Here is a 55,994-nt window from a genome sequence, read left to right on the forward strand (position 1 = left end):
TGAGCAGCCGCAGGCCCCGGCTGCCGGTCGCGACATGGACGCCGCGCTCCAGGCAGGCGCGCAGCAGGCCACCCACGAGGGCCCGGCCCAGGCCCTCGATCCGCGCCTCCTCGCGCTCGGCGAGCACCTCGGGGGTCAGGAACCCGGTGCCGCCGCCCAGGGGGGACTCGGCGATCAGCATCCGGCGCACGTCGCCGGCGATGCGGTCGACCCACTCCTCCATGCCCACGAAGGAGAAGAAGTCCGGCTCGATCGACCGGCCCCCGCCGGGCATGCCGCCCGGGTGCTCGGGGTGGTAGTCGGGATAGCCCTCGACCAATCGCAGCCGGAGCTCGGTGTTCGCCTCGAGGAAGTCGACGAACTGCGGCCCGCCATCGACCAGCGCCTCGGCGAGCTCGGGGAGGATCAGCCCGTTCGACAGGCTGGCCAGGTACTCCAGGCCCCGCTCGCGGGAGTCCTCGACACCGGCCGCGCGCGCCGGCTGGTTGTTGGGGAACCAGATGGTCCCGCCGGAGAGGGCGGTCGTCCCCCCGAGCAGCTCGGCCTTCTCGTACAGGGCGACGGTGCCGCCCTCCACCGCCGCGGCGAGCGCCGCGGTCAGCCCCGCCGCTCCTGATCCGAGGACCACCACGTCGTAGGTCTGTCGCATCGCACGCCTCACCACTCTGGGGATTCGCGACGTCGAGAGAGTGCCGTCGGGCCCGTCATCGGGCTCGCTCCGCCATCCCGGCATCGTTCACATGTTGCACAGCACTGTTCGTAGATAGCTACAGGGAGACTAGGCAGGGGCTCCGCCGCCCGCAAGGGGCCCGGGGGTGCCGCGGTCCCGGCCGGCTTCCGTGCCCCGATCCGACCACCGGCCGGATCGGGGCACGGAGCTCAGTCGTCGTCCTCGCCGGCCAGGCTCAGGGCCCCGGTCGGGCACGCCGAGATCGCGTCCCGGACCTCTTCCTCCGTGCCGCCGTCCGGGTCGAGGACGAACGCGATCGTCGACTCGTCCTGGGCAAAGGTCTTCGGCGCGTAGATGGTGCACTGACCCGACCCCATGCACAGGTCGCGGTTCACGCGGATGTCGAGGGCCACGGTGCCATTCCTCGCTGACGTCGTCACTGGGTGAACTGGAGGTGCAGGTTCATCAGGCCACGGAACATGTACGTCGGCATGTACTGGTAGCGACGGGCGCCGGCCGGGCCGTGGTGGGACTCCGAGACGGCGATGTCCGTCGTCCGGTCGAACAGCCGCTCGATCGAGATCCGTACCTCCGAGCGGGCCAGCGGCGCCCCCGGGCAGGTGTGCACGCCGTGCCCGAACGCCACGTGCCGGCGGACGTTGGGACGGTCGGGGCGGAACTCCATCGGGTCCTCGAACTGGCGAGGATCGCGGTTGGCCGCCCCGTGCAGCAGCAGGATCCGCATGCCGGCCTTGAGCTCCACGCCACCGAGGGTCGTCGTCTTGCGGACCAGGCGGAAGGCGCCCTTGATCGGCCCCTCGGTGCGGAGCACCTCCTCGAGGAACCGGGGGATCAGCGCCCGGTCGGCACGCAGTGCCTTCTGCAGCTCCGGGTCGTCGCCGATGATCTGGAGGGCCGTGCCCAGCAGGCGGACGGTCGTCTCCTGGCCGGCGGCGAAGAGGTTGGACGCGATGCGCGCGACCTCCAGCGGCTCCGGCAGGGTGCCGTCGGGGAAGGTCGCGGTGGCCATGCCGGTCAGCACGTCCTCGCGCGGCTCCCGGCGGCGCTCCTCGATCCGCTCGACGAAGTAGTCGTAGAGGGGGGCGAGCGAGTGGTGGGCCGACCGCTCGTGCAGGTCACCGTCGCCCAGCGAGTTCTGCCCCATCCCGGCCAGCTCCAGCAGGTGGGCGTGGTCGGACTCGGGGACCCCGAGCAGGTCGGCGATGATCAGCAGCGTGTACGGCTGGGCGTAGTCGTCGATGTACTCGCACCCGCCCCGGGGGAGGATCACGTCGAGCTGGCGGTCGGTCTGCCGCCAGATGAACTCCTCGTTCTGCTGCAACCGCTTCGGGGTGATGAGCCCCATCAGCAGCGCCCGGTGCGCCGTGTGCTTGGGCGGGTCGAACGTGACGAGCTGGTCCCCCTGCGGCCAGGAGTCGCGGTACCGCTCCACGAGCGCGGTGATGTCGTCGCCGGCGACCTCGACGTCGGCCGGGAACGGCGAGGAGGGCCCCATGACGAGGTTGGCCGAGGAGAAGGTGTCCGTGTCCCGCCAGACGGTGAGCGCCTCCTCGAACCCCGTGACGATGGCGCAGCCGTGCCGCTGGTCGACGAACACCGGCGCCTGGCGGACCAGGATGTCGTAGTAGGGGTACGGGTCGAGCGCCGTGGCCTTGTCGGTGAAGTGGTCGATCGAGCTCACGTCGGTCATGCGTCGGCTCCAGTCAGGCAGTTCCGGGTCTGTGGGGTGGGAAGGACGGTCGGAGCGGTCCCCGGTGCTCCGGCGCGGGTCATGGGATGCGCTCGGCCGGGAAGCCCTCGGCCCCGGCGTCGAGCTCGACGTCGAAGTTCTCGAGGGCCATTCCCAGCGCGTCGTAGGCGGCGACGGTGAAGACGATGTCCATCATCTGCCGCCGGTCGAAGTGCTCGCACAGGGCCGCCCAGACGTCGTCGCCGATGCGGCGGTTCTCGCACAGCTGGTCGACGGCGCGGAGGACGAGGGCGTCGACGCTGCCCCAGAGCGGCGCGTCGGGGCCGACGTCCAGGGCGGCGATCTCGTCGTCGCTCATCCCCGCCGTCCGTGCCATGCGCACGTGCTGGGCCCACTCGTACTCGCTACGGCGCAGCCACGCCGTCCGGACGGTGATCATCTCGCGGACGCGATCGGTCAGTGTCGACCGGAAGAGGTGGTTGTTGAACACGAACCAGCTCTTCATCAGCGCCGGGTGATGGCTGAGCACGCCGATGAGGTTGGACGTCCCGGCTCCCCGCCGGGCCGGCGTCGACTCCCGCGGCGGCGCGGAGTCCGGCGGAGCCGGCTCGGCGGGCGCGCCGTTCTCCGCCGGCGGCCGCGGCTTGCGCGGCGGCCGCAGGACCGACAGGGCGTCGAGCACGTCGGCGTCCCACTCCTCCGCCGGGAGCGGGGGGATACGGCCGTCGCTCACGCGCCCCTCCCTCTGCCCCGGCGGTCGCCCGCCGGGCCTGATGCGCTCGTCCGAGCTGCCACGACCTCGCCCCACATCTACGTCGATGTGCGCCCCCGGACAGCGGGGCTGTCGACGGGGCGGCTTTTCAGTACCGACCGGTTGGTCCAAAACAATCTCGCAGACGGGCCGGGCACCGTCAAGGCGCCGCCCGCCCGCCCCCGCCGACGCGCCGGTGCCGCCATCCACCCGCCCCCGGGGCGGTGGCGGACCGGGCCCGGCCACGGCCCCCGGACATGGCGAACCGCCCCGGACCGGGAGGACTCCCTCGGTCCGGGGCGGTTCTCCCCCGCCGTGGCGGGGATGCGGTCGGATCAGACCGGCTGCGGCTCCGGGGCCAGCTTCTTGCTCGTGTCGAGGCCGACGACGGCGGCGAGGGTGCCGCCGAGGATGGCGGCGCGGTCCTCGTCGGGCACGCCCTCGAAGTTCTCCTCGATGGCCGCGGCGCTCTCGCGGAAGGTCCCCTCGGCATGCGGGTAGTCGTTACCCCACATGATCGTCGACAGCCCGGTGATGTGGCGGGCCTTCACCGCCGTCGGGTCGTCGGCGAACTGCACGTGGATCTGGCGCTGCACGTACTCGCTGGGCTTGAGCGGCAGCGGCCACTTGGTGTTGATGTTGAACAGGCGACCCATCGTGGGCTGGTCGGTCGGCGGGCGGGAGTCGTCCCAGAAGCCGAGCCACCAGTTCTCGTCCTGGCCGGTGCCCTTGCGCCAGGCCCGGTCCATGAAGCCCATGTAGGAGACCAGCCAGCCGGCGCTGAACTCGACCAGGTTGAAGTGCAGGTTCGGGAAGCGCTCGCACGCGCCGCTGCTGATCAGGGCGGCGATGATGTTCTGCGGGCTGGCCGCGCCGGTGTTGCCACCGCCCCGCGTGCGCTGGGTCGCCATCTGGTCGGTCAGCTGACCCTTGCCCATGTTGACGGCCATCATCAGACCCTTGACGGTGCTCGCGGTCTGGGACTGCCCCTCGTCCACCTTCACGCCGCCGGTGGCGACGTGGAAGAAGACGGGCAGTCCGTGCGCCTGGGCCGCCGCCCAGACCGGGTCGTACTCGCGCGACCAGTAGGGCATGGGCGGAACCTCGGGCAGCAGGACGGCCCGGAAGCCCAGCCGCGCCGCACGCTCGATCTCGGCGACCGCATCGGGGATGTGCGTGAGCGGGATGGCCGCCGTCGGGACCATGCGGTTGCTGTAGGGCAGGTAGCGCTCGGCGACCCAGTCGTTGTAGACGCGGGCGTGCGCCATCGACAGCTCGTGGTCGTCGGTGAACAGCACGAACAGCGAGAGGTTGGGGAACATCACCGCCGCGTCGACGCCGTCGATGTCCATGTCGCGCAGGATGTGCTCGGGCTCGCCGTCGGGCGTGGGGCCGCCCTTCTGGCGGTACTTGGAGATCGTCCAGCCGTCGAAGCCAATGGTGTGCAGCTTCTTGAACTCGGTGTGACCGCCGGGGACGATCGGCTCGTCGAGGGTGAACTCCTCCTCCCACAGCGCGCGCTCGCGCAGGTGGACGGGCAGCCGGGTCTTGAACAGGTCGGCGGGCTCGATGATGTGCGCGTCCCCCGACACGACGAATTCCTTGAAAGCCACGGAGTTCCCTCTCGCTATTTGCACACCTCTGGGCGACATCTGCATGGCCAAGGTAATGCAGGTCACCGGGCCCGGCAAGGGTCGAAAGGCAGCACGCCAGGGCGACGCGGGGTGCACTCCCGGCCGCCGGCGGCTCCAGCCCGTCCGGACTCTTTCACCGTGCGCTCTGGATTTCCAGAACGATGTTCTGGCATGCTCCCCGAATCCGGAGACCTGGAACACACCGGCGGACCGCTTCCCCGTCGTCGGCCTGCCGACGGCGTGCGCCCTCCGCTCCCCCGCGGCCGTTCCCGGTCGTCGTCCGGACACCCACCGCCGTACCCCAGAGCGTGAGGAGCTCCCCCGTGAAGGTCAGCGTCGACTCGAACGTCTGCCAGGGACACACGCTGTGCGCGATGACCGCGCCCGACCTCTTCGTCCTGAGCGACGAGGACGGTCACGCGTCCGCTGTCGGCGGGGACGTCCCGCCGAACCGTGAGGCGGCCGCCCGCGAGGCGGCACGGACCTGCCCCGAGCAGGCCGTCGTCCTGTCCTGAGCGCCCGACGACCGACAGAGTTGGAGACAGCCATGAGCATCGACCAGGTCAACCCCGCCCCCGCAGGGGACGACGCGCGCCGGCAGCCGCGGATCGACGTCGACCGGCACAGCACGGTGTGGCGCACGGAGTTCCGCACGCTGTCCGACGATCTCCCGGCGAACGCCCCCATCGCCTGGAACGAGACCTACGGCGGCTACTGGATGGTCACGGGGAACAAGGAGGTCTTCGACATCGTCCGCCGCGCGGACGTCCTCTCCAACGACAACGACATCCACTTCGAGCGCAACGGCTACGACGGCATCCAGATCCCTCCGCCCCCGCGGGAGCAGCGGGTCGTCCGCGGCGGGATCCTCGAGATGGACCCGCCGGAGCAGCGGTACTACCGCAACGTCATGAACCCCTACCTGTCCCCCGCGGCGGTGGCACGGTGGCAGCCCGTCATGGACGAGCTCGTGCGGGCCTGCCTGGACGATCACATCGAGTCGGGCCGGATCGACTTCGTCGACGACCTGGCGAACATCGTGCCCGCGGTGCTGACCATGGCGATGCTGGGCCTGCCGCTCGAGGACTGGGTCGTCTACTGCGAGCCGTCGCACGCGACCGTCTACACCCATCCGGACTCGCCGGAGATCGTCCGGGTCCGCGAGCTGCAGAACCAGATGGGCATGCGGGCGATGCAGAGCATCGCCCAGCTGCGGACCGACCCCCGGCCGGGCCTCATCGACGGGCTCATCAAGGCCGACATCAGCGGTCACAGCCCCGACGACATGGAGGTGCTGTCCCAGGTCACGCTCCTCATCGGCGGCGGGTTCGACACCACGACGGCGCTGACGGCGCACGCCCTGGAGTGGCTGTCGGAGAACCCCGACCAGCGGGAGCGGCTGGTCCGGGAGTGGGAGGAGCTCCGCGACAGTGCCACCGAGGAGTTCCTCCGCTACTACACCCCCGCCCCCGGCGACGGCCGGACGTTCTCCGCGGACGTCGAGATCGACGGCAAGCAGTTCAAGGAGGGCGAGCGGCTCTGGGTCGGCTGGGCGACGTCCAACCGCGATCCGGGCCTCTTCGAGGACCCGCACGAGATCAAGCTCGACCGCAAGGGCAACCGGCACTCGAGCTTCGGCCTGGGCATCCACCGGTGCATCGGCTCCAACGTCGCCCGCGCGACGTTCAAGACGATGCTCAAGGGCGCCCTCGACCGGATGCCGGACTTCGTCTGCGACCCGGCCGGCGCGGTGCACTACGACACCACCGGCACGATCAACGGGATGAAGCACCTGCCGGCCACCTTCACCCCGGGCAAGCGCCTCGGCCCCGGTGTGACGGAGACCGTGGCCGGCCTCCAGCGGATCGTCGACGAGCAGCGGCTGGCCGAGCCGGTCACCGCCCGCAAGCAGGCCCGCCTCACCGACTGATCACCCTCCGGGCGCCGGTGCCCGGCCCGCGGACCGCTTCCGTGGGCCGGGCACCGGCGCAGCCCACGATCAGGAGCAGCGCGTCGGACGACGTCGGTCGAGCCGCCCGGCCGCTAGGACGTCGGTGGGGCGATCCGCACCGTGAGGCGGTCGAACACCTCGGCCAGCGCAGCCGCGAAGGGCCGCGCGGGGTCGGGCCGCCACTGCACGTGCGCGGTGCCGGAGACCGACAGCGCGATGTCCAGCAGGAGCGCAGCCTCCGGCTCGGCGCCCGGCGCGGCCCGGTCGCGGACGAACTCCCGCAGGTCCACGTAGAACGGGTGCGTGTGACCGGCCGAGTGGGCGTGCAGCTCCGGTGACCGCTCGTAGAGCAGCCGGACCGCGAGCGCCTGGTCCGCGGAGAGCGCGGCGAAGTCGACCAGGATCGCGACGAGGGAGTCCCACAGCTCCTCGTCCGCCGGCCGGTCGAACAGCCTCGACCAGGCCTCCCGGTCCCCCGGCGCGGGGTCCTGGATCACGGCCGGCTTGCTCGCGAAGTAGTTGAAGAACGTCGCGCGGGAGACGCCCGCCGCGGCGGCGATGTCCTCGACGCTCACCGCGTCGAAGCCGCGCTCGGCGATCAGCCGGTACGCCGCCTCGCGGATGGCCAGCCAGGTCTCCCGGCGCATCCGCTCGCGGACGGGGACGACCGGCTCAGGCGCGCTCACCGGGCCATCATCCAGTCGGCGGACCGACCGGCACGCCACGGCCCCGGGGAACGGCACCAGCCGACGCCGGTGGGGCAGGCGCGGTGCGCGCCTGCCCCACCGCATCAGACGAGGCCGAGGTCCTTGCGTGCCTGCTCCCTGCGGTGCGGCAGGAACTCGCTCGGCCACACCGGGTCGCCCGCGGTGTAGTCCCGCAGCAGCAGCTTCGAGAGGACGACCTGGTGCACCTCGGTCGGGCCGTCGGTCAGGGCCTGGATCTCCCCGCCGTGCAGGATGCTCATCAGGGGCAGCTCGTTGCTGATGCCGAGAGCCCCGTGCATGTGCACCGCGCGGCGTGCGATGTCGTGGATGACCGAGCCGACCAGGATCTGGATCGCCGAGACGTCCTTGCGGACCTGCCGCCAGTCGTGGCACTGGTCGTACTGCCACGCCGTGTAGAGGACGTACAGCCGGAACTGGGCCAGCTGGGCGTAGGAGTTGGCCAGGTCCATCTGCACGGCCTGCTTGTCGGCGAGCAGCTGCCCCTTGGTGCGCCGGGAGAGGGCGCGCTCGGCCATCATGTCGATGGCCTTCTGGCAGTCCCCGATCGCGCGCATGGCCGCGTGCAGCCGGCCGCCGCCGAGCCGGGTCTGCGAGACGGCGAACGCCTCCCCCGGGGCGCCGAGGATCGAGTCCGCCGGCACGCGGGCCCCGCGGAACTCGATCAGCGCGTGCGCGCCGTCGTCCGGGGTCTCCCCCCAGAGGCCGGTCTGACGCACGAACGTCATCCCGGGCGTGCCCTTCGGCACGATGAACATCGACATGCGGCTGGTCAGCGGGGCGTCGGGGTCGGTGACCGCCATGACGATGAGGAACTCCGCCCATCGCGCGTGCGAGGCCCAGTACTTGTCGCCGGTGATCACCCACTCGTCGCCGTCCCGGACGGCCCGGGTGGTGAACTGCGACGGGTCGGCACCGCCAGCGGGTTCGGTCATGGCGAAGCACGACACGATGTCACCGCCCAGGAGCGGCTCGAGGTACTCCGCCTTCTGGTCCTCCGTGCCGTACGCCGCGAGGATCTCGGCGTTGCCGGTGTCCGGGGCCATGGTCCCGAAGATCGAGGCTCCCCAGCGGCTCTGGCCGATGACCTCGTGCAGCAGGGCCAGCTTCAGCTGCCCGTACCCCTGCCCCCCGAGGTCGGGTCCGAGCTGCGTCGCCCACAGGCCGTGGTCGCGCACCTCCTGCTTGAGCGGACCGACGATCGCGCGGACCTCGTCGGCGTACGGCCGCTTGAACTGGTCCGAGGGCCAGACGTAGTCCAGCGGCTTGACCTTCGTCCGGACGAACTCCCGGGCCCAGTCGAGCTTCTCCTGGTACTCCGGGTCGGTGCTGAAGTCCCACGCCATCGGGGTTCCTCTTCTCCTCGGGTCGCCGGGTCGCGCGCGCAGCGGCGCCACCGGGCAGGTCGGGGACGGTCGGGCGCCCCCACCGCAGCCTGACAGAACCTCGTTCTGAAACGCAAGAACACCAGCCGGACGACGAGCCGTTCGACGCGAGGTTCCCGGGCGACCCTTGCCAGAACCCGGTTCCGGGGCCTAAGAACGACGCACTGACAGAGACGTAGACCACATGGCGTCAGCGCTCAGAGCAAGGAGTGACCCGCGCCGCGCCGCGGCCGCGGGAGCACCGAGGGGTGGGGCATGACGCGCGGTAGACCAGAGCTGCTCGAGGCCGGCGACGAGACGATCGACGACGCGGTACGCCATGCGGACCCGATGGTGCTCCGCGGGCTGCTGTACCAGCTCACGGGGGACGAGGAACTCGTCGACGTCCCGCTGGCGATGACGGTGGTCGGCGGGTGCCGGGAGATGTACCGCATCGCCGAGCGGTCCGACGTCGAGCGGATCCGGGCGAAGGCGGCCGCGTTCCTCCGGGAGTACCGGGACTCCGGCGCCGGCGACCTGCCCATCGGCCCCCGGGAGCGGCTGCACCGGAGCCTGAGCCTCACGGCCGGCGTCGAGGTGGACCCGCGCGAGCTGGAGCTGTGGGTGGAGGAGCTGGCGCTCGACCCGCTGGCCCGTGGCCTGCGCTGGCCGGAGGGGACCCCGCCCGAGGGGACGGCGGACTTCTCGGTGCTCGTCATCGGGGCCGGCATGGGCGGTCTGAACGCGGCGGCACTGCTGAAGCAGGCCGGCATCGCCTTCACGGTGCTGGAGAAGAACTCCGCGGTCGGCGGCACCTGGTACGAGAACCGCTACCCGGGAGCGCGGGTGGACTCCCCCAGCCGGGTCTACACGCACGTCTACGGCGTCGACTTCCCGCACCCGTACCCCTACTGCCCGCAGGAGGTGAACGAGGGGTACTTCAACTGGGTCGCCGACACCTTCGACCTGCGCGACGCCATCCGGCTGCACACCGAGGTGACGTCCATCGTGTGGGACGACGCCGAGCAGGTCTGGGAGGTCACGGCGGAGGATCTGGACGGCACCCGCACCTGGCGCGCGAACGCCGTCATCAGCGCGGTCGGCTTCCTGTCCCGGCCGAACATCCCGAAGCTCCCGGGGATCGAGCAGTTCCGGGGCAGGTGGTGCCACACCGCCCGGTGGCCGGCCGACCTGGACCTCACCGGCGCGCGGGTCGCCGTGATCGGCACCGGGTGCACCGGCTACCAGCTGATCCCCGAGATCGTGGCCGACGCCGAGCACGTGTACGTGTTCCAGCGGTCGCCGAACTGGATCTACCACGCGCCCGGTTACCTCGATCCGTATCCGGACCAGGTCACCTGGCTGGACCGCAACCTCCCCTACCTGACCAACTTCTCCCGCTTCTCGGTCTCCTACATGCAGCGCCCGCAGAACACGCTGACCGCGCTGCTCGTCGATCCGGACTTCGCCGACGAGCACGCGGTGAGCGCGGTCAACAAGGCGATCCGGGACGAGCGGATGGCGTTCCTGCGGAAGAAGCTGGGGTCCCGCCCCGACCTGCTGGAGGCGATGACGCCGACGGCGCCGCCGATGTCGGCCCGCCCGGTCCTGGTCGACCAGGACCACAGCATCCTCGACATGCTCCTGCGCGACGACGTCACGCTCGAGACCCGGGGCGTCCGGCGGGTCACCGAGGACGCCGTCGAGCTGCCCGACGGGACCCGTCACGAGGTCGACGTCATCGTGCTGGCGACGGGCTTCCGGGCCAACGACTTCCTGTGGCCGATGGAGGTCCGCGGCCGGGGCGGCCGGCGGATCGAGGAACTCTGGGCGAAGGACGGCGCCCGCGCCTACCTCGGCTCGATGCTCCCGGGCTTCCCGAACTTCTTCATGGTCTACGGACCCAACACGAACACCCTGTCGGGCATGCAGGTCGTCGACATGGAGGAGCTCACGACCCGGTTCGCGCTGGAGAGCATCGCCGGACTGCTCGAGCAGCGGCGGCGGTCCGTCGAGGTCACCGAGGACGCGTACTGGCGCTTCAACGGGGTCCTGGACGCCGCCGAGCAGTTCATGACCTACATGGACCCGCGGCAGTCCAACTACTACCAGAACGACTTCGGCCGGTCGGCGGCCAACAATCCGCTCGACACGAGGCTGCTCTGGAACTGGCTGCGCGATCCCGCGGGCCGCCGGACGGCGGACGCGCCGCTGGAGATCGACGAGACCCTCCTCGACCAGTACGACGCCGTGCACCCGCGCTTCGGCGCCGACCTGGTCGTCGAGTGACCGCGCCGGAGGTGCCCGTCGCCGCGGTCCGGGCGGTCCCGCCCTACGACACCGAGCTGATCCAGGTCCACGCGCCGTACGCGCGCGACCGGGTGACCCTCGCGCCCGAGATGATCCCGGTGGTCCGCCCGGTGATCGCGTCCACGGCCGCGCACGCGCTCGCCGGGCGCCCGATCATCGCGACCGACCACACGGTCCCCGGCCTCCCGGGCGCACCGGACGTGACGGTCACCGTCCTCGAGCGCCCCGACCGCCGGCGGGGCGGGCCGGCGGTCCTCTACCTGCACGGCGGCGGGCTGGTCATCGGCGACCGCTTCTTCGGCCTGGGCCCGGTGCTGGGCTGGGTGGAGGACCTGGACGCCGTCCTGGTGACCGTCGAGTACCGGCTGGCCCCGGAGCACCCCTACCCCGCCGCGCTCGACGACTGCGCCGCCGCGCTGTCCTGGCTGGCCGCCGAGGCCGCCCCCCTCGGCGTCGACCCCGGCCGGCTGGTCCTGGCGGGCGCGAGCGCGGGCGGCGGCCTGGCGGCGGGCCTGGCCCTGCGGGTCCGGGACTCCGGCGGCCCGGCGCTCGCCGCGCAGGTGCTGATCTACCCGATGCTCGACGACCGCAACGACACGGTGTCCAGCCGCCAGTTCGACGGCTTCGGCCGGTGGGACCGCGGCAGCAACGACACCGGCTGGGACGCCTACCTGGGCGACCGCCGAGGAACCGACGCCGTCGAGGCGTACGCGGCCCCCGGGCGGGCGCCGGACCTCTCGGGACTCCCCCCGACCTACATCGACGTCGGCAGCGCCGAGGTGTTCCGCGACGAGGACGTCGCCTACGCCTCGCAGCTGTGGGCGGACGGCGGCGAGTGCGAGCTGCACGTGTGGCCGGGGGGCTTCCACGCCTTCGACATGGAGGCCCCGACCGCCCGGCTGTCGGCGGCGATGGTCGAGACCCGGACGGCGTGGCTGCGGCGCACGCTGCTCCGCTGAGGACGGGAGACACGATGGACCGGCTGAGCAACAGGGTCGCCCTGGTCACGGGAGCGGCCAACGGGATCGGCGAGGCCACGGCGTACCGGCTGGCCGCGGAGGGCGCCGCCGTCGTGGTGACCGACATCGACGACGAGCGGGGACGGGCCGTGGTGGCGGCGCTCGCCGCGAACGGCGCGCGGGCCGCCTACCTGCACCACGACGTGGCCTCGGAGACGGACTGGCAGCACGCGGTCGAGGCCACCGTCGAACGATTCGGCGCCCTCGACGTGCTGGTCAACAACGCCGGGGTGCACGGCGAGCGCGAGTCCATCGAGGACGTGACCCTCGCCGCGTGGGAGCGGAGCATCGCCATCCTGCAGACCGGGGTGTTCCTCGGCATGCGGTGCGCTACGCCCGCGCTCCGCGCCTCCCCGCACGCCTCGGTGGTCAACATCAGCTCGATCTTCGGCGCCAGCGGCGGCTTCGGCGGCTCCCCCGCCTACCACGCCGCCAAGGGCGCGGTCCGGGTGCTCACCAAGAACGCCGCGGTGCACTGGGCCCGCGACGGCATCCGGGTGAACTCCATCCACCCCGGCTTCATCGACACCGGTCTGCTGGGGTCGGCGTCCACCGAGCAAGGCGGTGCGTCGGCCGGGATGCAGCAGGTGATGCTCGACGTCACGCCGATGGCCCGCCTCGGCCGGCCCGAAGAGGTCGCCGCCGGCGTCGCCTACCTCGCCGGCGACGACGCCGCGTTCGTCACCGGCTCGGAGCTCTACATCGACGGTGGGTTCAGCGCCCGATGACCGCCACGGGTGCACGGCGGGTGGCGTGGGTGACCGGGGCGAGCCGCGGCATGGGGGCGAACACGGCCGTGGAGCTCGCGCGCGCCGGTTTCGACGTCGCCCTCACGGCGCGGGACCAGGCCCGGCTGGAGGCCGTGGCCGACCAGGTGCGGGCCGCGGGCGGGGCCGCGCTGCCCGTCTCCGCCGACCTCGCCGACCGGGCGTCGGTCAGCGCCTTCGCCGAGGCCGCCGTCGACCGCTTCGGCCGCTGCGACGTCCTGTGCAACATCGGGGTCTACCAGGGGCCGGCGATGGCGACCGTCCTGCTCGACACCTCGCTGGACGAGCTCGCCGCCAGCCTGGAGGCCGACGTCGTCGCCCCCGCCCTGCTCTGCCGGCGGGCGCTGCCGCTCATGCTCGAGCACGGCCGCGGGACGATCGTGAACATGAGCTCCGGGGTGGCGACCCTGCAGCCCCGCGCGTCCGTCGCCACGAACGGGTGGAGCTTCGCGTACGCCGCCGGCAAGGCAGGCATCGACCGCCTCGCCGGCATCGTGAACGCCGAGCTGGGCGACCGGGGCATCCGGGCCTTCACCGTCGAGCCCGGCATCGTCGCCTACGGCGAGAAGCTCGCCGAGTACCTGGAGAAGTACTCCGGGGCGCCCGTGTCGCCCCCGGAGTCCATCGGCCCCGCGATCGTGTGGCTCGTCGACTCACCCGACGCCGACGAGCTCCTGCCGAAGCGGATCAACCTGCCGGGGCTGACGCACCGGTACGGGCTGCTGCCCGGCTGGGAGGGCCCCGGCTCCCCCGTGGCCGGGTGAACCGCGCCCGGGCCCGGCGTCCGGGTCAGGACGAGAGGCGGCCCCGAGCGGCCTTGGCGGCGCGCTTGGAGATCGCGAAGCGGTGCACCTCCGACGGCCCGTCGTAGACCCGGAAGGGACGCACCTCGCGGGCGATGCGGGCGATCGGCAGGTCGGCGGAGACGCCGAGTCCGCCGCACAGCTGCATCGCGCGGTCCACGACCCGCCCGATCGCCTCGCCGCCGAACGTCTTGGCGATCGACGTCTCCTGCGCGGCGGCCGAGCCGGCGTCCAGGGCGGCGCACGCCACGTCCAGCAGCGCCCGGGTGGCGGCCAGGTCGATCTCGTTCTCGGCGATGAGCTGCTGCGCCGGGCCGAGCTCGGCGACCGCGCTGCCGAAGCCCCGCCGCGCGACGGCGTACTCCACCGCGACCTCGTGCGCGCGGACGGCGGCACCCAGCCACCGCATCACGTGGGTCATCCGGGCCGGTCCCAGCCGCACCTGCGCGTAGCGGAACCCCTCGTCGACCTCGCCGAGCACCGCCTCGTCCGGGACGACGACGCCCTCGAACGTCACCTCGCAGTGCCCGCCGACCATGGACCGGTCCATCGTGGGCACGTGCCGGCCCACCTCGAGTCCGGCCGTCGCACCCGGCACCAGGAACATCGTGCCGCCCCCGCGGTCCCCGGCCTCGCCCCGCGTCCGGGCCATGACGATGAAGAAGCCGGCGCCGTCGGCACCGGTGATGAAGGTCTTCCGGCCGTCGATCCGCCACCCGCCGGCGACCCGCGTCCCCCGCGTGGTCAGCGCCGAGGGATCGGAGCCCGCGCCGGGCGCGGGCTCGGTCATCGCGAAGGCCGACCGCACGTCCCCGCGCACGAGCGGCGCGAGGAACTCCTCGCGCTGCGCCGGGGTGGCCACGTGCGCCAGCAGGTGCACGTTGCCCTCGTCCGGCGCCGCCGCGTTGATCGCCAGGCCCCCGAACAGCGACGTGCCCGCGGCCTCGAAGACCCGCGCGCGCCCGACCATCGACAGGCCCAGCCCGCCGAGCTCCACCGGGGCGTGCGGGGTCAGCAGCCCGCGCTCCCGGGCGCCGGCCTGCAGCTGCCGCCGCAGGTCGTCCCCGCCGGCCGCCGTCACGTCCCCGTCGAACCGGTCCTCGACCGGCAGCACCTCGGTGCGGACGAACTCCCGCGTGCGCTCCACCAGCTGCGGAACGTCGGCCTCGGGACCCGTCGGATCGGTCGTGCTGCTCACTGCTCTCCCTCAGGTGGATGACGTGGTGCGGCGGCCCAGCGCCGCGAGTCCGGCCGCGACCAGCTCGGGGACGGCCTCGCTCGCCCGCGCGGCGTCGCGGCCGGCATCGGCTCCGGCACCGGCGCGGTGGGCGATGCCCTCGGCGATGACCGCGAGCTTCAGGTGGGCCAGGCCCAGGTAGAACGGCCATCCCGCCAGGTCCCGGCCGGCGCCGCGGGCGTAGCGCTCGGCGAGCGCGTCGGCCGACGGCAGCCGGTCGCTGGTCCACGCCGCGGGGATCCCGAGGATCGTGTCCAGCGCGGGATGGCGGTAGACGCACATCAGCGCCACGTCGGTCAGCGGATCGCCCAGCGTGGACAGCTCCCAGTCGACGACCGCGAGCACCTGCGCCGGGTCCGACCGGCTCAGGATGGCGTTGTCGATGCGGTAGTCGCCGTGCACGACGGTGGCCGCGGACTCCGCGGGGACGGCGGCGGCGAGCAGCCCGTGCAGGCGCTCGAGGTCGGGCAGGTCACGGGTGCGGACCTGGTCCCACTGCCGGCGCCACAGCCGGACCTGCCGCTCGAGGAACCCCTCGGGCCGCCCGAGGCCGCGCAGCCCGACGGCGTCGACGTCGACGGCGTGCAGCGCCACGAGCACGTCGACCAGCGCCGCCGTCGTCCGCTCGACGTCGTCGTCGGACAGCGCCGCGAGGTCGTCGCGATCCCGGACCACGGCGCCGTCCACCCACTCGACGACCGTGAACGGCGCGCCCGTCACGGACACGTCCTCGCACAGGTCCACCGGCCGGGCGACGGGGACGGCCCCGACCAGCGCGCTCGTCACCCGGTACTCCCGGGCCACGTCGTGCGCGGAGGCGGTCAGGCCGGCCAGCGGCGGGCGGCGCACGGCCCACCGCGAGACCCCGTCCGTGACCGAGAAGGTCAGGTTGGACCGGCCGCCCGCGACGAGCTCGGCCACCAGCGGCCCGGCGACCGGCACGCCCACGGCGACCATGCGGGCGCGCAGTGCTGCCAGGTCCAGGCCGGGGTGCGTCACGACGGGCCGCGCAGCCGGGCGCGCAGCGTCGCCTTCTCGATCTTGCCGGTCGAGGTCTTCGGCAGCTCGGTGAAGGAGAACCGCCGGGGGACCTTGAAGCCCGCCAGGCTGGTGCGCAGGAACGCGATCAGGTCCTCGGGCTCCAGCGACGCTCCCGGCCGCACCGTCACGAAGGCGACCGGCACCTCTCCCCACCGCTCGTCGGGCGCCGCGACGACGGCGGACTCGACGACGTCGGGGTGGGCATCGAGGGCGCGCTCGACCTCGACGGAGGCGATGTTCTCCCCGCCGGAGATGATCACGTCCTTGGCGCGGTCCCGGAGCTCGACGTAGCCGTCCGGGTGGTGCACCCCCAGGTCGCCGGTGCGGAACCAGCCGTCGACGGTGGCCGCCTCGGTCGCCGCCGGGTCCCGGTAGTAGCCGAGCATCACGTCGTTGCCGCGCGCCACGATCTCCCCGATGGTGACGCCGTCCCGCGGCACGTCCGCGCCGTCGGCGTCGAGCACCCGCAGGGGCGTGGCGATGACGTTGCCGACGCCCTGCCGGGCGCGCAGGCGCGCCTGCTCGTCGGCCGGGCGCTCGTCCCAGGCGGGCTGCCAGTCGTTGACGGCGATCGGGCCGAACGTCTCCGTCAGCCCGTAGAGGTGCAGCACGTCCAGGCCCAGGCCGTCCAGCCGGGCCAGCAGGGTCGGCGTCGGCGGAGCGCCACCGGTCTGGACGGCGACCCGGTTCGCCGGCGCCGGGCCCTCCGCCTCCGGCGCGGCGGCCAGCATGGTCAGCACGGTGGGGGCCGCGCTGAAGTGGGTCACCGCGTCGGCGCGCAGAAGCTCCCAGATCCGGGGGACGTCGATGCCCGGCAGGCAGACGTGCGTGCCGCCGAGGGCGGTCACGCCCCAGGTGAGGCACCAGCCGTTGCAGTGGAACATCGGCAGCGTCCACAGGTACCGCGCTCCGGCGCCCATGCCGGTGTGCACGGTGAGCGCCAGGCTCTGCAGGTAGGCCCCGCGGTGGTGGACCAGCACGCCCTTGGGCCGGCCCGTGGTGCCGCTCGTGTAGTTGATCCCGAGCACCCCGCGCTCGTCGGCGCAGGGCACCGGAGCGGGCTCCGCGCGCGCCAGCAGGTCCTCGTACTCCGAGCCCGCGCCGGCGACGACCACCCGGACGCCGAGCCCGTCGGCCGCCTGCCGCGCCCGCTCGGCGAGGTCCGCGGTGGCCAGCAGCAGCCGGGCACCGGAGTGCTCGAGGACGTAGGCCAGCTCGGGAACCGACAGCCGGACGTTCAGCGGGACCAGCACCGCGCCGCGCATCGGGACGCCGTTGTGCGCCTCGAGCATCACGTGGCTGTTCGTGCAGAGCGCGGCCACGCGGTCGCCGGGCTCGACGCCCGCCGCGGCCAGCAGCCCGGTGAGCCGCAGCGCCCGGTCCAAGAACTCCCGGTAGGTGAATCTCAGCGCGCCGTCGACGATCGCCGTGCGCTCGCCGTGGACCTCCCCGGACCGGCGCAGGAAGTCGGTCGGGGTCAGTTCGGCGAAGGTGAAGTCGGCCATTCCGCGCTCACCTGCTCCCCGCGCGCGCCCCGGCGGCGGGTGCGGGCACCGCCGAGCCGGCGACCTCGGCCCCGGCGACCTCGGCCAGCCGGTCGACCACCTCGCCGACGGTGTCCCGGCGCAGGGCGTAGAACACCTTCCGTCCCCGTCGGCGCAGCTCGACCACGTCGGCCACGACCAGGACCCGCAGGTGGTAGCTGGCCATGTCCGGCGCGAGCCCCGTCGACTCCTCGATCGCGCCGCGCGCCACCTCCTCGCCCGAGGCGATCAGCCGCAGCATGTGGCGGCGGGTCGGGTGGGCGAGCACCCGGAAGAACTCGACCGTCCGGGCGGGGTCCTGGCCCACTGCGCTCACCGGCCGGTGAGGAAGTCGAGCATCAGCCGGTCGTAGGCCTCCGGCTGCTCCCACTGGGGCCAGTGGCCGGCGCCCGAGATCAGCTGGAACTCCCCACCCGGCAGCGTGTCCGCCATGGCCATCCCGGCGCCGGCGGGACCCGACGGGTCGTCGGAGGTCCAGATCACCAGCGCCGGGTTCCGGATCGACCGGAGCTCGTCGTCGCTGACCAGGTTCCGGGCCCGGATCTCGGGGTCCTGCAGGCACAGCAGGTGCCGCATCGAGTCGGCGAAGCCGGGCTGCGAGTAGATGCCGCGCCGGACGTCGACGAGCTCGTCGGTGACCGACGACGGATCGGCCATCAGCCACTCCAGCCGGGCGCGGATCCGCTCCGGGGACGGGTCGTCCGCGGCCGCCTGGCTCAGCGAGCGGATGCGCTCCATCACCTCGGGGGTCGCCATGGTGCCGCCGGGGGTGTTCAGCACCAGCCGGTCGACGAGCTCCGGGTGGGCCGCGGCGAACTTGATGGCGACCCAGCCGCCGAGCGACTCCCCGCACAGGTGCGCGGAGGAGATGCCCAGCACCTCCATCAGCTGCCGGAGGTGGTCGACGTAGTCGGCGATCTCCAGGTCCCGGTCGGCGTGGGTGGTGTATCCGTGGCCGGGGAAGTCGTAGGCGATCACCCGGTGGTCGCGGGCGAGCGCCTCCAGGTTGCGGGTGAACGCCTCCACGTGCCCGCCGGTGCCGTGCATGAGCACCAGGGCGGGACCCTCACCGGTCTCGAGCACCCGCGTGCGCCACTCCCCCACCTGCACGTAGCGCTGGGTCAGCGGCAGGTGGTTGATCGAGGTCCAGATGCTCATCGGGCTGCCTGTTCGAGAGAGGCCGCGCTCGGCTGCGGCACGGCGGTGACGGTCGCGAAGCCGGCGATCCACTCCGGGATCGGCCGGTAGAACGAGGAGCGCACGGTGTAGGGCCCCGTGGCGCCGAGGGTGGCGAAGGCCGCGATCCAGGTGCGGACCTCGTGGGCGGAGTGCCCGCCCTCGGCGACGAACCAGTCGTTGCTCTGCCCGTCGACCGCGCCGAGGTCACCGTCGGCCAGGGCGCGCAGCACCAGCCGGTCCCAGTCGGGGTTGAGCGGACGGAGCCCGGTGGCCCCACCGGCGAACTCGACGGCGGCAGCCAGGGTGCGGCCCTCGCGCTGGGCCCGCTGCTCCGCCGTCGGGTTGCGCCCGTGCGTGAGGCGCTGCGCGACCTCCGGCGGGGCCTCGGCCAGTCGCGGCACCGGCGGATCGTGCGACAGCCCGCCCGAGCCGAGCACGAGCACCCGCCGGTCGAGGCCGGCCAGCGTCCGGCCGATCGCCTGACCCAGGTGCCGCGCGCGGGAGGCCGGACCGAGGGGCTCGGCGACGCAGTTGATGAAGATCGGGACCACCGGGACGCTGGTCAGCGAGTCGAAGAGGAACGTCAGCGGCTGCACGAACCCGTGGTCGACCTGCATGGCCTCCGACAGTGCGAGGTCCACGCCGGCCTCCAGCGCGCCACGGGCGAGCGCGTACGCCACGTCCCGGTCGACGTCGAGCGGGCCGGCCGGCAGGCCGTAGTCGCCGACCGCGGTGGCCGCGGCGCCCACGCAGAACGGCGGCATCATGTCGTACAGGAAGCCGTTGTAGTGGTCGGGCGCGTAGATCACGACCAGCTCGGGGTCGAAGTCCGCGACGAAGTCGCGCGCCGCGCCGAGCACCTGGTCCACCTCGGCCCGCACCTCGGGCGCTGGGTCGTTCTTGCCGATCAGCGGCGAGTGCGAGGTCGCGACGAGGGCGATGGGCACGGGGCTCTCCTCTCGGTTCTCCGCCACCGACCGGTGCCGGGACAGGCGTCCGGGCGGTACCCGCCCGGACGCGCCGGCGCTCAGGCCTGGACGGCCTCGCGGGCGCCGGCGGGCCGGGCCGCCGTCCCGGCCGGGCTGTCGCCGGGAGCCGGGATCAGCCCGATCGCGTCGGCGACCGCCCGCACCATCGACGACGCCCGCTGGGCCGGGGAGGCGCCGGCGACGACGCGGTCGGGCCGGACCAGGACGACGGTGTCGCCCCGGGTGTCGAACCACTCCTTGAGCCGGCCGGTCCGGTCCCCGACCACGGTCACGTCGTCGGAGTCCTGGTCGGGCCAGGAGAGCTGGCACGCCGGGCGCAGCGCGACGAGCCGGCCGCCCAGCCGCTGGAAGCGGGCCAGCGCGTCGTCGTCGAGCAGCGCCCGCGGGTCGTTGTTCCACACGAGGAGGGCGAACCACGGGCCGAGGACGTCGTCCAGCCGGACGTCCTGCTGCGCCCGCGTGTCGACCCGGGGCTGCGGGAACAGCCGGCCGACCGGGGAGGGCTGCGCGACGGACTCGGCGAAGCTGAGCGCCCCGCTGGTGAAGGTCGGCATGGGCTTGAAGCGCATCTCGACCAGGTACCGCTTGGCCGAGGGGATCGCCGTGATGCCGCGGAAGAACACGTCGCGGGCCCGGGCCACGAGCTTGTTGGTCGGCGAGATGACCCGGCCGACGAGGGTGGACAGGTCGATCATCGAGCGGGCGTGGCCGTGCCGCTCGGCGTCGTAGCTGTCCAGGAGGCTCGCGTCGCAGCGGCCCTGGAGCACGGCGGCGAGCTTCCACGCGAGGTTGCTCGCGTCGCGGATCCCGCTGTTGAAGCCCTGCCCCTGCCACACGGGCATGAGGTGCGCGGCGTCGCCGGCCAGGAGCACCCGGCCGGCCCGGAAGTCCGACACGATCCGCGAGTGGTGGGTGTAGACGCGCTGGCGCACGATGTCGACCCGCTCGGGGTCGGGCACGAAGCCGGTGAGCAGGTCGGCGATGAAGCCGGGCTCCTCGACCATCTCCTCGGTCTCGCCGTCGAACAGCATGAACTCGAAGCGGCGGATGCCGTGCGGGATGCTGATGGAGGCATAGGGACGGCGCGGGTCGGCGCCGACGATGGCCCCGGGCTGGCCGAGCGGGTCGTTGCGCAGGTCGACGACCAGCCACCGGGTGCTGGAGGTCTTGCCCTCGAACCCGATGCCGAGTGCGGTGCGGGTGGCGCTGCGGCCGCCGTCGGCACCGACGACGTAGGAGGCGGTCACCTCACCGGGCTCCGGACCGTCCAGGGTGAGCGTCACGCCGGCGTCGTCCTGGCGCAGGCCGCTCATCCGGGTGCTCCAGCGCACCTCGATGTGGGGGTAGCGGTCGAGGCCACCGAGCGACACCTTGTCCGCGAGGGGCTGGACGAACCCGTTGCGGCGGGGCCAGCCGTACTCGTCGGTGCGCGGCGCGATCTCCGCGAGGACCTTCTTGTCCCCGTTCAGGAAGATCAGCCGCTGGTTGGGCACGGTGTGCGGCAGCACCTGCTCGACCAGCCCGGCGGTCTGGAAGGTGCGCAGGCACTCGTCGTCCATGCCGACACCCCGGGGGTAGTCGATGATCTCGGCGCGGTCCTCCACCACCAGGGCGCGAACTCCGTACTGCCCCAGCAGGTTCGCCGTCATGAGTCCGACGGGGCCGGCTCCGACGATCACCACGTCCCAGTGCGCCATGCCACCTCGTTCGTTATATGCAACAAGCGTTGAAGTATGTGAGCCAAAACGTAACAGCGGTGACATACCGGGTCAAGGGTGGCACGGGGTTCGCGCCGACCGCCCCCGGCCGGATCCCGGCGGTGCGCGGACCGGTCAGGGGGCCCCGCCCGGCAGGGAGCGCCGGCGGGCGATCGTGCTCGCCAGCCCCGCGGCGGCCGCGCGGACGGCGGTGACGTGCTGCTCGGGTCGCAGCCGCGTCGTCGGGCCGGTCACGCTGATCGCGGCGACGGCGTCGGTGCCGCCGACCAGGACCGGCGCGGCGACGCAGGTGATGCCCACGGCCGACTCCTCGTGCTCGAAGGCGACCCCCGCCTCGAGCACCTCGTCCAGCTGCCGGGCGAGGATCCCCGACGCCACGATCGTGCGCGGGGTGCGCCGCTCCAGCGGGCCGGCCAGCACCTCGCGCCGCAGCTCCGGACCGGCATGGGCGAGCAGCACCTTGCCCAGCGCCGTGCAGTGCAGCGGCATCCGCCCGCCGGTCCGGGACGGCGTCGCGGCCTGACGGTGCCCGCCGATCTTGGCCACGTAGACCACCTCCGCGCTCTCCCGGATGCCCAGGTGCACGGTCTCGTGCGTGCGCTCGTAGAGGTCCTGCAGGAACGGCATCGCGAGCTCGAGCAGGCTGCGTTCCACCGAGGCCCGCATGCCCAGCTCGAACAGACCCCCGCTGAGCCGGTAGCCGCCGTCGACCCGGTCGAGGAGGCGGTTGCCCACCAGCTCCCCCACCAGCCGGTGCACCGTCGCCTTGTGCAGCCCGGTCCGCCGCACCAGCTCGGCCAGCCCGACGACCTGGTCGTCGGGGGCGAACGCGCGCAGGATCGTCACGGCCTTGCCCAGGACGGTGTTGCGGTCCGTCTCCTCGCCCACGTCGCACCTCCGGCCGGCCACCGTATCGCTGAGCGAGACGCGGGGCTGGATCCGGGACGCCCGCGGAGGGACAGTCGCCACACACCACGTCGCCGGCCGGAAGCGGAGCATGAGCACCAGCCAGTACCAGGTCCCGGGTGGGCCCGTGACCGCGCCCACCACCACCGTCGCGCCCGACCGGGTCGCGGCCGCCGTCGACCGCCTGGTCGCCGCGCACTTCTCCGGCGTCGCCTGCGCCCCCGTCCGCGACCTCATCGGCCGCGACGACGTCGCGGCCGCGTACCAGGTCCAGCAGGGGCTCAACGCCGCCAAGGCGGCGCGCGGCGCCCGCGTCGTCGGCCGCAAGATCGGGGCGACGTCGGAGGCGGTGCAGCGGCAGCTCGGGGTGGACCAGCCCGACTTCGGCGTGCTCTTCGACGACATGGTCTACGCCGAGGACACGGTCATCCCGCTGTCCCGGCTGATCCAGCCCAAGGCCGAGGCGGAGGTCGCCTTCGTCCTCGCCGAGGACCTGGCCGAGGGCCCCCTGGACCTCGCCCAGGTCCGCGCGGCGATCGACCACGCCGTGGCGGCACTGGAGATCGTCGACAGCCGCATCACGGACTGGGACATCTCCTTCGCGGACACGGTCGCGGACAACGCGTCGTCCGGCGTCTACGTGCTCGGCGGTCAGCGCCGCAGCCTCGACGACCTCGAACCCGTCGACGTGACCATGTCGATGAGCATCGACGGCGAGGAGGTCTCGACCGGCACCGGTGCCGCCTGCCTCGGCGACCCGCTGGTCGCCGTCGCCTGGCTCGCCCACCAGGCCCGCACCTTCGGCGAGCCGCTGCGTGCGGGCCAGGTCGTCCTGTCCGGGGCCCTGGGCCCCATGCGCCCGATCCCTCCGGGCGCCACCGTCACCGCCGCGATCAGCGGCCTCGGCTCCGTCACCGCACAGTTCAGCACCCGGGAGGACCAGGCATGACAGCGAAGAAGACCAAGGTGGCCATCATCGGGTCGGGCAACATCGGCACCGACCTGATGATCAAGGTCCTGCGCGGCTCCGCCAACCTGGAGATGGGCGCGATGGTGGGCATCGACGCGGGCTCCGACGGGCTCCGCCGCGCCTCCCGGATGAAGGTGCCCACGACCCACGAGGGCGTCGAGGGCCTCATCGCGATGCCCGGGTTCGACGAGATCGAGATCGTCTTCGACGCGACGTCGGCGTCGGCCCACAAGGCCAACGCGGCCGCGCTCGCGCCGTACGGCAAGCGGCTGATCGACCTGACGCCCGCGGCGCTGGGGCCCTACGTCGTGCCCGCGGTCAACCTCGACGAGCACCTGGACGCCGAGAACCTCAACATGGTCACCTGCGGCGGCCAGGCGACCATCCCGATCGTCGCCGCGGTCTCCCGGATCGCGCCCACGCCGTACGCGGAGATCGTCGCCTCCATCGCGTCGAAGTCGGCCGGCCCCGGCACGCGGGCCAACATCGACGAGTTCACCGAGACGACGTCGCAGGCCATCGTCAGCGTCGGAGGCGCCGCGCGGGGCAAGGCGATCATCATCCTCAACCCCGCCGAGCCGCCGCTGATCATGCGCGACACGGTGTTCTGCCTGGTCGTGGCCCCGGACGAGGCCCTCCACGACGAGATCCGCGCGTCCGTCGAGAAGATGGTCGGGGACGTCGCCGCCTACGTGCCCGGCTACCGGCTCAAGCAGCAGGTGCAGATCACCGAGATCCCCGCCGACCAGCCGGTCGAGACCCTGCTCGCCGAGGGGACGACGACCCGGCCGACCCACCGCGTGTCCGTCTTCCTCGAGGTCGAGGGAGCGGCGCACTACCTGCCGGCCTACGCCGGCAACCTCGACATCATGACCTCCGCCGGCCTCCAGGTCGCCGAGCGGATCGCGGCTGCGAAGGAGAACGCGCGATGAGCGACGCCCAGGGCACGCCGATCTTCGTCCAGGACGTGACGCTGCGGGACGGCATGCACGCCATCCGGCACCGCATCAGCCCGGCCGACGTCCAGCGCATCGTCACGGCCCTCGACGCCGCGGGTGTCGACGCCATCGAGGTCGCCCACGGTGACGGTCTCGCCGGCGGGTCGCTGAACTACGGCCCCGGCTCGAACACCGACTGGGAGTGGATCGAGGCCGCCGCCGACGTGCTGCAGCGCGCCCGGCTCACCACGCTCCTGCTGCCCGGCGTCGGGACGGTCGAGGAGCTCAAGCACGCCTACAGCCTCGGCGTGCGCTCGGTGCGGATCGCCACGCACTGCACCGAGGCGGACGTCTCCGCGCAGCACATCTCGACCGCCCGCGAGATCGGCATGGACGTCTCCGGCTTCCTGATGATGAGCCACATGGCGCCGGCGGAGGAGCTGGCCCGGCAGGCCAAGCTGATGGAGTCCTACGGCGCGCACTGCGTGTACGTCACCGACTCCGGCGGCCGGCTCACGCTGACCGGTGTGGCCGAGCGGGTCCGCGCCTACCGGGAGGTCCTGGACGCCGACACCGAGATCGGCATCCACGCGCACGAGAACCTGTCGCTGTCGGTGGCCAACTCGGTCGTGGCGGTGGAGAACGGCGTGTACCGCGTCGACGCCTCGCTGGCCGGCCACGGAGCCGGTGCCGGCAACACCCCGATCGAGGCCTTCATCGCGGTCGCCGACATCTACGGCTTCGACCACCGGTGCGACGTCTTCGCGCTGCAGGACGCGGCCGACGACATCGTGCGACCGCTGCAGGACCGTCCCGTGCGGGTGGACCGCGAGACCCTCACCCTCGGCTACGCCGGGGTGTACTCGAGCTTCCTCCGGCACGCCGAGGCCGCGGCGGCCAGCTACGACCTCGACGTGCGGTCGATCCTGCTCGAATGCGGTCGCCGCAACCTGGTCGGCGGCCAGGAGGACATGATCGTCGACATCGCCCTCGACCTGGTCTCGGCGAAGGCCTGACCGGCCGGACCCGAGGTCTCCTCCGCCGCCCGGGGCACGGCCCCGGGCGGCGGGGTCCCGTTCCCGCGCCGGCTCAGCGCACCGTCGCGCTCAGCGAGTCGGCGGCCTTCACCACGCTGGCGGTGGCGTCGAGCGCCCGCTGCTCGAGGTGGGTGATGAGCGCGAGGCAGGCCCGCGGGTGCACGCCCCGGATCGGGGCGGCGACGGCGTGCGCCCCCGCCTCGACCTCGGACTGGCTGTAGGCGAAGCCCGCCTCCCGGACCCGGACCACGGGCTCCGGGTCCGCCGGATCCGCGGGGAGCGCCGAGCGGAGCGCATACGCCGCGGCGCCGCGGTCGAGCGGTGCCCGCTCGCCCTGGCGGAAGGCGATGTGGTGCCCAGCGGCCATCGGCCAGGCCATCTCGATCGCCACGGCGGACTCGCCCTCGACCACGAAGAGGGCCACCGACGCCCCGACCCGGTCGGCGAGTTCCTGCATCACCGGCAGGGCCGCGGACCGCAGACCCGGCAGGTAGGAGTGGGACAGCGCCGCGAGGCGGGCGCCCGCGTGATAGCGGCCGTCACGGCCGGCGTGCACGAAGCCGTAGTCGGCGAGTGTCTGCAGGATGCGGTAGGCGATGGACCGGTGCACGTCCAGCGTGCGCGCGAGGTCCTGCACGGTCATCCCGGTCGGGGACTCCACGACGGCGAGCAGCGCGTTGAGGCCGCGCGCGAGCGTCTGGGTCCCCGATTGGGGCGAACGTTCCTGGGCCGGGGGCACACCGGCAGGGTACGACGCCCCCCGGCCCCTCCGGCCCGCACCGCCGTGGCACCACCCCGGGAGGGGGACGCCGGCCGGGCCGCGAGCCGCCCGGCCGGCCTCGCTCAGCCCGCCGTCGGCGGGGCGAACACGGCGCGGAGGGCCTCGTAGATGTCGCGCAGGAACTGGGCGGTGCGCGGCGTCCGGGGCGGGGCGCCGAACCCGCCGTGGATGACCCCGGGGTAGACGTGCAGCTCCGTCGGCACGCCGGCCCCGGACAGCCGGACGGCGTAGTCGACGTTCTCGTCGAGGTAGGCGTCCACGTCCCCGACGCCCAGGAAGGCCGGCGCGAGCCCGGTCAGGTCCTGCGCGCGCGCCGGCGCCGCCGTCGGCGGGACGTCCCCGCCGGCCAGGGGCCCGAGGTAGGCCGCCCAGGCGAGTCGCTGCGCGCGGATGCTCCACAGCCCCGGGTGGCCGGGCTCCTCGATCGCGCGGATGGACGCCGTCACCTCCCGGTCGTCGAGCATCGGGTAGACGAGCAGCTGCAGCGCCGGCTGGGGGCGCCCGAGGTCCCGCAGCCGGAGGCAGAGCGCGGCGGCCAGCCCGGCGCCGGCGCTGGCCCCGCCCACGACGAGCCGCGCCGGGTCGACGCCGAGGGCAGCGGCGTCCTCGGCGACCCGGGTCCAGACGGTCTCCGCGTCGTCCAGCCCGGCCGGATAGGGGTGCTCGGGGGCGAGCCGCCAGTCGACGGAGACGACGGCGCAGCCGAGCTCGACCACCATCCGGTCCAGCCGGCCGTCGTTCTCGTCCAGGGTGCCCATGATGTAGCCGCCGCCGTGCAGCCAGACCAGGCACGGCAGCGGCCCGTCCGCGTCCGCGTCCGCCGGGCGGTACCAGCGCACCCGCACGTCGGGGCGCCCGTCGGTCCCGGCCACCACCTCGTCGGTGCGCCGGACGCGCGGGTCCGGCGGCGCCGGCGGCGCTCCGGCCGCCGCGTAGGTGGCCCGGATCGTGTCGATGCTCGTGAAGTCCCAGCGGGGCAGGAGCGGGAAGATCTCCAGCGTCCCCGGCTCGACCCGGGCGGTCACGTCGATCGCGGGCATGCGGCCTCCAGACGGCAGGGAGTGGTTCCGACGGTCATCCCACACCACCGGCCGGGGCCGCCGGGCACCCGGTCACGCGGGGGCGACGTCGACGACGACCTTGATCCCGCCGATGCTGCGGTCCGCCGCGACCCGGAACGCCTCCGCGGCGTCCTCGAGCGGGAACCGGTGCGTGATCAGGGTGTCGGCGATCTCCGGACGGGCGGCGAGCATCTCCGCCGCCTGCTGCATCTCGCGCCGCCCCTCGAACGCCGAGTACCCCAGCGACGCCACCAGCGTGACCTCCTTGCGCAGCAGCGAGGTGTAGGGCACGTCCAGGCCGCCGTAGTGGACGCCGAGGATCGAGATCCGCCCGCCCGGGCGCACCAGGTCCACGGCCGCGTGCAGCGCGCTGCCCGAGCCGGCCGCCTCGATCACCACGTCGTAGAGGTCGCCGTCGGGCTCGGCGAACCCGAGGCGCTCCCGCGCCGCGTGCTGGTGCGGGTGCCGCGCCACGAGCGCGACCTCGTCCGCTCCCTGGGCCGTGGCCGCGGCGGCGGCGAGCTGGCCGACGCTGCCGCCGCCGATCACCACGACCCGCGTGCCGGGACCCACGCCGCCCATCCGCGCGCCGTGCCACGACACCGAGGCCGGCTCCGCCAGCGAGGCGCTGCCCGAGTCCAGCCCGCGGGGCAGCGGGATCAGCTTGTGGCCGGGCACCTGGTACTGCTCGACCATGCCGCCGTCCTGCAGGATCCCGAGCGCGCGCTGGGTCGACAGCGCGCAGAGGTTGTTGCGGCCCTCGCGGCAGTAGTCGCACTCGCCGCAGCCGAACATGCCCTCGACCATGACGGGTGTGCCGTCGGCCCGGACGCCGGACAGCTCGTGGCCGAGGACCTTGGTCGTGCCCGCGGCCAGGTAGCCGAGATCGGAGGCGCAGATGCCGACCGCCCGCATCGTGATGACCTCGCCCGGGTGACCCGGGGGCTCGTCGAGCTCGACCAGGACCGGCGCGCCCTCGGAGCCTCGTACCGCCCGCATCCCTACCCCACCGCGCCGGCGTGCTTGATCAGCGAGCCGGCGTCGACGCGGATCTGCTGACCGGTGATGTACCGGGACTCCGCGCTGGCCAGGAAGAGGACGAGGTTGGAGATGTCGACCGGCTCCACCCACGGGATGGGCATGGCCTGCCACGCGACGAACGCCGCCTTGACGTCGTCCAGCTCCGGCTTCTCGAGGTCGGGCCGGAAGACCCGGTACAGCTCGTCGTTGTGCAGCAGGTGGGTGTTGACGTTGGTCGGGTGGATGGCGTTGACCCGGATGAAGCGGGGCGCGAGGGCCAGGCACATCTGCTCGACGTAGGAGATGAGCGTGCGCTTGGCCCAGCTGTAGCCGGCACCGCCGGGCCCGAAGGCGGGGTTGTCGGCCGCGCCCTTGAGCATGCCGGCGGTCGAGCCGGTGACGATGATCGAGCCGTGGTCGCGCAGGTGCGGGATCGCCGCCGCGACGGCGTTCATGACGCCGAGCAGGTCGACGTCCGAGGCGTCGACGAAGTCCATCGCGTCCGCGTCCTCGCCCTGGCGCATCGGCATGATCCCGGCGTTGGCCGCGACGATGTCGAGCCCGCCCAGCTCGGCGACGCCCGCCTCGACGGCCTCGCGCAACTGCGCCCGCTCCCGCACGTCGGCCTGCCGGGTCACGATGCGCCGGTCCAGCGCCTCGACCAGCCGCTGGGTCTCCGCCAGGTCCTCCGGGGTGGACAGCGGGTACAGGTTGGACTCGATCTGGGCACAGATGTCGACGGCGATGATGTCGGCGCCCTCCTCGGCCAGCCGGACGGCGTGACTGCGCCCCTGGCCCCGAGCCGCGCCCGTGATGAGCGCGACCTTTCCCTCCAGGCGTCCCGACATGGCTGTTCCTCCGTTGTTGGTGGTGGTGGTGGTGGGGTGGTGCTGCGGTGGGTCAGGAGCCCGCGGCGGGAGCCGCGAGCTTCGAGAAGTCCCAGCTGACGATCTTCTCGGGCACGAGGCGGAGCCAGGCGTGCCGACCGTCGGCGGAGAAGCCCTGCCCGTCGGCGTACTTGTCGCCGAAGAGGCGCTCGGGTGTGGCCAGGTCCGGGTGCGGCGCGGAGGTCCGCGGCACCTCGCCGACGACCTCGACGTCCCCCACGAGTTCCACCCCGGCGAGCTCCAGGAACTCGTGCCCGGAGTCGACCAGCACGCTGACGGCGGGCGACCGCATGAGGTCGGCCCAGCGCTGGCTGCCGGTCAGGGAGTTGAGCCACAAAGCGGTGCCGTCCCAGACGAACCAGAGCGCGGTGACGTGCGGCCGGCCGTCCGGTCCGACGGTCCCCACCCGGCAGGTGCGCTGCTCGCGCAGGAACCGGTCGCGCTCCTCGGGGGACAACGCGATCCGCCTGCCCCTGCGCTGCTCGCTCATTCCGTTTCCTTCCACGCCGAAGGTCGTCGGCAATGATTCTGCCCACAGAGAACATCATTCTGGCAAGCTGTACCCCAGCGCGACGAGCGCTCGTAGACGAGGAGGGGTCCATGGACGTACCCGGACGAGACCGAAGCGGACGGGCGGCCCGGTGACCGCGGTGATGAGCGGCGTCACGATCCTGGAGGTCGCCGAGCACACGTTCACCCCGCTCGCGGCCGGCATCCTCGCCGACTGGGGCGCGACGGTCGTGAAGATCGAGCACGTCTCGCGCGGGGACGCCTCGCGCGGCCTCGGCAGCACCGGCGGGATGGACGTCGGCAGCGGTGGGGTGCACGTGTTCATGGAGCACGCCAACCGTGGCAAGCAGAGCCTCGGCCTGGACCTGACCACGGAACGCGGACGCGAGATCCTCTACGCGCTCGCCGCCCGGTCGGACGTGTTCCTCACCAACAAGCTGCCCGCCGTCGCGGCGAAGCTGAAGGTCGACGTCGACGACATCCGCGCCGTGAACCCCGACATCATCTACGCGCGGGGCACGGGCTACGGCCCCCTCGGACCGGACAAGGACCTCGGGGGCTACGACCTCCTGGGCTTCTGGGTCCGCGCCGGCATCGCGACGGCCATGCAGGTCTCGGGGTCCGACCACCTGCCCGGCCCGCCGGGCGCGGCGTTCGGCGACTCCCTCGGCGCGATGGTCATCGCCGGCGGCATCTCCGCGGCCCTGTTCCACCGCGCGCAGACCGGGGAGGCGACGGTGGTGGACGTGTCCCTGCTCGCCACCGGGATGTGGGGGCTGGGGTCTCCGATCGCGATGTCGCAGCTCAGCGGGGTGCCGCAGTCCGCGCTCGCCCCGGGCGCCGGGGCACCGCTCAACCCGCTCGTCGGCAACTACACGACTTCCGACGGCCGGTTCATCTCGCTGTGCATGCTGCAGGGCTTCCACTACTGGCCCGAGGTCGCCCGCGTCCTCGGCCACCCGGAGTGGATCACCGACCCGCGGTTCGACACCCACGAGCGCCTGCAGCAGAACTCCGGCCCGGCCCGCGCCCTCGTCCAGCAGGAGTTCCTCGGGGACACCTTCGACAACTGGAAGTTGCGGCTGCGCGACCTCAAGGGGCAGTGGGCGCCCGCCCAGGACACGGTCGACATCGCCGACGACCCGATGGTCCGGGAGAACGGCTACCTGCTGGAGACGCGCAACGAGCAGGGCGTCCCGTTCTCGCTCGTCAGCACCCCCGTCCAGTTCGACCTGGAGCAGCGCACCCCGGGGCGCTCACCCGGCTTCAACGAGCACGGTGACCGGATCCTCGCCGAGCGGCTGGGACTCGACGAGGCCGCGATCATCCAGCTCAAGATCGACGGCGTGGTGGCGTAGCCCGTGCCCGCCGACCGACGCCCGACCGGAACCCCGCATCCCGGAGCAGACCGACCCCGTACGGAGGAAGACGCATGAACGTCGAGGACATGGTCATGGTCAGCATCGACGACCACGTGATCGAGCCGCCCGACATGTACAAGAACCACCTGCCGGCGAAGTACATGGACCTCGCGCCGAAGTCGATCGTCGACGAGAACGGCTTCGCGAAGTGGTGGTTCCAGGGCACCGCCCTGGGCTCGGTGGGCCTCAACGCCGTCGTCGGCTGGCCGAACGAGGAGTGGGGCCTGAACCCCTCGACGTTCGCCGAGATGCGCCCGGGTGCCTACGACATCCACGAGCGCGTCCGCGACATGAACCGCAACGGGATCCTGGCCTCGATGTGCTTCCCGTCCTACGCCGGCTTCAGCGCCCGGTACTTCCAGCAGGCGGAGGACAAGGACCTGTCGCTGCTCATGCTGAAGGCCTACAACGACTGGCACATCGACGAGTGGTGCACGGCCTACCCCGGCCGGATGATCCCGCTCGCGATCATCCCGGTCTGGGACCAGCCGGCCATGGTGGAGGAGCTCCGCCGGGTCGCGGCCAAGGGCGTCCGGGCGGTCACCATGCCGGAACTTCCGCACGTCCAGGGCCTGCCCAGCTACCACGACCTGGAGTACTGGGGCCCCTTCTTCCAGGCCGCCTCGGAGCTGCAGGTCGTCATGTGCCTGCACATCGGCCAGGGCTTCGGCGCCATCACGATGGCCCCCGACGCCCCGATCGACAACATGATCATCCTGTCCAACCAGGTCTCGTCGCTCGCGGCACAGGACCTGCTCTGGGGTGGGGCGTTCCGCACCTACCCGGAGTTGAAGGTCGCCTTCTCCGAGGGCGGCATCGGCTGGATCCCGTTCTACCTGGACCGCTGCGACCGGCACTACACCAACCAGCGCTGGCTCGGCCACGACTTCGGCGGGAAGCTGCCCAGCGAGATCTTCCGCGAGCACTCGCTGGCCTGCTACGTCACCGACCCGACCGCGCTCAAGGTCCGCCACGACATCGGGATCGACATCATCGCGTGGGAGTGCGACTACCCGCACTCGGACGCCATCTGGCCCAACGCCCCGGAGTGGGTGCAGGCCGAGATGGCCGGCGCGGACGTGCCGGACGACGAGATGCACAAGATCCTCTGGCAGAACACGTGCCGGTTCTTCGGCTGGGACCCGTTCCGGCACATCGCCCAGGAGGACGCCACGGTCGGCGCCCTGCGGGCCCTGTCCCCCGACGTCGACACCACCATCCGCTCCAAGCACGAGTGGCGGAAGCTCTACCACCAGCGGACGACCTCCGCCTGACCCCGTCCCCGACGCACCCCGGTGCGCGCCCCCGCGGTGCGCACCGGGGCCGGACGCCACCCCGCGGACCAGCCGCCCCTACGGGCCGCCCCGCGGGGTTTTCGGCGCGCCGTGCCAGGCGTCCCGGAGCCCCTCCGACGGGGCCGGACGGCCCGCCGAGCCGCCGGAACGCCACCGCTTGACGCCCCGCCCGCCACCTCGCTACGTTGCGGATAGCCCAACAGACGTTGCATATTTTGCAACACGTCGAGGGTCAACTCCCCGCTCCGGCCGATCCCCCGGTCCGTGACCACCCCAGCGGAAGCCCCTTCCATCGAGGAGACGAAGCATGCGATCACGTGGTCTGGCGGCGATCGGCGCGACCTGCGCCGTCCTGCTCCTGGCGAGTGCCTGCGGCACCGACGACGAGGACTCGGAGACCACCGGCGGTGGGGCGGACACCGCCTCGGGAACCGTGAAGGTCGGCCTCCTCACCCCGCTCAGCGGGCCGGCCGCCGCCTCCTACGGCGAGGCGACCCGCCTGGGCGTCGAGGCCCGGCTGGCCGCCTACGAGGCCGAGGACGGCGAGTGCGCCGGGCTGGACTTCGAGATCGTCGAGGCCGACGACGCCTCCAGCCCCCAGGGCGCACTGGCCGGGGCCCAGAAGCTGGTGCAGCAGGACGAGGTCTACGCGATCCTCGAGAACAGCCCGTTCTTCTACGGCGCGACGCCGTTCATCACCTCGCAGGCGCAGACCGTGCCGGTGATCGGCGGCGCGTACGACGGCGCCCAGGAGTGGTCGGACACCGACGACAACATGTTCCAGTCGTTCCCGGTGATCGACACCGCTGCGACCTACTCCTACCAGGGCGAGTACCTGGAGAGCCTGGGCGGCACCGTCTTCGCCGGCGTCTCCAACAGCTCCCCGAGCTCGCAGGCGTCGCTCGACTCCGTCGCGCGGTCCGCCGAGGCGGTCGGGCTGGAGCGCGGGTACATCAACGACACCGTGCCCTTCGGCAGCACCGACGTCGGCGCGATCGTGCTCGGCATCATGGAGTCCGGCGCCGACGTCGTCTACACGCCGACCAACTCCGACATCGCCTTCGCCATCCTCGACGGCCTGCGCCAGGCCGACTACCCGCTCAAGGGCTTCGTCGTCCCCACCGGCTACAGCAACGCGCTGCTGCAGTCCGAGCCCGCGGTGGCGGCCGCCCAGGGGGTGTCGTTCCAGGTGTTCTTCTCGCCGGTCGAGCTGGGCACCCCCGAGGGCCTGCGACTGCAGGAGGCCTTCCAGGGCGAGGGGCTGGAGTCCGGCATCCCGGACTTCACCCAGACCATCGGCTACATGAACACCGACCTCTTCCTCTACGCCCTCGAGCAGTCGGGCTGCGAAGCGACCCAGACCGAGGTGATCGAGACCCTGCAGGGCGCGACCTGGGACGCGGGCGGGCTGTACCCCGAGCCGATCGACTTCTCGGTCGCCCTGCAGGACAGCCTCTGCGTCTACTACGTGAAGCTGGAGGGTGAGGAGTTCGTCCCGGACGAGAACGCCTCCCCGCTGTGCGGCGAGCGCATCGAGGACTGAGCCACCTGCCCCACACAGGGCCCGGGACGCCACGCGGCGTCCCGGGCCCTGTGCGTGCTCAGGGCCCGACGAGCCGGTCGCGCAGGTCGGCGAGCTCGTCCTCGAGCAGCCCGGCGGAGAGCAGGTAGCCCCGGGCGGAGCCGTGGGTCCGGCGGAGACCGTCGAGGAACACCTCCATCACCCCGCCGTCGACCGTGTTCCGCTGCGGCTCGCGCAGGTGCATCTGGTCGGCGTAGAAGTCCAGCGACCGGAGCTGGGCGAGCATCCGGTCCAGGGACTCGTTGGTGCGCACGTAGTCGGCGACGACGACGTCGTCCGGGACCCCGACGGTCGACAGCAGCAGCGCGGCCAGGATCCCCGTCCGGTCCTTGCCCGCGGCGCAGTGGAAGAGCGCCGGCATCCCGTCGTCGAGGAGGAGGCGGACGGCCCGCGCGATCCGCTCGGCGCTGAGCTCCAGCATGCCGAGGTAGAAGGGGCCCAGGATCCCGGACAGCTGCGCCGGCGCCTGCTCCCCCACCGGCGTGTTCGGATCGGCCGGTCGCGGGACGCGGAAGGGGATGTTGACGACGGCGATCCCGCTCCCGGCGAGCAGGCCGCTGCCGCCGGCGGCCGACTCCTTCGCGAAGCGGAGGTCGAGCACCGTCCGGAGACCCACCCGGGACCGGAGCTCGTCGAGATCGCTCGGGGTCATGAGCTGGGGGGTCGCGCTGCGGAACAGCCGCCCCGTTCGCACCCGTCCGCCGCCGGCCACGGGCAGGCCGCCGAGGTCGCGGAAGTTGAGCACGCCTTCGGGGACCCACTCGGTCCCACCCACTGCACCACTGGTCATGCACCGACCGTCCAGCACGAGGTTCTGTTGGTCAAGAACCATGTTCTCCGCGGCGCGGGGCGCCACCTCTCACGCGACAGCTTTTGGACCGATCGGTCGTTACAAGAACGTGACCCAGCAGCACCGCCTTCGCCTTGACCCCCAAATGTGACCGCTGTTACGTTTCATATAGCAGGACAGTCGTTGTAGATAACGAACGACCAGAGCCATCAAGAGGCCTCCGCGCCCTGACGCGCACGCCGCCGCTCAGCCGCCCCGCCGGCGGGCTCCTCCGGCGTGACACAGCCTCCGCGCACCACCTCCACCGCTCGACGACGAGGAGAGACCCGAACATGAGGACGATGACCCGAACGGCGATCGGCGCGAGCTGCGCCCTGCTGCTGACGCTGGCCGCCTGCGGCAGCGACGACGAGGAGGGCGGCGGCGGCAGCAGCTCCGGAGGCGGGGGCGGCGGCTCGCAGAGCATCAAGATCGGCGTCGTCACGCCCCTCAGCGGGCCGAGCGCGGCCACCTACGGCGACGAGGCCCGCACCGGCGTCGAGGCCCGCCTGGCCGCCTACGTCGAGGACGGCGGCGAGTGCGCCGACGTGGAGTTCGAGGTCGTCGAGGCCGACGACGCGTCGAACCCGGCCGGTGCCCTCACCGCCGCGCAGCGCCTGGTGCAGCAGGAGGAGGTCTTCGCCATCCTGTCCACCAGCTCCTCCTTCTTCGGGGCCACCCAGTACGTGACCACCCAGGCGGCGGACGTCCCGGTGCTCGGTGACGCCTCCGACCAGAGCCCGGAGTGGCGCCGTCCCGACAACAACATGTTCCCGGCCCAGCCGGTGCCGGACCCGGAGGCCGTCTACCCCCTCGTCGGCGAGTACATGGCGGCGGTCGGCGGGACGACGATGGGTGGCGCCTCCTTCCCGGTGCCCGCATCGCAGGGGGCCCTCGAGGCCGCCTCCCAGTCGGCCGAGGCCGCCGGGCTCGAGACGGGCTACCTCAACACCAACTTCCCGATCGGCAGCACCGACGTCGGCCCCGTGGTGCTCGGCATCGAGGACTCCGGCACCGACGTGCTCTACCTGCCGATCACCTTCGACTCGGCGCTCGCCGTCGTCGAGGGCCTGCGACAGAACGACGTGGAGCTCGCCGGCGTCCTGGCCGCCACCGGCTACGGCAACGGACTCCTCGACTCCCCGCCCGCGGTCGAGGCCGCCCAGGGCGTCAGCTTCTCCGTCGGCTACTCCCCGGTGGAGATGAACACCGAGGCGACCGAGCGCCTCGCCCAGGCGGTGCGCGACCAGGGCGTCGAGTCCGGCATCCCCGCGTACGCCATGACCTCGGGCTGGTTCAACGCCGACCTCCTGCTGCACGGCCTCGAGGTGGCCGGCTGCGACGCGACGCAGGCCGAGTTCATCGAGGCGCTCAACACCGACGCCACCTACGACGGCAGCGGGCTCTTCGCGAACCCGATCGACTACAGCCTCGAGGACCAGCCGGAGCTCTGCCTCTGGTTCGTCACGCTGGAGGGCGAGGAGTTCGTCCCGGTCGAGAACGCCGCACCGGCGTGCGGTGAGCGGCTGAACTGATCGCAGGCCCACCCGCACGCAGGCCGGCCCCCCTCGCCACTCCCTCCCGGGACGTGGCGAGGGGGGCCGGTCCGCGTTCGCGCCCGCCGGGGTGGGATCTCTCCTCTGCGCGCCGCCCGGGACGACACGTTCTCGCAACGCACCTTGTGACAAGGCTTACATCCGTTTAAACCAGGTGTTCTAATCGCGCGGTCAACCAGGTGGTGAGGCCGGCGACACCGCGTACCGACCTCCTCCCCCGCCACCTCGACGCACCTCCCCCCGCAACTCGGCTCGACGACGAGGAGACAACCGGACATGAGGACGAGGACCCGGACGGCGGTCGGCGCCACCTGCGCGCTGCTGCTCGCACTGACCGCGTGCGGCAGCGACGACGAGGAGGGCGGCGGCGGCGGGACCACCGCCGGCGGCGAGGGCGGCGGCGGCACCGTCAAGATCGGCGTCGTCACGCCCCTGTCCGGCCCTGCCGCCGCGACCTACGGCGATGCCGCCGGCAACGGGGTCGAGGCACGGCTCGCCGCCTACGAGGAAGAGGGCGGCGAGTGCTCGGACATCGACTTCGAGGTGGTGGAGGCCGACGACGCCTCCAACCCCGCCGGGTCGCTGGCCGCCGCCCAGCGACTGGTCCAGCAGGAGGAGGTCTACGCCATCCTGTCCAGCAGCCAGGCCTTCTACGGCGCCACCGCCTTCATGCTCACCCAGCCCGGCGTCCCGGTCCTGGGCGACGGCACCGACCCCAGCCCGGAGTGGCGGGCGACGGGGAACAACCTGTTCCTGTCGCAGCCCGTCCCCGACATCACCACCGCCTACCCGATGGTCGGTGACTTCCTGGCCGCCGTCGGCGGCACGACCATGGCCGGCGTGGCCTTCTCCGTGCCGGCCTCCCAGCAGGCTCTCCAGGCCGCCGCCGACTCCGCCGAGGCCGCCGGACTCGACATCGGTTACCTCAACGACAACGTCCAGTTCGGCAGCACCGACGTCGGCCCCATCGTCCTCGGCATCCGCGACACCGGCGCCGACGCCCTCTACCTGCCCATCACCTTCGACACCGCCCTGGCCGTGGTCGAGGGCCTGCGCCAGAACGACATCGAGGTGGCCGGCGTCCTCGCCGCCACCGGCTACGGCGCCGACCTGCTGGAGAACCCGGTCGCCGTCGAGGCCGCCCAGGGCGTCAGCTTCTCCATCGCCTACGCCCCGGTCTCCCTCGGCACCGAGGCCACCGAGCGACTCAGGAACGCGGTCATCGACCAGGGCGTCGAGTCCGGCATCCCGGGCTATGCCATGTCGTCCGGGTGGTTCAACGCCGACCTGTTCCTGCACGGCCTGGAACTGGCCGGGTGCGACGCCACCCAGCAGGAGTTCATCGACGAGCTCAACCAGGACGACACCTGGGACGCCAGTGGCCTCTACGGGGAGCCGATCGACTTCACCGTCGAGGACCAGCCCCAGCTGTGCCAGTACTTCGTCACGCTCGAGGGCGAGGAGTTCGTGGCCGTCGAGGGCGCCTCGCCGGCGTGCGGAGCGCCGCTCGACTGACCCCGGTCCCGGCCGGCCCCGTGCGACCTCCCCGCTCTGCGGGTGCGGCGCCGGGGCCGGCCGGTCCGCGTCAGCTGCGCGGCATGCCGGCCGCGCGCAGCAGCCCGCCGCCGATGATCACCCGCTGCACCTCGCTGGTGCCCTCGTAGAGCCGGTACAGCCGGGCGTCGCGGTAAAAGCGCTCGACCGGCGTCGTCCGCAGGTAGCCCATCCCGCCGTGGACCTGGACCGCCCGGTCGGTGGCCCGGCCGACCATCTCGCTGCAGTACAGCTTCGCGGCGGAGGGACCGAGGTTGGTGTCCTCGCCGCTGTCGTAGCGGACCGCCGCCTCCCGGACCATCGCCCGGCCGGCGACCGTCTCGGTGTACATGTCGGCGAGCAGGCCCTGCACCAGCTGGAAACGGCCGATCGGGGCCCCACCCTGCTTGGCGCTGGCGGCGTAGGCGACCGACTCGTCGAGCACGCGCTGGGCCATGCCGACGCACAGCGCGGCGATGTGCAGGCGCCCGCGGGAGAGCACGGTCAGCGCCTTGGAGTAGGCCCGCCCCTCCTCGCCCACCAGCGCGTCGGCGGGCACCCGGACGTCGTCGAAGTAGACCTCCGACGTCCACGCGCCGGCCTGTCCCATCTTGCGGTCCTTGGCGCCGAGGGATACCCCGGGCGCCTTGGCGTCGACCACGAAGGCGGAGATGCCGCGACCGCCGGTCTGCTCGGCGTCGCTCCGGGCGAAGACGACGAAGATGTCGGCCACCGGGGCGTTGGTGATGTAGCGCTTTCCGCCGCTGATGACCCAGTCGCTGCCGTCGCGGCGGGCGCTGGTGCGCAGGCCCGCGGGATCGGAGCCGGCCTCGGGCTCGGTCAGCGCGAAGGAGGCGATCAGCTCGCCCGCGGCCAGCCCCGGTAGCCAGCGCTGCTTCTGCGCCTCGTCGCCCCACCGGGCGATGACCTGCCCGGCGATGCCGTTGTTGGTGCCGAACATCGAGCGGAAGGCCGGCGTCGTGTAGCCGAACTCCATCGACAGCTCGACGTCGCCACGCATGTCGATCCCGAGGCCGCCGTACTCCTCGGGCAGGTTGTACCCGAACAGGCCCATCTCGGCGGCGGCCCTGCGGATCTCGTCGGGTACCCGGTCCTCGAGGTCGATCAGCTCCTCGCGGGGGATGACCACGTCGTGCACCAGCTGGTGCACGGCTGCCTTCATCTGCTTGAGGTCGTCGGCGTCCACGCGGACAGTCTGACCGAGGAGGGCCGCCGGGTGGACACCCCCGTCGGATTTTCTTGACGTCGATGTCGAGATCGGCGGCCTCCCCGGCTCGTCAGGCCAGGGCGTCGAGGCGCTGCATGTCCTCGTCGGACAGCGTCAGCGCGGCGGCGCCGAGGTTCTCCGTCAGGTGGTCGACCGACTTCGTGCCCGGGATCGGGAGCACGACCGGCGACTTCTGCAGCAGCCAGGCGAGCGCCACCTGGGACGGCGTGGCGTCGAGCTCCCGGGCGATGTCGGCGACGGGGCTGTCCGGCGCGGCGAGGTCGCCGGTCGCGATCGGGAACCACGGGATGAACCCGATCCCCTCGGCGGTCGCGTAGTCCAGGACGTCCTGGGACTTCCGGTCGGTCAGGTTGTAGAGGTTCTGGACGGTGACGACGTCGACGATCTCGCGCGCCGCCCGCAGCTCCTCCACCGAGACCTCGGAGACGCCGATGTGCCGGACCTTGCCCTCGTCCCGCAGCTCCGCGAACACGCCGAGCTGGTCGGCGAGCGGCACGTCGGGGTCGATGCGGTGCAGCTGGATGAGGTCGATGCGCTCGACCCGCAGGTGCCGCAGCGAGAGCTCCACCTGCTGGCGGAGGTAGGCGGGGCGCCCGACCGGCGTCCAGATGCCCGGGCCCTGGCGGGTGAGGCCGGCCTTGGTGGCGACGACCAGGCCCTCGGGGTACGGGTGGAGCGCCTCGGCGATGATCTGCTCGCTGACGAAGGGGCCGTAGGAGTCGGCGGTGTCGATGAAGTCGACGCCCTGCTCGACGGCGGCGCGGACGACGCGCAGGGCGCCGTCGCGGTCGGCCGGCTCGCCCCACACGCCCGGGCCGGGCAGCTGCATGGCGCCGTAGCCGAGCCGGTGGACGGGCAGGTCCCCGCCGATCGAGAAGATGTCGTCGAGCTGTGCGGTGGTCATGCCAGGGGGCAGCACGTCAGGCCGCGCGGGTGTTCCCGCCGCGGTGTTCGATGGTCGGCGTGGCCGAGGCGCGGAGTGGCGAGATCGTGGTGCTGCGGCACGGGCAGACCGAGTGGAGCCGCAGCGGGCAGCACACCGGCGCCACGGACCTGCCGCTGCTCCCCGAGGGCGAGGAGCGGGCCCGGGCGCTGGCGCCGCGGCTGGGCGAGCGGACGTTCGCCGAGGTGTGGAGCAGCCCGCTGCAGCGCGCCCGCCGCACGGCCGAGCTCGCCGGCCTGGCCGTCACCGCCGTCGACCCGGACCTGGTGGAGCTGGACTACGGCGGCTACGAGGGCCGGACCACCGCCGAGATCAGCGACGAGCTCGGCCGCGCGTGGTCGGTGTGGCGCGATCCCGTCGTGCCCGGGAACACCCCCGGCGAGACGCTGGCCCAGGTGGCCGCGCGGGTGGACCGGGTGCTCGCCCGCGCCCGGGCCCGACTGGACGACGGCGACGTCGCCCTGGTCGCGCACGGGCACGTCCTGCGGGTGCTGACCGCGCGCTGGCTCGGCCTCGGACCGGAGGCCGGTGCGCTGTTCGCGCTGCCCGCCGGCGCCTACGGCCTGCTCGGCCACGAGCACGCCCGGCCGGTGCTCAGCGGCTGGGGGCTGTGAGCTCCCCGCGCTCCACCTCGGGCTCGAGCACCTGGGGGCGGCCGAAGAACCAGCCCTGACCGAGGTCCGCGCCGAGCCCGGCGACCTCCTCGGCGATCCGCTCGTCCTCCACACCCTCGGCCACCACCTGCGCCCCGACCCGGTGCGCCGCGTCCACCACCCAGCGGACCATCGTGCGGGCGCCCTCGTCGGGCAGCGCGTGCACCAGGGGCTTGCCGAGCTTGACGACGTCGGGACGCAGGGTGGCCAGCAGTTCGCGGCTGCCCCATCCGGCCGCGACGTCGTCGAGCGCGACACGCCAGCCCAGCTCCCGGTACCGCTCCAGCACCGACAGCAGGTGCCCGTGCTGGGCGACGGCCGAGGGCTCGGCCACCTCGATGACCAGGCGTCCGGGCGCGAGGCCGGCGTCGGCCAGCAGCCGGCGGGTGCTCTCCAGGTCCGCGTGCGGCCGGTGCACCGACGTGGGATGGGTGTTGACGAACAGATCGGCATCGCCGAGCCACGGTGCGGCGCCGGAGACGGCGCACTCCCGGCCGATGCGGTCCAGCCGGGGCAGCCAGTCGGCGGACTCGGCGACGAAGAAGAGATCGCCGCCGCCGATCTCGCGGCCGTCGGCCAGACCGCGCAGCAGCGCCTCGTGGGCGACGACCGCGCCGTCGTGCAGGGAGACGATCGGCTGGTAGACGCTCCACAGCTCGGCCTCGGCCAGGACCCCGACCTCGGCGGTCACGCCGCGGCGGGCGAGCTCGACGGCGAGCGTCGGCGCAGTGAGCAGGCGGGTGACCAGGGCGGTGTACTCCCCCGGCGGGTCGGCGGCCACGCGCACGACCTCGGCCTCGGCGGTGGTCAGCTCCCGGGAGAGCCGGTCGAACAGCAGCTCGACCCCGACCCCGTCCCGCTCGTCGGTGAGGTCGAGCAGCCCCTCGGCGCGGTAGACCGACAACCCGACCGCCCGGGCGATGTCGGCCACCGCGGGCAGGACGCTCTCCACGGCACTGGCCAGGAGCAGGCGCGTGGCCACCTCCGGGAGTTCCCAGGTCTCGCGCCGCCGGATCGTGCTGATGGTCCTGGGCACCCCAGCAGGATGACCCACCCCGCCGTCGGTCACCGGAAGGCGCGCGGACCCCCCGGGCGGGCGACCCGGCCACGGTCGGGTGAGTCGAGATCCGGAACTTCCCAACTTGAGTGTCTAAGGTCGGGGCATGGCAGTCGTCACCACACCCGACACCGTGCGCACGAGCCGGGGCGGTCGTCCCCGCGATCCCAGCCGCGACGGCGTGATCCGCGAGGCGATCCTGCGGCTGCTCGGTGACGTCGGATACGGCGCTCTCACGATGGATGCCGTCGCCGCCGAGGCCGGCGTGGGCAAGGCCACGATCTACCGCCGCTGGCGCACCAAGCAGGACCTCGTCGTCGACACCATCGCGGTGATGAACCAGACCCTGGCCGCTCCGGTGGACACCGGGTCGATGGAGAGCGACGTGCGCGAGGTCGTGCACCGCATGGTCGACATCATCAACGGGCCGGTCGGCACCGCCATCCGCTCGCTGCTGCCGTCGATGCAGCACCAGCCGGCGCTGACCGAGGCCTTCCGCACCGGGCCGCTGCAGGCCTGGCGCGACTCCTACAGCCGCATGTGGGCGCAGGCCGAGGAGCGCGGCGAACTGCCGCCCGGCATGTCGCAGTCGGTGCTGGCCGAGAGCACCACGGCCCTGCTGACCCAGCGCTGGCTGCTGACCGGCGAGCCGGTGACCCACGAGTACGCCGACGAGGTCCTGGCCCGGGTCGTGCTGCCGCTGCTGCAGGCCCAGCACCCCTGACGCCGGCACCCCTGACGCCGGCGGTCACCAGCCGAGCGTGCCCGGCTCGCCCTTGAACGGGCCGGCGACGTCCGGGGTGATCCAGCCCCCGTAGAAGTCGCCGGCCTGGGCGCGGACCACCACGCCGTCGACCCGTGCCACGTCCACGCGGCTCGGATAGAAGGCGACGGCCCCGCGCAGGTGCTCGTAGCCGGGCGTCGGGCGGTCGTAGGACCAGCCGACCGCCGGCACCCGGCGCCCGTCGACGACCGCGTCCCAGTAGGTGGCCGCGCCCTTCCACTCGCACCACGAGGTGCCGTGCCCGCGCTCCAGCACGCCGGGGACGACGTCGTCGGGGGGCACGTAGTAGACGGGCGGGTGACTGGTCTCGCAGACGCGGACGGCGCGGGTCGTCCGCGCGATGATCCGACCGCCGAGCTCCACCTCGACCAACCGGCCGGTGACCTCCGCCGACGGTGGTCGCGGGTAGTCCCAGACCGACTCCTGCCCGGGCCCGAGCGGGTCGCGGTGGCGGGCGGGCACGGAGGTCAGCGCTTGCGCTTGCCGGTGATCGCGCTGCGCTTGCGGGAGCGGCCGCGGACCTTGTTGACGACGACGACGGTGGCGAACAGGCCCACCGCGCCGATCGTGGCCTTGCCCGCCGGGGACTGGAGGAAGCGCACGACGGCGGCCTGCCCCTGTGCCTTCAGCCGGGTGGGGCTGCTGCGGAAGGCCAGCTGGTCGAGCGTGGCCGCCAGCGACTCACGGGCGGCGTCGATCTCCAGCTGGATCTGTCGAGGGTCGCGAGGCACGCCCACAGCCTGCCAGAACGCCGCCCGTCCAGCGCGCGACCGCGGCCATCGGCACCCGCACGGGCGACGCCGAGCCCTGCCCCGCCGCCGTCCCCACCCCCGGTCCCGCCGAGATCGGCGATCTCGGCGCCATCAGCGGCCCATGCTGCCCAGTTCGCCGATCTCGCTGGGGCTCGGGCACGTGCGGCCGTAGACTGCGCGACCGCGCGGGAGTGGTGTAACGGCAGCCACGCCAGACTTAGGATCTGGTGCCTTCGGGCGTGCGGGTTCGAATCCCGCCTCCCGCACGCAGGCGCTCGACGGGGGAACCGCCCCGCTGGGCAGGTCCCCCGCACCCGCGCGTCCCGTGAACGGTCAGCCGCGTCGGCCGCGCCCCAGCAACCCGCCGCCGAACAGTGCCCAGAGCACGAGCACCGGCTGGAAGAACAGCCGGACGAGCCGCTTGCCGTCGGTGTCGAGGCCGAACGCGTCGGTGCCCTCGACGTACTGCGCGACGTTGCCCGGGAAGATCACGACGAAGAAGGCGGCCAGGAGCGCGCCCACGGTGCGCCGCTTCGCCGGGAGCGCCACGAACGCCGCCCCCAGCGCGATCTCGACGACGCCCGAGCCCGTCACCGTCAGGTCGTCGTCGACGGGGAACCAGCTGGGCACCTGGGCCTGGAACTCCTGCCGCTGCGTGGTCAGGTGCGACACCCCGGCGAACACCATCGCGCCGCCCAGGAGCAGCCGGGCAGCGGTACGGGCGAGACTCATGGGCCGACCGTAGCGGTGGGCCGGCCCCGCTCCGCACCGCGCTCAGTTGGCGAAGCGCTCCCGGTAGTCCTCCCCCGGCTCGTACGCGACGCCCGCGGCGACCAGGTCGTCGATCTCCCGCTGGGAGAGCCCGATGCCGTCGAGCACCTCCCGGGTGTGCTGGCCGACCAGCGGCGCCGGCCCGGCGATGCGCCCCGGCGTCTCGGAGAAGTCGATCAGGTGCCCGAACTGGCGGGTGCGGCCGTACACCGGGTGCTCGTACTCGGCGACCAGCCCGAGGCGCACGTTGTCGGCGTCGTGCAGCGGCGCGACGCCGCCCTGGGTGTCCAGCGGGAGCTCGCACGGCACCCCGGCGGAGTCCAGCGCCCGCTTCCAGTTCCACGCGGTGCGGCGGGCGAACGCCGCCTCCAGCTCGGCCTCCACCTCCGCGCGGTCGTCACCGCGGCGGCCGGTCAGCTCCTCGGCGCCCGCGGCCGAGCACAGCGCCGCCCACTCCGCGTCCGAGGTCGCGCACACCTGCACGTACTGCTCGTCCTGGCAGCGGTAGAGCCGGTAGCCCGGGCCCAGCCCGTGCAGCCCGGCGTCCAGGTGCGGCCGCTCCAGCGGCACCCCGTCGACCAGCAGCGCGTCGGAGGCGAACACCGCGGCGCCGTCCAGCAGCGAGGTCCACAGCTCCTGGCCCTCGCCGGTGCGGTCGCGGTGGGCCAGCGCGAGCAGGACGCCGACCACAGACAGCACCGCGTTGGCCTGGTCGGTGAAGCCGAACCGGACGTACAGCGGCCGCTGCCCCAGGTGCACGGCGCCCTGCTCGAACTCGATGCCGCCGCTGGCCTGGTAGAGCGGGTCGAGGCCACCGGAGTGCGACAGCGGCCCCTCGAGGCCGTAGGCGTAGGTGTTGCAGTAGATGACGGCCGGGTTGACGCCCCGGCAGTCGGCGTAGCCGATGCCGATGCGGTCGGCGACGCCCTTGGTCATGTTGTGGTGGACGACGTCCGCGGTCCGCACCACCTCGAGCGCGATCTCCCGCCCGCGCGGATTCTTCAGGTCCAGCGCCAGGGACCGCTTCCCCCGCTGGCAGCCGTTGAACGGCGCCTGCGCCATTCGCATGTTGTCGCCGCCGACCGGCTCGATCTTGACGACGTCCATGCCGAGGTCGCCGAGCAGCATCGGGCCGAACGGCCCGGCCAGGTACTGCCCGAAGTCGACGAGCCGCAGCCCGCCCAGCGCCGTCGGCTGCGCCGGTCCGCCGGAGGGCACCGGGAGCGGGCGCCGCGGGACCTCGCGCAGCTCCGCGCGGACCGCGGCGCCGTGCTCGTCCAGCCGCGGGCGCGGCGAGACGATCGCGCCCGGCGTGCCCAGCAGGTGGATCGGGACGCCCATCTGCGTGGTCCCGCCCAGCTCGGGGTCGGCCACCGCGGCGACCATGTCGTTGGCGGCCAGCTGCGGATGCGGCTGCGCCAGCGACTGCTCCGCCGTGACCACCGCCTCGCACGCGTGGTTGTGCTCGCGCAGCGCCTGCACCAGGTCGGCGACCTTCCAGGAGGCGAAGGCGGCGGCGCGCTCGGCGTGCCACCGCTCGCGCTGCTCGGCCGGGGCGCTCGCCTGCAGGTACGGGTGCGGCTGGTCGAGGCCCAGGATGTCCTCGATCGACCGGGTCGGCGTCAGGCCCGACAGCACCGAGAGGTGGATCCAGCCGTCGGCGGTCTGCCAGATCATCCCCTGGTGGATGCCCGGCGGGTACGTCTTCGCCATCACCTCGTGGAACGCCGGCGCCCAGTGCTCGACGTCCTGCCAGATCTGCGTCGTGTACAGGAACAGGCCCTGCAGCAGCGAGGTGCGCACGTGCTGGCCGCGCCCGGTGGTCGCCCGCTGGTGCAGCGCCGCCAGGATGCCCATCGGCGCGAGGAAGGCGGCGCCCAGCGTCGGCGTCGGCGCGTGGTTGTAGACGGGGCCGAGCCGCCAGCCCGGCTGCTCGGACTGCGCCCCGCCGGCGGCCTGCACGAGCGCGTCCCAGCCGGGACGCTGCTCGTTGCGGTGCCCCACCGGCCAGGCGGAGACCGAGCAGTAGACCAGCGCGGGGTGCCGCGCGTGCACGGCGTCGTAGCCGAGGCCGAGCCGGTCCATGACCCCCGGCCGGAAGCCCTCCACCAGCACGTCCGCCCCGGCGAGCAGATCCTCCATGGTCGCCGCGTCGGCCGGGTCGGTGAGGTCCAGGGCGATGGACCGGCGGCTGCGGTGCCACACCGCGCTGCCGTGGTAGCCGCGGGTGGGATCGCCGCCGGGCGGCTCCACCTTGACGACGTCGGCCCCGTGCTCGGCGAGCATCGTCACGCCGACCGACGCGCCCGGCCCCCACGTGAGGTCGAGGATCCGGATGCCGTCCAGGGCGCTGCCCGAGGGAGTCGTCACGACCCGCAGTGTGTCCCCGCTCACGGGACGGCACAATGCTCGCGACCTGGTTACCGTCAGCCTTTCGACAAGACCGGAGGACGACGATGTCCGACGCTCCACCCGCGGATCCCGCCGCCTGGGCCGAGGCAGGCCTGGCCTTCCGGGTGGAGGAGGGGGTGGCCTGGCTCGTCCTCGACCGCCCGCAGGTCCGCAACGCGATCCACCACCCCCTGCGCAACGCGCTCCTCGCCGCGATCGAGGAGGTCCGCGCCGACCCCGAGATCCGGGCGGCGGTGGTCACCGGCTCGGGCAGCGCCTTCTGCGCGGGTGCCGACCTGATGTCGCCGCCGCACATCGAGATCCCGCCCGAGCGGCAGCGCGGCGCCCTGGCCAACGTCGCGCGGGAGGACGGCCGGCGCTTCGGCTGGTGGCGCCTGGCCCGGGCGATCTGGGAGAACGAGAAGCCGTTCGTCGCCGCCGTCAACGGCCCCGCCTACGGGGGCGGGTGCAACCTCGCGCTCGCCTGCGACCTGGTGGTGGCGGCCGAGTCGGCGCGGTTCAGCGAGGTCTTCGTGACCCGCGGCCTGCCCCTGGAGGGCGCCGCGGCCTACCTGCTCACCCGGTCGCTCAGTCCCGTCCGGGCCAAGGAGATGGCCCTGTTCGGCGACCCGGTCGACGGCCGGACGGCGGCCGAGTGGGGGCTGGCCAACCGCTGCGTCCCCGACGCCGAGCTGCTGGACCTCGCCGGGAGCTGGGCCCGCCGCCTGGCCGCCGGGCCCAGCATCGGCATCGGCCACGTGAAGGGCCAGATCAACGACGCCCTCGAGCAGACGATGGAGCAGGTCGCCAAGGCCGAGGTCACGCTCCTGGGCCTGGGCATCGGCGGCGACGCGCAGGAGGCCATGCAGGCCTTCGTCGAGCGTCGCGCGCCGCGGTTCACCGGACGATGAGCGGCCCGGTGCACCCCGAGAAGGTGCTGGTCGAGCGGCGCGGGCACGTCCTGGTCGTCACGATCAACCGCCCGGAGGTGCGCAACGCCGTCGACGGCGAGGTGCACATGACCATCGGCCGGCTGCTGGACGACGTCGAGGCCGACCCCGACGTCCGCGTCGTCGTCGTCACCGGCGCCGGGGACAAGGCCTTCTCCGCCGGCGCCGACCTCAAGGCCAACGCGCGCGGGGAGACCGTCCTGCCGCCGGGCTACGAGCACTGGGGCTTCGCGGGCTGGGTCCGGCACCCGATCAGCAAGCCGACCATCGCGGCGGTCAACGGGGCCGCGATGGGCGGCGGCGCGGAGCTGCTGCTCTCCTGCGACCTCGCCGTCGCCGCCGAGCACGCCGTCATCGGCCTGCCCGAGGTGACGATCGGCATGATCGCCGCGGACGGCGGCCCCTTCCGCGCGCTGGCCCAGCTCCCGCAGCGGATCGGCATGGAGCTCGTGCTCACCGGCGACCCGATCTCGGCCGCCCGCGCGCTCGAGCTGCACCTGGTCAACCGCGTCGTCCCCGGGGACGAGGTGCTGGGCGCCGCGCTGCAGCTGGCCGACCGGATCGCCCGCAACGCCCCGCTCGCGGTCCAGGCCAGCAAGCGCATCGCCCTCGGCCTGCGGAACGGCGAGCGCCCGGCCGAGCGGCTGCACTGGGAGCTGACCCGCGAGCACGCCCACGCCACCGCCGGGTCGGCCGACGCGAAGGAGGGCGTGCGCGCGTTCCTGGAGAAGCGCCCGCCGGTCTGGACCGGCCGGTGAGCCGCATGCGGATCGGGATGCCGCTGTCCTACAGCGTGGGCGTCCGCGAGACGGCGGCCGTCATCGGCGAGTACGAGGCCGCCGGCGTGGACGTCGTCTTCGTGGGCGAGGCCTGGTCGTTCGACGCCGTCAGCCAGCTCGGCTACCTCGCCGCGCGGACGACGACGATGCAGCTGGCCGCCGGCATCCTCAACGTCTACTCCCGCACCCCCGCGCTGCTGGCCATGACCGCCGCCGGGCTGGACGCGGTCTCCGGCGGCCGGTTCATCCTCGGCCTCGGCGCGTCCGGCCCCCAGGTGATCGAAGGGTTCCACGGCGTCCCCTACACCGCGCCCCTGGCCCGCACCCGCGAGGTCGTCGAGGTCTGCCGCACGGTGTGGCGGCGGGAGCCGCTGGTGCACGACGGGCCGCACGTGCAGGTGCCCCTGTCGCGCGAGCGCGGCGGCAGCGGCCTCGGCAAGCCCCTGACGCTGATCAACCGGCCGGTCCGCGACCGCATCCCGCTGATGCTCGCGGCGTTGGGGCCGAAGAACGTGGCGCTGGCCGCCGAGCTGTTCGAGGCCTGGGAGCCGATCTTCTACTTCCCCGAGCGGGCCGCGGACGCGTTCGGCGCCCCCCTCGCCGAGGGCGCCGGCCGCCGGGACCCGGCGCTCGGCCCGCTCGACGTCGTCGCCGACACCCACGTGCTGGTCACCGAGGACGCCGACGAGGAGGAGCGCGCGCTGCGAAGGGTCCGCCAGCACCTCGCGCTCTACGTCGGCGGCATGGGCGCCCGGGGCCGGAACTTCTACAACGACCTGGCCGTGCGCTACGGCTTCCCCGACGCGGCACGCGAGGTCCAGGACCACTACCTCGGCGGCCGGCCCCTGCAGGCCGCCGCCGCCCTGCCCGAGGAGCTGGTCCGCGGGGTGTCCCTCATCGGGCCGCGCGGGTTCGTCGCCGAGCGGGTCGCCGCCTTCGCCGAGGGCGGGGCGACGACGCTCAACGCCGCCCCGCTCGGCGAGGACCACGCGACCCGGCTGGCCTCCGTGGCCGCCCTGCGGGAGCTCGCCCCCTGACCCCGGCGGGCCGACCTGCCGCGCGACGCGACTCCTGACTACGGTCTCAATCATTGCCATGACAGGGAGGTCGACGTGACGGTCACGGTCGTGCACTGGGGCACCGGCGCCACCGGCGCGCTCGCGCTGCGCGGGATCCTTTCCCACCCGGAGCTCGAGCTCGTCGGGCTGTACGTGCACTCGGCGGAGAAGGCCGGCCTGGACGCGGCCGAGCTCTGCGGGCTGAGCGAGCCCACCGGAGTGGTCGCCACGAACGACGCGGCCGCGCTGCGCGCGCTGGGCGCCGACTGCCTCTCCTACTTCGGCCCGGGCCGGGCGCCGACCGCGATCGGTGACGTGCTGCCGTTCCTCGAGGCCGGCATCGACGTCGTCACCACGAGCTTCGGCGGCCTGACCCACCCGCCCGCCGCCGAGTCGGTCCTCCGCGAGCCGGCCGAGGCGGCGGCGCTGGCCGGCGGCGCGTCGCTGTTCTCCACCGGGATCGAGCCCGGGTACGCCAGCGACCTGCTGCCGCTGGCGCTGCTGTCGGCCTGCGACGACGTCCACGGGGTCCGGATCCAGGAGGTCGCCGACTACTCGCACTACCCCGGGGCCGACGCCCTGCGGATCGGCTTCGGCTTCGGCGAACCCGCCGACTACCCGGCCGCCCTCGCCGACCCCGCACGCCTGATCGGCGGGTGGCGCGGCGTGGTCGAGCTCGTCGGCGACGCCCTCGGCGTTCGCTTCGACTCGGTGGAGGCGACCTACGAGCGCCGGTCCCTGGACCGCGACGTCGACACCGCCATCGGGGTCGTCCGGGCGGGCACCACCGCCGCGGTCCGGTTCGAGGTGCAGGGCATGGTCGACGGCGTGCCGTTCGTCGTGCTCGAGCACGTCAACCGGATGGCCGCCGACGCCGCCCCCGACTGGCCGCACGCCCGCCTCGGCGACCGGCTGGTCTACCGCACCGAGGTGACCGGCCGACCCGGCTTCGCCTGCGAGCTCGCCTTCGACGAGCCGCAGTCGGAATTCGGCCGGATCGCCACCGGGATGCGCGCGGTCAACGCGATCCCCGCGGTGGTCGCCGCGCGGCCGGGACTGCTGTCGGCGACCGACCTGCCGGTCACGGTGAGCCGCAACAGCCGGCCCGGGGGAAGGCCCGTCCCGGTCCGGAGCTGAGCCGCGACCCGCCGGGCGGGAACGCCCCCGGCGCCGGTCGCCGGTTCAGCCCAGCAGCACCCGCAGGTCCAGTTCGGTGGAGGGCACGGCGGGGTCGTCGCCGTCGACGACGGCGACCAGGCGCGCCTCCCCGGCGGCGACCGACCGGAGGGCCAGACCCTCGACCTTGTGCACGCGCCCGCCCGCGCGGGGCAGCGGGACGACGTCGAGCACCCGGTCCCCGTCGAGGAGGGCGAGCGCGGTGGCGACGACCGGGCCGTCGTCCACCGCGTTCGGCGTGTCCTCCGCCGCCGCGCTGAGCAGGGTGCGCCCGTCGGGCAGGGCCACGGCGTCGGTCACCGCCAGGCCCACGCCGCCCACCTCCCCGAGCGCGTAGCGCTGCACGCCGCCGATCGGCACGGCGGCGGCCGCGACCTCGCCGAGGAGGGCCGCGACGAGGGCGTCCAGCGGCAGGTCCACGCTCGCCGAGGGCACGCCGGCCGCCAGGTTGCCCCGCTGGAACCAGCGCACCGTGTCGCCGTGCCGGCTGCCGCCCTCGAGGTTCAGGTGCCCGGGCGCGGCCCCCAGCGCCTCGGCGACCCGGCGGTAGAGCGGGGTCAGGTCCGCGGCCGCGGTGACCGGCGCGCCGGCGGCCAGCCGCACCAGCACGCCCTGCATCCGGCGCGGCGACGAGCCCGATCCCAGCGCCAGGACCGCCGGAGCGCCGTCGACCCCGACCGCGCAGGCCACCTCGAGGTCCGGCTTCAGGTGCTTGGTCCCGTCGGCGGAGCCGAACCGGTCCAGGCCCTGGACCGGGGGCAGCAGCCGCACCGGGAGCACCGAGTCGCCGCGGCGCCACGCGCCGATCGTGGCGTCGTCGGAGACGACGAGCCAGCCGTCGCCCAGCGGAGCCACCCCCGAGGCGGCGGTCACCGGCGTCCCGTCGTCGAACCGCAGCTCGGCCGTGCCCTCCACGAAGACCTGCACGCGGAGAGGATGCCCCTTCGCGCGCCGTCAGGCCTGCGGGAACCGCCACCGGGTCTGGCTCGACGGGGACTTGGCGAAGCCGAAGACCGTCCGCGGGCGCACCCGGAAGACCAGCGCCGAGCCGTGCGGGTCGGCGAAGCCCTCCTCGGTCGGCTCGAAGCGCCACACCGGCCCGTACTTCTTCTCCCACGCGCCGGCCAGGGCCACCAGCTCGGCGCGGTCGCGCACCCGCTCCGCCGTCCCCTCGACGACGACGTCCAGCCCCTCGTCCCAGCGATTGCCCCCGGTCGTGAGCACGACCTCGGCGTTGGTCTCGAGGTTGCGCGCCTTCCGCTCGGCGGCGCCGGTGCAGAAGTGCAGCGCGCCGTCCCGCCAGACGGTGAGCAGCGGGGTCACGTGCGGCCGGCCGTCCGGCCGGACCGTGGACACCCAGCTCAGCGGGGCCGCCGCGAGCAGGGCCTCCGCCTCCGCCCAGGGGCGCGGGCCGGCCCCGGTCTCCCCGTAGCGGGGGTCGACCTCGGTCACCGGTTCGACGGTCGTGGTCATGCCTGCCTCCTCGGGTCGTCGGGGGTAGGACCCGGAGCGCGGCGGGGACTCATCGGTCCGGCGGTCAGGAGCCGATCAGCGCGCGGTGCAGCACGGCGATGAGCTCGGTCCTCGTGATGATCCCGACCAGCCGGCCGTCGCCGTCGACCACCGGCAGGTTCCGCAGGCCGCGGTCGGTCATCAGCTCGACGAGCTCGGCGACGGGGGTGTCGGCGTCGACCGTGGTGACCGGCGTGGTCATCACCTTCGCGACGGGGTCGAACTCGACGACGTCCCGGTTGAACAGGTCGAAGACCGTTATGATCCCGACCACGTGCTCGTCGTCGTCGACGACCGGGACTGCCTTGACGTGGTGCTGGTTGATCACCATCCGCGCCCGGTAGAGGGTGTCGCCCGGGCGCACGCTCTTCACGTCGCGCGCCATGAGCGTGCCCACCCGGAGGCGGCCGAGCCGGCGGTCCAGCGCGTGCGCCTCGGCGTCCCGGATGAGGGCGACCACGTCGCCGGGCAGCACGTCCAGCCCGCGGTCCAGCCGGGCGATCGCGGCGGTGACGTCCTCGGTGGAGACCCCGACCCGCTCGCTGGGCGCCGGGTCGGTGCCCTGGTGCTGCGGCGGGGGCGGGGGCACGTGCGGATAGGGGCGCCCGGTCAGGTTGTTCACCGCCGCGCCGATCGCGAGCAGGACGACGGTGTTCACGCCGACCGGCCACACGGCGAACGCGTACCCGTGCTCGGCGACCGCGGACCCGCCGACGGCGGCGAACAGGGCGCAGGCACCGCCGGGCGGGTGCACGCAGCGGAGCAGCATCATGATCGCGATGGCCGCGCCGACCGCGACCGCGGCGGCGAGGGCCACGTCGTCCACCAGCCGCCCGGCGGTGACCCCCACCAGCGTGGAGACCACGTTGCCCACCAGCAGCGACCACGGCTGGGCGAGCGGGCTGGCCGGGGCGGCGAACAGCAGGACGGCCGTGGCGCCCATCGGCGCCACGATGAACGGCAGGGCCTCGGGCCCGCCGGGGACGAGGCGGGCGGCCAGCGCGGCGACGGCGATGCCGAGCAGCCCGCCCAGGCCGCCGCGGAGCAGGTCGGCCGGTCGGTAGCCCACCGGCCCGGGGCGCAGGGAGGCGAGCCAGGCTCGGCGGTCGGCGTACAGCGGTGTCCTCCCCCGACGGCAACCCTGCCGTCGACCGCGGCGACCTTAGCCGCTCCTCCCCACCCCTTCGGGGGAGCCCGCCGCGTCCCCGCTGGAGCCGCCCGACGCGGGTGCCGACGTCCTGGTCATGACCGCCGTCCTGCCCCGCCCGACCTCCGCCGGCCGCCACCGCGCCCCCGAGACCTCCGACGAGCCCCGCTGGGCGTCGGCGGCCGAGTTCTCCGCCGCCTGGGCCCGCGCCGGCCGCCACGCCGCGCCCGAGGCGTCGGGCCGCCACGCCTCCGACGACTTCGACTGGGTCGGCCGCGCGGCCGCGGCGGGCTGACCGGCATGCCGGTGCGCCGACTCAGCGGCCCCCGAGCGCCCCGGCGACCACCGGGACCAGGGCCGCGAACGCCTGGGCCCGGTGGCTCCTCGCGTCCTTCTCCGCGGGCGCGAGCTCGGCGGAGGTGAGCTCCAGCCCGTCGGGCACGAACACCGGGTCGTAGCCGAAGCCGTTCGTACCGCGCTCCTCCCGGATCACCCGCCCGCGCCACTCGCGCTGCAGTACCTGCTCGGTGCCCTCGGGCGTGACGAGGGCGGCGGCACAGACGAACGCCGCGCCTCTCCGCTCGTCGGGGACGTCCGCGAGCTGCGCCAGCAGCAGTGCGGTGTTGGCCCGGTCCTCCCCGTGCCGGCCTGCCCACCGCGCCGAGAGGATGCCCGGCATCCCGTTGAGCGCGTCGACGGTGATGCCCGAGTCGTCGGCGACCGCCGGCAGGCCCGTGTACCGCACCGCCTCCCGCGCCTTGAGCAGGGCGTTCTCCGCGAACGTCGTGCCCGTCTCGGGCGCCTCCGGGTACTCGGGCACGTCCCGCAGGCCGACGACGGTCACGCCCGGGACGGCGTCGGCCAGCAGCCGCTGCAGCTCGGCGAGCTTGCCCGCGTTGCGGGTGGCCAGGACCAGGCGGACGGTCATGCCGGCCCCGCGTCGGACCGCAAGGCGCGCTGCTGCACGGCGGTGAGCTCCGCGCAGCCGGCGACGGCCAGGTCCAGCAGCGCGTCGAGCGTCGCCCGGTCGAAGACCGCCCCCTCCGCCGTGCCCTGCACCTCGACGAACCCGCCGTCCCCGGTGCAGACGACGTTCATGTCCGTGCCTGCCCGCACGTCCTCCTCGTAGGCGAGGTCCAGTCGCGGCTGGCCGTCGATGACGCCGACGCTGACCGCGGCCACCGACTGCACGAGGGGCGTGGCCTTCGCCAGCTTCCCCCGCTCGCCCAGCCAGGAGACGGCGTCGGCGAGGGCGACGTAGGCGCCGGTGATGGCCGCCGTCCGCGTGCCGCCGTCGGCCTGCAGGACGTCGCAGTCGATCGCGATGCTGTTCTCCCCCAACGCACCCAGGTCGACGGCGGCGCGCAGCGAGCGGCCGATCAACCGGCTGATCTCGTGCGTGCGGCCCCCGATGCGGCCCTTGACCGACTCGCGCTCGCCGCGGGTGTGGGTGGCGCGCGGCAGCATCGCGTACTCGGCGGTCACCCAGCCCAGGCCCGACCCCTTGCGCCAGCGGGGCACGCCCTCGGTGACGCTCGCCGCGCACAGCACCCGGGTGCGGCCGAACTCCACGAGCACCGAGCCCTCGGCGTGGTCGAGCCAGTTGCGGGTGATCGTCACCGGGCGCAGCTGGTCGGCGGTGCGGCCGTCGGGACGTGTGGTCTGCGAGGCGGGAGTCACGTGAGTCGACAGTAGTGCGGGCCGCCGCCGCCGTGTCGGCAGCAGTCGGGTTCCCCCCGCGGCCGGGACACCTACGCTCCGCGACGCCCATCAGTTCGCCGCGGCGATCCTGCTCGGCCCGGCCGCCATCGCGACCGCCTGGGCCGCCTACCGGTCGGCCATCGACGGCGGGGACGCGATCGCCGGCTACTCGCAGGCCACCACCCTCACCAGCCAGGCCGCCGACATCTACGGCGACGCCACCGGCCAGTTCGACCAGGAGGCCGCGGACGGGCTGCGCGACAACTTCTTCTCGGACGACCTCGAGGAGACCGTCGCCTGGTACGACGTCAGCGGCGAGGACATCACCGAAGCCGTTCGACGCCGACTCCGGGTCCCCGCACCCGCCCCCGGCGTGGGCCGCCCCGGCCACGATCAGGTGACCTGATCCCCGCGCGTCCTCCCTCGTCGCCCGCGGTGTGGGAGGACGCGCTGCGGTGAGGGAGGACCCGCTGCGGTGCGGGAGGACCCGCTGCGGTGCGGGAGGCCGGCGAGGCGGTGCGGTGCGGGCGGACGCGCTGCGGTGCGGGAGGACGGCGAGGCGGTGCGGGAGGATCGGGCCCATGCGATCCGAGCTCCGCTCCGTCCGGACCGGCGGGGTGCCCGCCGTCGTCGACCTGACCGACGAGTGCGCGGCCTTCGTGGCCGGCGAGACCGACGGGCTGCTGCAGGTGTTCGTGCCGCACGCGACCGCGGGGGTGGCGATCATCGAGACCGGCTCCGGCAGCGACGACGACCTGCTCGCCCAGCTCGACCTCCTGCTCCCCCGCGACGACCGGTGGCGGCACCGGCACGGCAGCGCCGGCCACGGCCGCGACCACGTGCTGCCGGCGTTCGTGCCGCCGCACGCCACCGTTCCGGTGCTCGAGGGCCGGATGCAGCTGGGCACCTGGCAGCGGATCTGCCTGGTCGACACCAACCAGGACAACCCGCAGCGGCACGTGCGGCTGTCGTTCCTCGCCGGCTGACCGGCACGACCGATCGAGGCGGCCGGGCCCGGGGACGCGGCGATGCCCGGCGTGGAGTCCGTCGGCCCCGCACGGCAGGATGCGCGGCATGACCGACACCGCCGCGACTCCGGACGCTCCCGTCCGCCTCTCCCCCGGTGACCCGGCGCCGGACTTCACCTTGCCCGACGCCGACGGCACCCCGGTCGCACTCTCCGCGCACCGCGGGCGACGGGTGATCGTGTACTGCTACCCGGCCGCGCTGACCCCGGGCTGCACCACCCAGGCGGTCGACTTCACCGCCGCCGCGGGGGAGCTGGCCGAGGCCGGGCTGGACATCATCGGCATCTCCCCGGACCCGCCGGCG

56 protein-coding genes and 1 tRNA gene (2 of these 57 running past the window's edge) are annotated in these 55,994 nt (G+C 73.5%); 24 read left to right on the plus strand and 33 right to left on the minus strand.

Annotated features, from left to right (window positions below):
* The 5 genes from BMY88_RS14840 to BMY88_RS14860 all read right to left on the minus strand — a co-directional run.
* Window positions 1–649, minus strand: the 5' end (the start) of a protein-coding gene (locus tag BMY88_RS14840) for an FAD-dependent oxidoreductase (RefSeq protein ID WP_091944925.1). 992 nt of this gene lie to the left of the window's left edge; 649 of the gene's 1,641 nt are visible here — the first part of the coding sequence; its start codon is at window positions 647–649; the stop codon falls past the left edge of the window.
* 230 nt (window positions 650–879) lie between these two features.
* Window positions 880–1,083, minus strand: coding sequence for a ferredoxin (locus BMY88_RS14845; RefSeq protein ID WP_091944928.1), 204 nt, complete (start codon window positions 1,081–1,083; stop codon window positions 880–882).
* A gap of 23 nt (window positions 1,084–1,106) precedes the next feature.
* On the minus strand, window positions 1,107–2,381 hold the full coding sequence (locus BMY88_RS14850; RefSeq protein WP_091944931.1) for a cytochrome P450: 1,275 nt from the start codon (window positions 2,379–2,381) through the stop codon (window positions 1,107–1,109).
* A 79-nt stretch (window positions 2,382–2,460) separates the two neighbouring features.
* The gene (locus tag BMY88_RS14855) at window positions 2,461–3,114 is read right to left on the minus strand and encodes a carboxymuconolactone decarboxylase family protein (RefSeq protein ID WP_091944934.1); all 654 of its coding nucleotides are present in this window, start codon (window positions 3,112–3,114) and stop codon (window positions 2,461–2,463) included.
* A gap of 353 nt (window positions 3,115–3,467) precedes the next feature.
* Complete coding sequence (locus tag BMY88_RS14860; RefSeq protein ID WP_211435671.1) at window positions 3,468–4,745, minus strand: amidohydrolase family protein; 1,278 nt, start codon at window positions 4,743–4,745, stop codon at window positions 3,468–3,470.
* A gap of 344 nt (window positions 4,746–5,089) precedes the next feature.
* Between BMY88_RS14860 and BMY88_RS14865 the strand changes: the two genes are divergently transcribed.
* Window positions 5,090–5,281 carry a ferredoxin gene (locus BMY88_RS14865; protein ID WP_091944937.1) on the plus strand — a complete coding sequence of 64 codons (192 nt, stop codon included), beginning with the start codon at window positions 5,090–5,092 and terminating at the stop codon, window positions 5,279–5,281.
* A 32-nt stretch (window positions 5,282–5,313) separates the two neighbouring features.
* Complete coding sequence (locus BMY88_RS14870) at window positions 5,314–6,696, plus strand: cytochrome P450 (protein ID WP_091944940.1); 1,383 nt, start codon at window positions 5,314–5,316, stop codon at window positions 6,694–6,696.
* Between the two features lie 113 nt (window positions 6,697–6,809).
* On the opposite strand, the gene BMY88_RS14875 is transcribed toward BMY88_RS14870, so the two are convergent.
* Window positions 6,810–7,403 (minus strand): TetR family transcriptional regulator, encoded by a 594-nt coding sequence (locus BMY88_RS14875; RefSeq protein WP_170861124.1) that lies wholly within the window; start codon window positions 7,401–7,403, stop codon window positions 6,810–6,812.
* A 104-nt stretch (window positions 7,404–7,507) separates the two neighbouring features.
* Entirely contained in the window at window positions 7,508–8,788 is a 1,281-nt protein-coding gene (locus BMY88_RS14880; protein WP_091944945.1) for an acyl-CoA dehydrogenase family protein, read from the minus strand.
* Window positions 8,789–9,082: 294 nt separating this feature from the next.
* On the opposite strand from BMY88_RS14880, the gene BMY88_RS14885 reads away from it, so the two are divergent.
* Genes BMY88_RS14885 through BMY88_RS14900 form a run of 4 tightly spaced genes read left to right on the plus strand, consistent with a single transcriptional unit; the run spans window position 9,083 to window position 13,666 of the window.
* Entirely contained in the window at window positions 9,083–11,095 is a 2,013-nt protein-coding gene (locus BMY88_RS14885) for a flavin-containing monooxygenase (protein WP_091944949.1), read from the plus strand.
* Entirely contained in the window at window positions 11,092–12,075 is a 984-nt protein-coding gene (locus tag BMY88_RS14890) for an alpha/beta hydrolase fold domain-containing protein (protein ID WP_211435672.1), read from the plus strand. The genes BMY88_RS14885 and BMY88_RS14890 overlap by 4 nt, the downstream gene beginning before the upstream one ends.
* 14 nt (window positions 12,076–12,089) lie before the next feature.
* The gene (locus BMY88_RS14895) at window positions 12,090–12,863 is read left to right on the plus strand and encodes an SDR family NAD(P)-dependent oxidoreductase (RefSeq protein ID WP_091944952.1); all 774 of its coding nucleotides are present in this window, start codon (window positions 12,090–12,092) and stop codon (window positions 12,861–12,863) included.
* Window positions 12,860–13,666 carry an SDR family NAD(P)-dependent oxidoreductase gene (locus BMY88_RS14900; protein ID WP_091944956.1) on the plus strand — a complete coding sequence of 269 codons (807 nt, stop codon included), beginning with the start codon at window positions 12,860–12,862 and terminating at the stop codon, window positions 13,664–13,666. The genes BMY88_RS14895 and BMY88_RS14900 overlap by 4 nt, the downstream gene beginning before the upstream one ends.
* 25 nt (window positions 13,667–13,691) lie before the next feature.
* Here BMY88_RS14900 and BMY88_RS14905 read toward each other — a convergent pair whose 3' ends face one another.
* The 8 genes from BMY88_RS14905 to BMY88_RS14940 form a co-directional block, all read right to left on the minus strand.
* Complete coding sequence (locus BMY88_RS14905) at window positions 13,692–14,903, minus strand: acyl-CoA dehydrogenase family protein (RefSeq protein WP_091944959.1); 1,212 nt, start codon at window positions 14,901–14,903, stop codon at window positions 13,692–13,694.
* A 9-nt stretch (window positions 14,904–14,912) separates the two neighbouring features.
* The gene (locus BMY88_RS14910) at window positions 14,913–15,941 is read right to left on the minus strand and encodes a phosphotransferase family protein (protein WP_211435673.1); all 1,029 of its coding nucleotides are present in this window, start codon (window positions 15,939–15,941) and stop codon (window positions 14,913–14,915) included.
* Window positions 15,938–17,488 (minus strand): acyl--CoA ligase family protein, encoded by a 1,551-nt coding sequence (locus tag BMY88_RS14915; protein ID WP_091944962.1) that lies wholly within the window; start codon window positions 17,486–17,488, stop codon window positions 15,938–15,940. Before BMY88_RS14915 ends, BMY88_RS14910 begins: the two co-directional genes overlap by 4 nt.
* A 7-nt stretch (window positions 17,489–17,495) precedes the next feature.
* The gene (locus tag BMY88_RS14920) at window positions 17,496–17,843 is read right to left on the minus strand and encodes an ArsR/SmtB family transcription factor (RefSeq protein WP_139220489.1); all 348 of its coding nucleotides are present in this window, start codon (window positions 17,841–17,843) and stop codon (window positions 17,496–17,498) included.
* Window positions 17,840–18,685 carry an alpha/beta fold hydrolase gene (locus BMY88_RS14925; protein ID WP_091944968.1) on the minus strand — a complete coding sequence of 282 codons (846 nt, stop codon included), beginning with the start codon at window positions 18,683–18,685 and terminating at the stop codon, window positions 17,840–17,842. Before BMY88_RS14925 ends, BMY88_RS14920 begins: the two co-directional genes overlap by 4 nt.
* The gene (locus BMY88_RS14930; RefSeq protein WP_091944971.1) at window positions 18,682–19,653 is read right to left on the minus strand and encodes a 3-carboxyethylcatechol 2,3-dioxygenase; all 972 of its coding nucleotides are present in this window, start codon (window positions 19,651–19,653) and stop codon (window positions 18,682–18,684) included. The genes BMY88_RS14925 and BMY88_RS14930 overlap by 4 nt, the downstream gene beginning before the upstream one ends.
* 80 nt (window positions 19,654–19,733) lie before the next feature.
* Window positions 19,734–21,392: a bifunctional 3-(3-hydroxy-phenyl)propionate/3-hydroxycinnamic acid hydroxylase gene (locus BMY88_RS14935; RefSeq protein WP_091944974.1), complete on the minus strand. Its 1,659-nt coding sequence runs from the start codon at window positions 21,390–21,392 to the stop codon at window positions 19,734–19,736.
* Between the two features lie 135 nt (window positions 21,393–21,527).
* Window positions 21,528–22,301 (minus strand): IclR family transcriptional regulator, encoded by a 774-nt coding sequence (locus BMY88_RS14940; protein WP_211435674.1) that lies wholly within the window; start codon window positions 22,299–22,301, stop codon window positions 21,528–21,530.
* A 109-nt stretch (window positions 22,302–22,410) separates the two neighbouring features.
* Here BMY88_RS14940 and BMY88_RS14945 point away from each other — a divergent pair, with 109 nt between their 5' ends.
* The 3 genes from BMY88_RS14945 to dmpG are packed head-to-tail and all read left to right on the plus strand — an operon-like array spanning window position 22,411 to window position 25,243.
* Window positions 22,411–23,268, plus strand: coding sequence for a 2-keto-4-pentenoate hydratase (locus BMY88_RS14945; RefSeq protein WP_091944978.1), 858 nt, complete (start codon window positions 22,411–22,413; stop codon window positions 23,266–23,268).
* On the plus strand, window positions 23,265–24,221 hold the full coding sequence (locus tag BMY88_RS14950; RefSeq protein ID WP_091944981.1) for an acetaldehyde dehydrogenase (acetylating): 957 nt from the start codon (window positions 23,265–23,267) through the stop codon (window positions 24,219–24,221). Before BMY88_RS14945 ends, BMY88_RS14950 begins: the two co-directional genes overlap by 4 nt.
* The gene (dmpG, locus tag BMY88_RS14955) at window positions 24,218–25,243 is read left to right on the plus strand and encodes a 4-hydroxy-2-oxovalerate aldolase (protein ID WP_091944985.1); all 1,026 of its coding nucleotides are present in this window, start codon (window positions 24,218–24,220) and stop codon (window positions 25,241–25,243) included. The genes BMY88_RS14950 and dmpG overlap by 4 nt, the downstream gene beginning before the upstream one ends.
* A gap of 73 nt (window positions 25,244–25,316) precedes the next feature.
* Here the strand turns inward: dmpG and BMY88_RS14960 are convergent, their stop codons facing one another.
* The 5 genes from BMY88_RS14960 to BMY88_RS14980 form a co-directional block, all read right to left on the minus strand.
* Window positions 25,317–26,003 carry an IclR family transcriptional regulator gene (locus BMY88_RS14960; protein ID WP_091944988.1) on the minus strand — a complete coding sequence of 229 codons (687 nt, stop codon included), beginning with the start codon at window positions 26,001–26,003 and terminating at the stop codon, window positions 25,317–25,319.
* Between the two features lie 104 nt (window positions 26,004–26,107).
* A complete protein-coding gene (locus tag BMY88_RS14965) occupies window positions 26,108–27,085 on the minus strand; it encodes an alpha/beta hydrolase (protein ID WP_091944991.1) in 978 nt (325 codons plus the stop codon).
* Window positions 27,086–27,157: 72 nt separating this feature from the next.
* On the minus strand, window positions 27,158–28,105 hold the full coding sequence (locus BMY88_RS14970; protein WP_091944994.1) for a zinc-dependent alcohol dehydrogenase: 948 nt from the start codon (window positions 28,103–28,105) through the stop codon (window positions 27,158–27,160).
* Window positions 28,106–28,107: 2 nt separating this feature from the next.
* Window positions 28,108–28,974, minus strand: coding sequence for a mycofactocin-coupled SDR family oxidoreductase (locus tag BMY88_RS14975; protein WP_091944997.1), 867 nt, complete (start codon window positions 28,972–28,974; stop codon window positions 28,108–28,110).
* A 52-nt stretch (window positions 28,975–29,026) separates the two neighbouring features.
* Window positions 29,027–29,503: a pyridoxamine 5'-phosphate oxidase family protein gene (locus tag BMY88_RS14980; RefSeq protein WP_091945000.1), complete on the minus strand. Its 477-nt coding sequence runs from the start codon at window positions 29,501–29,503 to the stop codon at window positions 29,027–29,029.
* A gap of 151 nt (window positions 29,504–29,654) precedes the next feature.
* Here BMY88_RS14980 and BMY88_RS14985 point away from each other — a divergent pair, with 151 nt between their 5' ends.
* The 3 genes from BMY88_RS14985 (at window position 29,655) to BMY88_RS14995 (ending at window position 33,782) form a co-directional block, all read left to right on the plus strand.
* Complete coding sequence (locus tag BMY88_RS14985) at window positions 29,655–30,881, plus strand: CaiB/BaiF CoA transferase family protein (RefSeq protein WP_091945003.1); 1,227 nt, start codon at window positions 29,655–29,657, stop codon at window positions 30,879–30,881.
* A gap of 74 nt (window positions 30,882–30,955) precedes the next feature.
* Window positions 30,956–32,218: an amidohydrolase family protein gene (locus tag BMY88_RS14990; RefSeq protein WP_091945006.1), complete on the plus strand. Its 1,263-nt coding sequence runs from the start codon at window positions 30,956–30,958 to the stop codon at window positions 32,216–32,218.
* Window positions 32,219–32,546: 328 nt separating this feature from the next.
* On the plus strand, window positions 32,547–33,782 hold the full coding sequence (locus tag BMY88_RS14995; protein WP_091945008.1) for an ABC transporter substrate-binding protein: 1,236 nt from the start codon (window positions 32,547–32,549) through the stop codon (window positions 33,780–33,782).
* Between the two features lie 58 nt (window positions 33,783–33,840).
* Here the strand turns inward: BMY88_RS14995 and BMY88_RS15000 are convergent, their stop codons facing one another.
* Window positions 33,841–34,611: a tyrosine-protein phosphatase gene (locus BMY88_RS15000; RefSeq protein WP_170861125.1), complete on the minus strand. Its 771-nt coding sequence runs from the start codon at window positions 34,609–34,611 to the stop codon at window positions 33,841–33,843.
* Between the two features lie 341 nt (window positions 34,612–34,952).
* On the opposite strand from BMY88_RS15000, the gene BMY88_RS15005 reads away from it, so the two are divergent.
* The gene (locus BMY88_RS15005) at window positions 34,953–36,185 is read left to right on the plus strand and encodes an ABC transporter substrate-binding protein (protein ID WP_170861126.1); all 1,233 of its coding nucleotides are present in this window, start codon (window positions 34,953–34,955) and stop codon (window positions 36,183–36,185) included.
* Between the two features lie 297 nt (window positions 36,186–36,482).
* Window positions 36,483–37,721, plus strand: coding sequence for an ABC transporter substrate-binding protein (locus BMY88_RS15010; RefSeq protein WP_091945017.1), 1,239 nt, complete (start codon window positions 36,483–36,485; stop codon window positions 37,719–37,721).
* A 70-nt stretch (window positions 37,722–37,791) separates the two neighbouring features.
* Here BMY88_RS15010 and BMY88_RS15015 read toward each other — a convergent pair whose 3' ends face one another.
* Both BMY88_RS15015 and BMY88_RS15020 read right to left on the minus strand, forming a co-directional pair.
* Window positions 37,792–38,946, minus strand: a complete 1,155-nt coding sequence (locus tag BMY88_RS15015) for an acyl-CoA dehydrogenase family protein (RefSeq protein ID WP_091945020.1) — start codon at window positions 38,944–38,946, stop codon at window positions 37,792–37,794.
* A gap of 91 nt (window positions 38,947–39,037) precedes the next feature.
* On the minus strand, window positions 39,038–39,892 hold the full coding sequence (locus tag BMY88_RS15020; RefSeq protein WP_091945023.1) for an aldo/keto reductase: 855 nt from the start codon (window positions 39,890–39,892) through the stop codon (window positions 39,038–39,040).
* 59 nt (window positions 39,893–39,951) lie between these two features.
* On the opposite strand from BMY88_RS15020, the gene BMY88_RS15025 reads away from it, so the two are divergent.
* Window positions 39,952–40,545: a histidine phosphatase family protein gene (locus BMY88_RS15025; protein WP_244524700.1), complete on the plus strand. Its 594-nt coding sequence runs from the start codon at window positions 39,952–39,954 to the stop codon at window positions 40,543–40,545.
* Here the strand turns inward: BMY88_RS15025 and BMY88_RS15030 are convergent.
* Window positions 40,526–41,620 carry an EAL domain-containing protein gene (locus BMY88_RS15030; protein WP_091945029.1) on the minus strand — a complete coding sequence of 365 codons (1,095 nt, stop codon included), beginning with the start codon at window positions 41,618–41,620 and terminating at the stop codon, window positions 40,526–40,528. The genes BMY88_RS15025 and BMY88_RS15030 overlap by 20 nt on opposite strands.
* Window positions 41,621–41,747: 127 nt before the next feature.
* On the opposite strand from BMY88_RS15030, the gene BMY88_RS15035 reads away from it, so the two are divergent.
* Window positions 41,748–42,365, plus strand: a complete 618-nt coding sequence (locus BMY88_RS15035) for a TetR/AcrR family transcriptional regulator (RefSeq protein WP_091945032.1) — start codon at window positions 41,748–41,750, stop codon at window positions 42,363–42,365.
* A 24-nt stretch (window positions 42,366–42,389) separates the two neighbouring features.
* On the opposite strand, the gene BMY88_RS15040 is transcribed toward BMY88_RS15035, so the two are convergent.
* Window positions 42,390–42,887: a DUF427 domain-containing protein gene (locus BMY88_RS15040; protein WP_091945034.1), complete on the minus strand. Its 498-nt coding sequence runs from the start codon at window positions 42,885–42,887 to the stop codon at window positions 42,390–42,392.
* Between the two features lie 5 nt (window positions 42,888–42,892).
* Window positions 42,893–43,156, minus strand: a complete 264-nt coding sequence (locus BMY88_RS15045) for a DUF3618 domain-containing protein (RefSeq protein ID WP_091945357.1) — start codon at window positions 43,154–43,156, stop codon at window positions 42,893–42,895.
* Window positions 43,157–43,362: 206 nt separating this feature from the next.
* On the opposite strand from BMY88_RS15045, the gene BMY88_RS15050 reads away from it, so the two are divergent.
* Window positions 43,363–43,443 (plus strand) — tRNA-Leu (locus BMY88_RS15050).
* Between the two features lie 67 nt (window positions 43,444–43,510).
* On the opposite strand, the gene BMY88_RS15055 is transcribed toward BMY88_RS15050, so the two are convergent.
* Window positions 43,511–43,909 (minus strand): DoxX family protein, encoded by a 399-nt coding sequence (locus BMY88_RS15055; protein WP_091945039.1) that lies wholly within the window; start codon window positions 43,907–43,909, stop codon window positions 43,511–43,513.
* A gap of 42 nt (window positions 43,910–43,951) precedes the next feature.
* A complete protein-coding gene (locus tag BMY88_RS15060) occupies window positions 43,952–46,318 on the minus strand; it encodes a CaiB/BaiF CoA transferase family protein (RefSeq protein WP_139220491.1) in 2,367 nt (788 codons plus the stop codon).
* A gap of 86 nt (window positions 46,319–46,404) precedes the next feature.
* Between BMY88_RS15060 and BMY88_RS15065 the strand changes: the two genes are divergently transcribed.
* The 4 genes from BMY88_RS15065 (at window position 46,405) to BMY88_RS15080 (ending at window position 50,263) form a co-directional block, all read left to right on the plus strand.
* A complete protein-coding gene (locus BMY88_RS15065; protein ID WP_170861127.1) occupies window positions 46,405–47,250 on the plus strand; it encodes an enoyl-CoA hydratase/isomerase family protein in 846 nt (281 codons plus the stop codon).
* On the plus strand, window positions 47,247–48,047 hold the full coding sequence (locus BMY88_RS15070; protein ID WP_091945046.1) for an enoyl-CoA hydratase-related protein: 801 nt from the start codon (window positions 47,247–47,249) through the stop codon (window positions 48,045–48,047). The genes BMY88_RS15065 and BMY88_RS15070 overlap by 4 nt, the downstream gene beginning before the upstream one ends.
* A 5-nt stretch (window positions 48,048–48,052) precedes the next feature.
* Complete coding sequence (locus BMY88_RS15075; RefSeq protein ID WP_091945363.1) at window positions 48,053–49,105, plus strand: LLM class F420-dependent oxidoreductase; 1,053 nt, start codon at window positions 48,053–48,055, stop codon at window positions 49,103–49,105.
* Window positions 49,106–49,180: 75 nt separating this feature from the next.
* Window positions 49,181–50,263, plus strand: a complete 1,083-nt coding sequence (locus BMY88_RS15080; protein ID WP_091945049.1) for an NAD(P)H-dependent amine dehydrogenase family protein — start codon at window positions 49,181–49,183, stop codon at window positions 50,261–50,263.
* A 45-nt stretch (window positions 50,264–50,308) separates the two neighbouring features.
* Here BMY88_RS15080 and BMY88_RS15085 read toward each other — a convergent pair whose 3' ends face one another.
* The 3 genes from BMY88_RS15085 to BMY88_RS15095 form a co-directional block, all read right to left on the minus strand.
* Entirely contained in the window at window positions 50,309–51,229 is a 921-nt protein-coding gene (locus BMY88_RS15085; protein WP_091945051.1) for a DUF6910 family protein, read from the minus strand.
* A gap of 27 nt (window positions 51,230–51,256) precedes the next feature.
* Window positions 51,257–51,775, minus strand: coding sequence for a pyridoxamine 5'-phosphate oxidase family protein (locus tag BMY88_RS15090; protein ID WP_091945053.1), 519 nt, complete (start codon window positions 51,773–51,775; stop codon window positions 51,257–51,259).
* 64 nt (window positions 51,776–51,839) lie between these two features.
* A complete protein-coding gene (locus tag BMY88_RS15095) occupies window positions 51,840–52,883 on the minus strand; it encodes an HPP family protein (RefSeq protein WP_091945055.1) in 1,044 nt (347 codons plus the stop codon).
* Between the two features lie 175 nt (window positions 52,884–53,058).
* Between BMY88_RS15095 and BMY88_RS15100 the strand changes: the two genes are divergently transcribed.
* A complete protein-coding gene (locus BMY88_RS15100) occupies window positions 53,059–53,256 on the plus strand; it encodes a hypothetical protein (RefSeq protein ID WP_091945057.1) in 198 nt (65 codons plus the stop codon).
* Window positions 53,257–53,277: 21 nt separating this feature from the next.
* On the opposite strand, the gene rdgB is transcribed toward BMY88_RS15100, so the two are convergent.
* Both rdgB and rph read right to left on the minus strand, forming a co-directional pair.
* Window positions 53,278–53,889, minus strand: coding sequence for an RdgB/HAM1 family non-canonical purine NTP pyrophosphatase (rdgB, locus tag BMY88_RS15105; protein ID WP_091945059.1), 612 nt, complete (start codon window positions 53,887–53,889; stop codon window positions 53,278–53,280).
* Window positions 53,886–54,641: a ribonuclease PH gene (rph, locus tag BMY88_RS15110; protein ID WP_091945062.1), complete on the minus strand. Its 756-nt coding sequence runs from the start codon at window positions 54,639–54,641 to the stop codon at window positions 53,886–53,888. Before rph ends, rdgB begins: the two co-directional genes overlap by 4 nt.
* Window positions 54,642–55,243: 602 nt before the next feature.
* Here rph and BMY88_RS15115 point away from each other — a divergent pair.
* Both BMY88_RS15115 and bcp read left to right on the plus strand, forming a co-directional pair.
* On the plus strand, window positions 55,244–55,648 hold the full coding sequence (locus BMY88_RS15115; RefSeq protein ID WP_170861128.1) for a YjbQ family protein: 405 nt from the start codon (window positions 55,244–55,246) through the stop codon (window positions 55,646–55,648).
* Window positions 55,649–55,736: 88 nt separating this feature from the next.
* A protein-coding gene (bcp, locus tag BMY88_RS15120; protein ID WP_091945064.1) for a thioredoxin-dependent thiol peroxidase crosses the window boundary here: on the plus strand, window positions 55,737–55,994 show its 5' portion. Its footprint extends 240 nt past the window's final position; the window shows 258 of its 498 coding nt (coding positions 1–258); its start codon is at window positions 55,737–55,739; the stop codon falls past the right edge of the window.

It is taken from the genome of Trujillonella endophytica, assembly GCF_900110555.1.
GTDB lineage: Bacteria > Actinomycetota > Actinomycetes > Mycobacteriales > Geodermatophilaceae > Trujillonella > Trujillonella endophytica.

Coding starts and splice junctions, on each gene's coding strand:
- BMY88_RS15090 (WP_091945053.1), bottom strand. CDS start 51,775: ATGACCACGACCGTCGAACCGGTGACCGAGGTCGACCCCCGCTACGGG.
- BMY88_RS14935 (WP_091944974.1), bottom strand. CDS start 21,392: ATGGCGCACTGGGACGTGGTGATCGTCGGAGCCGGCCCCGTCGGACTC.
- BMY88_RS14975 (WP_091944997.1), bottom strand. CDS start 28,974: ATGTCGGGACGCCTGGAGGGAAAGGTCGCGCTCATCACGGGCGCGGCT.
- BMY88_RS15000 (WP_170861125.1), bottom strand. CDS start 34,611: ATGACCAGTGGTGCAGTGGGTGGGACCGAGTGGGTCCCCGAAGGCGTG.
- rdgB (WP_091945059.1), bottom strand. CDS start 53,889: ATGACCGTCCGCCTGGTCCTGGCCACCCGCAACGCGGGCAAGCTCGCC.
- dmpG (WP_091944985.1), top strand. CDS start 24,218: ATGAGCGACGCCCAGGGCACGCCGATCTTCGTCCAGGACGTGACGCTG.
- BMY88_RS14870 (WP_091944940.1), top strand. CDS start 5,314: ATGAGCATCGACCAGGTCAACCCCGCCCCCGCAGGGGACGACGCGCGC.
- BMY88_RS15020 (WP_091945023.1), bottom strand. CDS start 39,892: ATGACCACCGCACAGCTCGACGACATCTTCTCGATCGGCGGGGACCTG.
- BMY88_RS14885 (WP_091944949.1), top strand. CDS start 9,083: ATGACGCGCGGTAGACCAGAGCTGCTCGAGGCCGGCGACGAGACGATC.
- BMY88_RS15010 (WP_091945017.1), top strand. CDS start 36,483: ATGAGGACGAGGACCCGGACGGCGGTCGGCGCCACCTGCGCGCTGCTG.
- BMY88_RS15100 (WP_091945057.1), top strand. CDS start 53,059: ATGACCGCCGTCCTGCCCCGCCCGACCTCCGCCGGCCGCCACCGCGCC.
- BMY88_RS14995 (WP_091945008.1), top strand. CDS start 32,547: ATGCGATCACGTGGTCTGGCGGCGATCGGCGCGACCTGCGCCGTCCTG.
- BMY88_RS14945 (WP_091944978.1), top strand. CDS start 22,411: ATGAGCACCAGCCAGTACCAGGTCCCGGGTGGGCCCGTGACCGCGCCC.
- BMY88_RS14965 (WP_091944991.1), bottom strand. CDS start 27,085: ATGCCCGCGATCGACGTGACCGCCCGGGTCGAGCCGGGGACGCTGGAG.
- BMY88_RS14880 (WP_091944945.1), bottom strand. CDS start 8,788: ATGGCGTGGGACTTCAGCACCGACCCGGAGTACCAGGAGAAGCTCGAC.
- BMY88_RS14950 (WP_091944981.1), top strand. CDS start 23,265: ATGACAGCGAAGAAGACCAAGGTGGCCATCATCGGGTCGGGCAACATC.
- BMY88_RS15005 (WP_170861126.1), top strand. CDS start 34,953: ATGACCCGAACGGCGATCGGCGCGAGCTGCGCCCTGCTGCTGACGCTG.
- BMY88_RS14925 (WP_091944968.1), bottom strand. CDS start 18,685: ATGAGCATCTGGACCTCGATCAACCACCTGCCGCTGACCCAGCGCTAC.
- BMY88_RS14900 (WP_091944956.1), top strand. CDS start 12,860: ATGACCGCCACGGGTGCACGGCGGGTGGCGTGGGTGACCGGGGCGAGC.
- BMY88_RS15065 (WP_170861127.1), top strand. CDS start 46,405: ATGTCCGACGCTCCACCCGCGGATCCCGCCGCCTGGGCCGAGGCAGGC.
- BMY88_RS14980 (WP_091945000.1), bottom strand. CDS start 29,503: ATGAGCGAGCAGCGCAGGGGCAGGCGGATCGCGTTGTCCCCCGAGGAG.
- BMY88_RS15035 (WP_091945032.1), top strand. CDS start 41,748: ATGGCAGTCGTCACCACACCCGACACCGTGCGCACGAGCCGGGGCGGT.
- BMY88_RS14990 (WP_091945006.1), top strand. CDS start 30,956: ATGAACGTCGAGGACATGGTCATGGTCAGCATCGACGACCACGTGATC.
- BMY88_RS14850 (WP_091944931.1), bottom strand. CDS start 2,381: ATGACCGACGTGAGCTCGATCGACCACTTCACCGACAAGGCCACGGCG.
- BMY88_RS14895 (WP_091944952.1), top strand. CDS start 12,090: ATGGACCGGCTGAGCAACAGGGTCGCCCTGGTCACGGGAGCGGCCAAC.
- BMY88_RS15075 (WP_091945363.1), top strand. CDS start 48,053: ATGCGGATCGGGATGCCGCTGTCCTACAGCGTGGGCGTCCGCGAGACG.
- BMY88_RS14915 (WP_091944962.1), bottom strand. CDS start 17,488: ATGGCCGACTTCACCTTCGCCGAACTGACCCCGACCGACTTCCTGCGC.
- BMY88_RS15070 (WP_091945046.1), top strand. CDS start 47,247: ATGAGCGGCCCGGTGCACCCCGAGAAGGTGCTGGTCGAGCGGCGCGGG.
- BMY88_RS14970 (WP_091944994.1), bottom strand. CDS start 28,105: ATGCGGGCGGTACGAGGCTCCGAGGGCGCGCCGGTCCTGGTCGAGCTC.
- BMY88_RS15055 (WP_091945039.1), bottom strand. CDS start 43,909: ATGAGTCTCGCCCGTACCGCTGCCCGGCTGCTCCTGGGCGGCGCGATG.
- BMY88_RS15115 (WP_170861128.1), top strand. CDS start 55,244: ATGCGATCCGAGCTCCGCTCCGTCCGGACCGGCGGGGTGCCCGCCGTC.